Source organism: Aneurinibacillus tyrosinisolvens (assembly GCF_001015055.1).
Classification (GTDB): Bacteria; Bacillota; Bacilli; order Aneurinibacillales; family Aneurinibacillaceae; genus Aneurinibacillus_A; species Aneurinibacillus_A tyrosinisolvens.
Window position 1 is genome coordinate 1 of record NZ_BBWZ01000002.1, and the last position, 57,671, is coordinate 57,671.

At 46.1% G+C, this 57,671-nt stretch carries 49 protein-coding genes, 3 pseudogenes and 1 CRISPR repeat array (1 of these 53 running past the window's edge); of the genes and pseudogenes, 28 read left to right on the plus strand and 24 right to left on the minus strand.

All coding sequences use genetic code 11. From position 1 onward, the window contains the following. Positions 1–326: 326 nt before the first annotated feature. Positions 327–776: a FixG Ig-like domain-containing protein gene (locus tag MBEAL2_RS02025; protein WP_161798149.1), complete on the minus strand. Its 450-nt coding sequence runs from the start codon at positions 774–776 to the stop codon at positions 327–329. A 37-nt stretch (positions 777–813) separates the two neighbouring features. Beyond that, the gene (locus MBEAL2_RS02030; protein WP_047150685.1) at positions 814–1,305 is read right to left on the minus strand and encodes a 4Fe-4S binding protein; all 492 of its coding nucleotides are present in this window, start codon (positions 1,303–1,305) and stop codon (positions 814–816) included. Between the two features lie 219 nt (positions 1,306–1,524). Here MBEAL2_RS02030 and MBEAL2_RS02035 point away from each other — a divergent pair, with 219 nt between their 5' ends. Then, complete coding sequence (locus MBEAL2_RS02035; protein WP_173427689.1) at positions 1,525–3,180, plus strand: glutamine--tRNA ligase/YqeY domain fusion protein; 1,656 nt, start codon at positions 1,525–1,527, stop codon at positions 3,178–3,180. Between the two features lie 63 nt (positions 3,181–3,243). On the opposite strand, the gene MBEAL2_RS02040 is transcribed toward MBEAL2_RS02035, so the two are convergent. Next, a complete protein-coding gene (locus tag MBEAL2_RS02040) occupies positions 3,244–4,530 on the minus strand; it encodes a Glu/Leu/Phe/Val family dehydrogenase (protein ID WP_047150687.1) in 1,287 nt (428 codons plus the stop codon). A gap of 51 nt (positions 4,531–4,581) precedes the next feature. Further along, on the minus strand, positions 4,582–5,493 hold the full coding sequence (gene rocF, locus MBEAL2_RS02045; protein ID WP_047150688.1) for an arginase: 912 nt from the start codon (positions 5,491–5,493) through the stop codon (positions 4,582–4,584). A gap of 350 nt (positions 5,494–5,843) precedes the next feature. On the opposite strand from rocF, the pseudogene MBEAL2_RS02050 reads away from it, so the two are divergent. Together MBEAL2_RS02050 and MBEAL2_RS02055 are read left to right on the plus strand one after the other, a co-directional pair. After that, positions 5,844–7,258: pseudogene (locus tag MBEAL2_RS02050) on the plus strand (amino acid permease). Positions 7,259–7,677: 419 nt separating this feature from the next. Next, positions 7,678–8,673 carry a DUF3231 family protein gene (locus MBEAL2_RS02055; RefSeq protein WP_047150689.1) on the plus strand — a complete coding sequence of 332 codons (996 nt, stop codon included), beginning with the start codon at positions 7,678–7,680 and terminating at the stop codon, positions 8,671–8,673. Positions 8,674–8,965: 292 nt separating this feature from the next. Here the strand turns inward: MBEAL2_RS02055 and MBEAL2_RS02060 are convergent, their stop codons facing one another. Then, positions 8,966–10,240 carry an erythromycin esterase family protein gene (locus MBEAL2_RS02060; RefSeq protein WP_439644812.1) on the minus strand — a complete coding sequence of 425 codons (1,275 nt, stop codon included), beginning with the start codon at positions 10,238–10,240 and terminating at the stop codon, positions 8,966–8,968. Positions 10,241–10,409: 169 nt separating this feature from the next. On the opposite strand from MBEAL2_RS02060, the gene MBEAL2_RS02065 reads away from it, so the two are divergent. Beyond that, positions 10,410–11,744 (plus strand): cytochrome P450, encoded by a 1,335-nt coding sequence (locus MBEAL2_RS02065; RefSeq protein WP_047150691.1) that lies wholly within the window; start codon positions 10,410–10,412, stop codon positions 11,742–11,744. Between the two features lie 53 nt (positions 11,745–11,797). Here the strand turns inward: MBEAL2_RS02065 and MBEAL2_RS02070 are convergent, their stop codons facing one another. Both MBEAL2_RS02070 and MBEAL2_RS02075 read right to left on the minus strand, forming a co-directional pair. Further along, positions 11,798–13,066: a cytosine deaminase gene (locus MBEAL2_RS02070; RefSeq protein ID WP_047150692.1), complete on the minus strand. Its 1,269-nt coding sequence runs from the start codon at positions 13,064–13,066 to the stop codon at positions 11,798–11,800. A gap of 12 nt (positions 13,067–13,078) precedes the next feature. Continuing rightward, the gene (locus tag MBEAL2_RS02075; protein ID WP_082129705.1) at positions 13,079–14,485 is read right to left on the minus strand and encodes a cytosine permease; all 1,407 of its coding nucleotides are present in this window, start codon (positions 14,483–14,485) and stop codon (positions 13,079–13,081) included. A 544-nt stretch (positions 14,486–15,029) separates the two neighbouring features. On the opposite strand from MBEAL2_RS02075, the pseudogene MBEAL2_RS32375 reads away from it, so the two are divergent. Further along, positions 15,030–15,874, plus strand: a pseudogene (locus MBEAL2_RS32375) (enoyl-CoA hydratase). On the opposite strand, the gene MBEAL2_RS02085 reads toward MBEAL2_RS32375, so the two are convergent. Both MBEAL2_RS02085 and MBEAL2_RS02090 read right to left on the minus strand, forming a co-directional pair. Next, positions 15,777–16,592: a phosphotransferase family protein gene (locus tag MBEAL2_RS02085; protein WP_047150693.1), complete on the minus strand. Its 816-nt coding sequence runs from the start codon at positions 16,590–16,592 to the stop codon at positions 15,777–15,779. The pseudogene MBEAL2_RS32375 and the gene MBEAL2_RS02085 sit on opposite strands and share 98 nt — an antisense overlap. A gap of 13 nt (positions 16,593–16,605) precedes the next feature. Beyond that, positions 16,606–17,154 (minus strand): helix-turn-helix domain-containing protein, encoded by a 549-nt coding sequence (locus MBEAL2_RS02090; RefSeq protein ID WP_236692663.1) that lies wholly within the window; start codon positions 17,152–17,154, stop codon positions 16,606–16,608. A gap of 259 nt (positions 17,155–17,413) precedes the next feature. Here MBEAL2_RS02090 and MBEAL2_RS02095 point away from each other — a divergent pair, with 259 nt between their 5' ends. Together MBEAL2_RS02095 and MBEAL2_RS02100 are read left to right on the plus strand one after the other, a co-directional pair. Further along, entirely contained in the window at positions 17,414–19,282 is a 1,869-nt protein-coding gene (locus tag MBEAL2_RS02095; RefSeq protein ID WP_052947376.1) for a DEAD/DEAH box helicase, read from the plus strand. 2 nt (positions 19,283–19,284) lie between these two features. Further along, entirely contained in the window at positions 19,285–19,599 is a 315-nt protein-coding gene (locus tag MBEAL2_RS02100) for a hypothetical protein (RefSeq protein WP_047150694.1), read from the plus strand. 114 nt (positions 19,600–19,713) lie between these two features. Here the strand turns inward: MBEAL2_RS02100 and MBEAL2_RS02105 are convergent, their stop codons facing one another. Then, positions 19,714–20,205, minus strand: coding sequence for a TetR/AcrR family transcriptional regulator (locus MBEAL2_RS02105; RefSeq protein WP_047150931.1), 492 nt, complete (start codon positions 20,203–20,205; stop codon positions 19,714–19,716). A gap of 162 nt (positions 20,206–20,367) precedes the next feature. Between MBEAL2_RS02105 and MBEAL2_RS02110 the strand changes: the two genes are divergently transcribed. Then, complete coding sequence (locus MBEAL2_RS02110; RefSeq protein WP_047150695.1) at positions 20,368–22,062, plus strand: M3 family oligoendopeptidase; 1,695 nt, start codon at positions 20,368–20,370, stop codon at positions 22,060–22,062. A gap of 37 nt (positions 22,063–22,099) precedes the next feature. Here MBEAL2_RS02110 and MBEAL2_RS02115 read toward each other — a convergent pair whose 3' ends face one another. Both MBEAL2_RS02115 and MBEAL2_RS02120 read right to left on the minus strand, forming a co-directional pair. Then, positions 22,100–23,062 (minus strand): alpha/beta hydrolase family protein, encoded by a 963-nt coding sequence (locus MBEAL2_RS02115; protein ID WP_047150696.1) that lies wholly within the window; start codon positions 23,060–23,062, stop codon positions 22,100–22,102. A gap of 209 nt (positions 23,063–23,271) precedes the next feature. Then, positions 23,272–24,903 carry a bifunctional metallophosphatase/5'-nucleotidase gene (locus tag MBEAL2_RS02120; RefSeq protein ID WP_500778837.1) on the minus strand — a complete coding sequence of 544 codons (1,632 nt, stop codon included), beginning with the start codon at positions 24,901–24,903 and terminating at the stop codon, positions 23,272–23,274. 256 nt (positions 24,904–25,159) lie between these two features. Here MBEAL2_RS02120 and MBEAL2_RS02125 point away from each other — a divergent pair, with 256 nt between their 5' ends. Then, positions 25,160–26,071, plus strand: coding sequence for a ribonuclease Z (locus MBEAL2_RS02125; protein WP_047150697.1), 912 nt, complete (start codon positions 25,160–25,162; stop codon positions 26,069–26,071). A 45-nt stretch (positions 26,072–26,116) separates the two neighbouring features. On the opposite strand, the gene MBEAL2_RS02130 is transcribed toward MBEAL2_RS02125, so the two are convergent. The 3 genes from MBEAL2_RS02130 to MBEAL2_RS02140 all read right to left on the minus strand — a co-directional run bounded on the left by MBEAL2_RS02130 (position 26,117) and on the right by MBEAL2_RS02140 (position 30,827). Further along, the gene (locus MBEAL2_RS02130; RefSeq protein ID WP_152667669.1) at positions 26,117–28,645 is read right to left on the minus strand and encodes a winged helix-turn-helix domain-containing protein; all 2,529 of its coding nucleotides are present in this window, start codon (positions 28,643–28,645) and stop codon (positions 26,117–26,119) included. A 164-nt stretch (positions 28,646–28,809) separates the two neighbouring features. Then, complete coding sequence (gene hcp / locus MBEAL2_RS02135; RefSeq protein ID WP_047150699.1) at positions 28,810–30,108, minus strand: hydroxylamine reductase; 1,299 nt, start codon at positions 30,106–30,108, stop codon at positions 28,810–28,812. 143 nt (positions 30,109–30,251) lie between these two features. Next, positions 30,252–30,827 carry a lysophospholipid acyltransferase family protein gene (locus MBEAL2_RS02140; protein WP_047150700.1) on the minus strand — a complete coding sequence of 192 codons (576 nt, stop codon included), beginning with the start codon at positions 30,825–30,827 and terminating at the stop codon, positions 30,252–30,254. A gap of 472 nt (positions 30,828–31,299) precedes the next feature. Here MBEAL2_RS02140 and MBEAL2_RS02150 point away from each other — a divergent pair, with 472 nt between their 5' ends. Together MBEAL2_RS02150 and MBEAL2_RS30925 are read left to right on the plus strand one after the other, a co-directional pair. Beyond that, positions 31,300–31,974 carry an HAD family hydrolase gene (locus MBEAL2_RS02150; RefSeq protein WP_047150702.1) on the plus strand — a complete coding sequence of 225 codons (675 nt, stop codon included), beginning with the start codon at positions 31,300–31,302 and terminating at the stop codon, positions 31,972–31,974. After that, positions 31,961–32,380 (plus strand): thioredoxin-like domain-containing protein, encoded by a 420-nt coding sequence (locus MBEAL2_RS30925; RefSeq protein WP_047150703.1) that lies wholly within the window; start codon positions 31,961–31,963, stop codon positions 32,378–32,380. Before MBEAL2_RS02150 ends, MBEAL2_RS30925 begins: the two co-directional genes overlap by 14 nt. Before the next feature lie 74 nt (positions 32,381–32,454). On the opposite strand, the gene ybaK is transcribed toward MBEAL2_RS30925, so the two are convergent. Next, the gene (gene ybaK / locus MBEAL2_RS02160) at positions 32,455–32,946 is read right to left on the minus strand and encodes a Cys-tRNA(Pro) deacylase (RefSeq protein ID WP_047150704.1); all 492 of its coding nucleotides are present in this window, start codon (positions 32,944–32,946) and stop codon (positions 32,455–32,457) included. Between the two features lie 281 nt (positions 32,947–33,227). Here ybaK and MBEAL2_RS02165 point away from each other — a divergent pair, with 281 nt between their 5' ends. Beyond that, positions 33,228–34,640: a DUF8451 domain-containing protein gene (locus tag MBEAL2_RS02165; RefSeq protein WP_236692665.1), complete on the plus strand. Its 1,413-nt coding sequence runs from the start codon at positions 33,228–33,230 to the stop codon at positions 34,638–34,640. Between the two features lie 56 nt (positions 34,641–34,696). Here MBEAL2_RS02165 and MBEAL2_RS02170 read toward each other — a convergent pair whose 3' ends face one another. Next, positions 34,697–35,230, minus strand: a complete 534-nt coding sequence (locus tag MBEAL2_RS02170) for a DsbA family oxidoreductase (protein ID WP_047150705.1) — start codon at positions 35,228–35,230, stop codon at positions 34,697–34,699. A gap of 674 nt (positions 35,231–35,904) precedes the next feature. Between MBEAL2_RS02170 and rluF the strand changes: the two genes are divergently transcribed. Beyond that, positions 35,905–36,615: a 23S rRNA pseudouridine(2604) synthase RluF gene (gene rluF / locus MBEAL2_RS02175; protein ID WP_047150706.1), complete on the plus strand. Its 711-nt coding sequence runs from the start codon at positions 35,905–35,907 to the stop codon at positions 36,613–36,615. A 138-nt stretch (positions 36,616–36,753) separates the two neighbouring features. Here the strand turns inward: rluF and MBEAL2_RS02180 are convergent, their stop codons facing one another. Both MBEAL2_RS02180 and MBEAL2_RS02185 read right to left on the minus strand, forming a co-directional pair. Next, a complete protein-coding gene (locus MBEAL2_RS02180) occupies positions 36,754–37,359 on the minus strand; it encodes a CYTH domain-containing protein (protein WP_047150707.1) in 606 nt (201 codons plus the stop codon). A gap of 21 nt (positions 37,360–37,380) precedes the next feature. Further along, positions 37,381–37,668, minus strand: coding sequence for a HesB/YadR/YfhF family protein (locus tag MBEAL2_RS02185; protein WP_047150708.1), 288 nt, complete (start codon positions 37,666–37,668; stop codon positions 37,381–37,383). Between the two features lie 114 nt (positions 37,669–37,782). Here MBEAL2_RS02185 and MBEAL2_RS02190 point away from each other — a divergent pair, with 114 nt between their 5' ends. From MBEAL2_RS02190 to MBEAL2_RS31530, 3 genes are all read left to right on the plus strand, one after another. Then, positions 37,783–38,106, plus strand: coding sequence for a stalk domain-containing protein (locus MBEAL2_RS02190; protein ID WP_439644813.1), 324 nt, complete (start codon positions 37,783–37,785; stop codon positions 38,104–38,106). A gap of 109 nt (positions 38,107–38,215) precedes the next feature. Then, positions 38,216–38,395, plus strand: a complete 180-nt coding sequence (locus MBEAL2_RS02195; RefSeq protein ID WP_047150710.1) for a hypothetical protein — start codon at positions 38,216–38,218, stop codon at positions 38,393–38,395. Between the two features lie 166 nt (positions 38,396–38,561). Continuing rightward, entirely contained in the window at positions 38,562–38,711 is a 150-nt protein-coding gene (locus MBEAL2_RS31530) for a hypothetical protein (protein WP_161798150.1), read from the plus strand. Here MBEAL2_RS31530 and MBEAL2_RS02200 read toward each other — a convergent pair. Then, positions 38,705–39,643: a polysaccharide deacetylase family protein gene (locus MBEAL2_RS02200; RefSeq protein ID WP_052947377.1), complete on the minus strand. Its 939-nt coding sequence runs from the start codon at positions 39,641–39,643 to the stop codon at positions 38,705–38,707. The two genes, MBEAL2_RS31530 and MBEAL2_RS02200, sit on opposite strands and share 7 nt — an antisense overlap. Positions 39,644–39,814: 171 nt before the next feature. Here MBEAL2_RS02200 and MBEAL2_RS02205 point away from each other — a divergent pair, with 171 nt between their 5' ends. From MBEAL2_RS02205 to MBEAL2_RS02245, 9 genes and pseudogenes are all read left to right on the plus strand, one after another. Next, positions 39,815–40,612, plus strand: coding sequence for an IclR family transcriptional regulator (locus tag MBEAL2_RS02205; RefSeq protein WP_047150711.1), 798 nt, complete (start codon positions 39,815–39,817; stop codon positions 40,610–40,612). Next, positions 40,590–41,285, plus strand: a complete 696-nt coding sequence (gene pxpB, locus MBEAL2_RS02210) for a 5-oxoprolinase subunit PxpB (protein WP_047150712.1) — start codon at positions 40,590–40,592, stop codon at positions 41,283–41,285. Before MBEAL2_RS02205 ends, pxpB begins: the two co-directional genes overlap by 23 nt. Further along, entirely contained in the window at positions 41,276–42,274 is a 999-nt protein-coding gene (locus MBEAL2_RS02215; RefSeq protein WP_047150713.1) for a 5-oxoprolinase subunit C family protein, read from the plus strand. Before pxpB ends, MBEAL2_RS02215 begins: the two co-directional genes overlap by 10 nt. Positions 42,275–42,285: 11 nt before the next feature. Then, positions 42,286–43,052: pseudogene (pxpA, locus tag MBEAL2_RS02220) on the plus strand (5-oxoprolinase subunit PxpA). Between the two features lie 45 nt (positions 43,053–43,097). Then, positions 43,098–43,820, plus strand: coding sequence for a DUF969 domain-containing protein (locus tag MBEAL2_RS02225; RefSeq protein ID WP_047150714.1), 723 nt, complete (start codon positions 43,098–43,100; stop codon positions 43,818–43,820). Next, positions 43,820–44,788 carry a DUF979 domain-containing protein gene (locus MBEAL2_RS02230; RefSeq protein WP_047150715.1) on the plus strand — a complete coding sequence of 323 codons (969 nt, stop codon included), beginning with the start codon at positions 43,820–43,822 and terminating at the stop codon, positions 44,786–44,788. Before MBEAL2_RS02225 ends, MBEAL2_RS02230 begins: the two co-directional genes overlap by 1 nt. A 37-nt stretch (positions 44,789–44,825) precedes the next feature. Beyond that, complete coding sequence (pcp, locus tag MBEAL2_RS02235; protein ID WP_047150716.1) at positions 44,826–45,473, plus strand: pyroglutamyl-peptidase I; 648 nt, start codon at positions 44,826–44,828, stop codon at positions 45,471–45,473. Between the two features lie 157 nt (positions 45,474–45,630). Next, positions 45,631–46,860 (plus strand): MFS transporter, encoded by a 1,230-nt coding sequence (locus MBEAL2_RS02240; protein WP_047150717.1) that lies wholly within the window; start codon positions 45,631–45,633, stop codon positions 46,858–46,860. Positions 46,861–46,911: 51 nt separating this feature from the next. Then, positions 46,912–47,283, plus strand: a complete 372-nt coding sequence (locus MBEAL2_RS02245) for a DUF423 domain-containing protein (RefSeq protein WP_047150718.1) — start codon at positions 46,912–46,914, stop codon at positions 47,281–47,283. 123 nt (positions 47,284–47,406) lie between these two features. Here MBEAL2_RS02245 and MBEAL2_RS30930 read toward each other — a convergent pair whose 3' ends face one another. Then, positions 47,407–47,640 (minus strand): hypothetical protein, encoded by a 234-nt coding sequence (locus MBEAL2_RS30930; RefSeq protein ID WP_152667671.1) that lies wholly within the window; start codon positions 47,638–47,640, stop codon positions 47,407–47,409. After that, positions 47,609–48,445 (minus strand): YihY/virulence factor BrkB family protein, encoded by an 837-nt coding sequence (locus MBEAL2_RS02255; RefSeq protein ID WP_047150720.1) that lies wholly within the window; start codon positions 48,443–48,445, stop codon positions 47,609–47,611. The genes MBEAL2_RS30930 and MBEAL2_RS02255 overlap by 32 nt, the downstream gene beginning before the upstream one ends. Before the next feature lie 120 nt (positions 48,446–48,565). Between MBEAL2_RS02255 and MBEAL2_RS02260 the strand changes: the two genes are divergently transcribed. The 3 genes from MBEAL2_RS02260 (at position 48,566) to MBEAL2_RS02270 (ending at position 52,857) form a co-directional block, all read left to right on the plus strand. Beyond that, a complete protein-coding gene (locus MBEAL2_RS02260; RefSeq protein ID WP_047150721.1) occupies positions 48,566–49,861 on the plus strand; it encodes a class I SAM-dependent rRNA methyltransferase in 1,296 nt (431 codons plus the stop codon). A gap of 88 nt (positions 49,862–49,949) precedes the next feature. Continuing rightward, a complete protein-coding gene (locus MBEAL2_RS02265; RefSeq protein WP_047150722.1) occupies positions 49,950–51,029 on the plus strand; it encodes an NAD(P)H-dependent flavin oxidoreductase in 1,080 nt (359 codons plus the stop codon). Positions 51,030–51,240: 211 nt separating this feature from the next. Further along, positions 51,241–51,606: a CRISPR direct-repeat array (repeat unit 30 nt; unit sequence GTTTTTAGACTACCTATGAGGAATTGAAAC). 168 nt (positions 51,607–51,774) lie between these two features. Beyond that, positions 51,775–52,857 carry a Fic family protein gene (locus MBEAL2_RS02270; protein WP_047150723.1) on the plus strand — a complete coding sequence of 361 codons (1,083 nt, stop codon included), beginning with the start codon at positions 51,775–51,777 and terminating at the stop codon, positions 52,855–52,857. A gap of 919 nt (positions 52,858–53,776) precedes the next feature. On the opposite strand, the gene odhB is transcribed toward MBEAL2_RS02270, so the two are convergent. Then, on the minus strand, positions 53,777–55,087 hold the full coding sequence (gene odhB / locus MBEAL2_RS02275) for a 2-oxoglutarate dehydrogenase complex dihydrolipoyllysine-residue succinyltransferase (RefSeq protein ID WP_047150724.1): 1,311 nt from the start codon (positions 55,085–55,087) through the stop codon (positions 53,777–53,779). After that, positions 55,080–57,671, minus strand: the 3' portion of a protein-coding gene (locus tag MBEAL2_RS02280) for a 2-oxoglutarate dehydrogenase E1 component (protein ID WP_047150725.1). Its footprint extends 270 nt past the window's final position; the window shows 2,592 of its 2,862 coding nt (coding positions 271–2,862); its start codon lies off the right edge, out of view; its stop codon occupies positions 55,080–55,082. Before MBEAL2_RS02280 ends, odhB begins: the two co-directional genes overlap by 8 nt.

The window sequence follows — 57,671 nt, forward strand, 5'->3', positions numbered from 1 at the left end:
CTTCGGGTCTCATTGGCATGGAGTTACAAGGAGCCATGGCCATTTTCACCCTGGGTTAACATGAAGGAAACCCAGGGTGAAAATGAGCAAAAAAGCCGGCTTTTTCTTCCAGAAATCTGGAACATGGGCCGGCTTTTCCTATAGAGTCTACTCCAAAAACTTAAAATAGGCACTTTTTCAGTGGCCTCCGTGGACTGCCCTTCCTTTTTTCTAACCTTTTTGACCTTGCGGTCTTTTTCTCTACTACTTTAAAACAATATATACTTCCTTATCCGAATAAAAAATCAGGAGGCCATATATTTGCGGCCTCCTGGTTTTAGGTTGTGTCACTTTCTTACAGGGAAAATACTGAACTGCCTTTCCATCGTTTTCCCGCTGTCATTCTTGATAAGCACCGTAATGGTTGTGTTCGTGTTCAGGCTTTTTTCATCCGTACGGAACAACAGGGGAACGTTTTCCATAGCATGCGGTTTGACTTCCACCTGTTTTGGCAGTTTTGTTTCCCAGGCATCCGGGACGCCATTGTAGGAAACCGAATAGCTGGCCGCCTTTCCGGTAAGGTTTTCGATTTTAAGATCGTACGTATAAACAATTCGGTTTTGTACCGGGATGTTCTGCAGATTTTTACCGAGACTAATGGCAAAGCCCGTGTTAGCTGAGAGAGCAAACGTAAACATGGATACAAGAAGAACCATGATAACGGTTAAAACGAGCCCGCTGCCCCGCACCATATTTTTAAAGCCCCCATTCGTCGAACGCTTGCCGGACAGCGCCATCTGAAACATGCCATACGGGCAGGATGTCCGGCAAAACTTATAGCGGAGCCGCCAGTTTAACAGAACAAAAAAAGAAAAAAGAGACCGTCAAAAATGCGCGGAACGTCCATACTGACATATCGAAATGAATAATAGACGAGAACAGAAGCATTGGATTATAAAAGTAACTTATAAGGCCATACGTAATGATGGGTGCGCATAGAAGCAGAATAAGTGTGTCCACGCTGTTTTTGAGAAGCGGGTTTCTTTCGAAAACAGGCAGACTGCGCAGGCGGTTCATATAGATAAGAAATTTATTGTGCGGGCATGCCCAGCCGCAGAACTGACGGCCAAACCATACGGCAATTGCAACAAAGGCAAAAACCATAAGTAGCACCGCATAAAGGAGAATACGCCCTTCGCTGAACGCGAATTCACTGCCAAACAAAAAGAAGTGGTTGGCTGATAAATCGATGCGGAAAATATCGAGAAAGGGGACAAGAAAAAAGAGAATGAGGAAAAAAGCGCGAAATAGGGAACGTTTGCTCATACAAAAACACTCCTTGCTGTCCTGTTCGTTTAAACGGTCATACCGTGCAAAGCCATTTTCGCACATTGGAAAAAATAAGGACAGTGAAGAGTTTGTGACAGCAAAGGAGAAAGTTAAGTCTAGTAAGTTGATATCTTATGCAGTAGTCGGTATTATTTATTAGAAAGAATGAATTTGTTCAAGCATATAACAACTTTCTTATGTGAAGGGTTGATAAAAGTGGAGAATAAACCTGTTTCATCTAACTTTATAAAAAATATTGTGGTTGAGGATATAAACGCAGGAAGGGTGGATCAGATTGTCACTCGTTTCCCTCCGGAACCAAACGGGTACCTGCATATCGGACATGCGAAATCCATTTGCCTTAATTTTGAACTGGCGGATGAATTTAAGGGAAAAACAAACCTGCGTTTTGATGACACGAATCCGCTAAGAGAAGATGTAGAATATGTGGAATCTATCAAAGAGGATGTCAAGTGGTTAGGGTTTGAATGGGACGGCCTGTTTTTTGCCTCCGATTATTTTGAAGAGATGTACAATCGCGCCGTCGTGCTTATTAAAAAAGGGAAGGCTTACGTATGCGATTTGTCTCCGGAAGAAATGCGGGAAATGCGGGGAACACTGACGGAGCCGGGAAAAGAAAGCCCGTACCGCAACCGTACTGTGGAAGAAAATCTGGATTTGTTTGAGCGCATGCGTAAAGGTGAATTCAAAGACGGGGAAAGAGTACTGCGAGCTAAAATTGACATGACGTCTCCGAATATCACCATGAGGGATCCGGTGCTTTACCGTATTTTCCATGCTACGCACCATAACACGGGAGATAAGTGGTGCATTTACCCGATGTACGATTTTGCTCACCCGTTAGAAGACGCAATCGAAGGGGTCACACATTCCCTCTGTACGCTGGAATTCGAAGATCACCGCCCGCTGTATGACTGGGTCATTGAGGAGTGTGAGATGGAGAACCAGCCGAAACAGTATGAGTTTGGCCGGCTCAATCTGACGAATACGGTAATGAGTAAGCGTAAACTCAAGCAGCTTGTCGATGAGAAGTATGTAGACGGCTGGGATGATCCGCGGATGCCTACGATTTCCGGGCTGCGCAGAAGAGGGTATACGCCGGAATCGATCCGCAATTTTGCGAGGGAAATCGGCGTTTCCCGCAGCAGCGGTGTGGTGGACGCGAAAATGCTGGAGCACTTCATCCGCGAAGACTTGAAATTAAAAGTGCCAAGAACGATGGGAGTTCTCCGTCCGTTAAAAGTAGTCATCACCAATTACCCTGAGGGCGAGGTTGAAATGCTGGAAGCTGAAATCAACTCGGAAAATCCGGAAATGGGCAGCAGGCAGATTCCTTTCTCCAGGGAAATCTATATTGAGCAGGACGATTTTATGGAGAATCCGCCGAAAAAATACTTCAGGCTGTTCCCGGGCAACGAAGTAAGGCTTAAGAATGCCTACTTCATCAAATGCAATGACGTCATTAAAGACGAAAACGGCAATGTAATTGAACTGCACTGCACCTATGATCCGGAAACAAAGAGCGGAACAGGCTTTACAGGAAGAAAAGTAAAAGGCACGATCCACTGGGTAGATGCCAGGAGTGCCGTGCCTGCGGAGTTCAGATTGTACAACCCTCTAATCCTCGACGATGAAGAAGAAGGGAAGTCCTTCCTGGAAAATGTGAATCCTGATTCCTTAGAAATCATCCACGGATTTGTTGAACCGAACATGAAGGATGCTCGCCCGCAGGACAAGTTCCAGTTCTTCCGGCACGGATACTTCAATGTAGATCCGAAGCATACAACGGAAGATAAGCTTGTGTTCAATCTGATTGTATCGTTAAAAAGCTCTTTTGAGATTCCAAAATAGATTCCTTACTTTTACAAAAAAGGCTGTTGCAGCGAAAATCCGCTCAACAGCTTTTTTCTCAACTTATACCCAGCCTCTCCACTTCACTGCTTCCGCCATTCTGCGAATACCAACGATGTAGGCAGAGAGGCGCATATCCACTTTCTTCTCAACAGAGGTGCAGTGTACGTTATGGAAGGAAGCCTTTAGGAGCTTCTCCAGCTTTGCCTGTACTTCTTCTTCTGTCCAGTAGTAGCCCTGGTTGTTCTGTACCCATTCAAAGTACGAAACAATAACGCCGCCCGAGCTGGCAAGTACATCAGGAACAAGCAGAACGCCTCTATCAGTCAGGATTTCGGTCGCGTTTAATGTTGTCGGTCCATTCGCCGCCTCGACAACGATTTTAGCTTTAATGTCTGCTGCGTTCTCTTCGGTAATCTGGTTCTCAATGGCCGCCGGTACAAGAATATCGCATTCCTGAACAAGCAGCTCTTTATTCGAAATCGTAGTAGAGAACAAGGTTGTAACTGTACCGAAAGAGTCGCGGTTATCCAGTAAATAATCGATATCAAGTCCTTCTGCATCATACAACGCACCGTATGCATCTGAAATTCCAACAATCTTTGCACCGGAATCGTGCATGAATTTCGCGAGGAAGCTGCCCGCATTTCCGAACCCTTGAATGATGACCTTCGCGCCCTCCAGATTGATTCCCGCTACTTTTGCCGCTTCGCGAATGCAAATCGTAACGCCTTGTGCAGTGGATGATTCTCTTCCTGCAGATCCTCCGAGCACAAGCGGTTTGCCGGTAATGAAGCCGGGTGAATCAAATTCGCGTATATGGCTGTACTCGTCCATCATCCAGGCCATAATTTGCGAGTTTGTAAATACGTCCGGTGCCGGGATGTCCTTAGTGGGCCCAACAATCTGACTGATAGCACGTACATAGCCGCGGCTCAAGCGTTCTAGTTCACCGAATGACATAGAGCGGGGATCGCACTGGATGCCGCCTTTACCGCCACCGTAAGGAAGATCGCTAATCCCGCACTTGATGCTCATCCACATGGACAGCGCTTTTACCTCTTCTTCTGTTACATCCGGATGAAAACGAATGCCGCCTTTTGTCGGTCCGACTGCATCATTGTGCTGCGCACGATATCCTGTGAAAATTTTTGTGCTGCCATCATCCATTTTTACAGGAATACGAACAGTTAGTAAACGAACAGGCTCTTTTAATAACTCGTATACGTCTTCTCCATAACCCAGCTTCTGCAGTGCTGTAAGAAAGATTTGCTGCGTTCTTTCAAAGACATTAAAGTTTTCCTGCGACGCTTTTTTTGTCTCCTGTTTTTCTTCCACTTGCTGGCTCATTTTACATAACCCTTCTCTCATTAGGATTTTATTATGAATGAATGATTGATGTTATAATAGCTTTTCGCCGAACAGAGAACCCATTAAGGCCACAGCAACATTCGCTGTTTGGTTTACGTTATCAAGGATTGGATTCACTTCTACAAATTCAGCGCTTGTGAGCACGTTCGCTTCGGCGAGAATTTCCATAGCAAGGTGGCTTTCACGATAGCTGATCCCGCCAAGAACTGGCGTTCCCACTCCCGGTGCATCCTGAGGATCAAGGCCGTCTAAATCGAGGCTGAGGTGGACGCCGTCCGTTCCGCCGGTTACGATTTGGAGTGTTTCTTCCATAACCCGCGTCATTCCCATGCGGTCGATTTCATGCATAGTGAACACTTTGATTCCCATTTCTTTAATAAAGTCGCGTTCGCCCGGATCGAGAGAGCGTGCCCCGATAATGACGACATTCTCAGGGTTTACTTTTGCCTCTATACCTCCAATGGAAGTAAGCAGTTCATGTCCGTACCCGAGACTCACCGCGAGCGACATTCCGTGAATGTTGCCGGACGGAGATGTTAGGGCTGTGTTTAAATCCCCGTGTGCATCATACCAGATCACCCCGGTTTTTTTCCGGTGCTGAAGTACGCCTGCAATCGTACCAATGGCAATGCTGTGGTCGCCGCCGATAACAAGCGGGAAGTGCCCCTTTTTCATCTCTTCTACAACAACCGCCGCAAGCTCGCTGTTTACGCGTGCGATTTCTTCAAGATATTTAAGGTTTGTACCAACGGTGTTGTATTGCCCTGAACGGTGGACAACTAAATCACCCTTGTCGTGTACCGCATAGCCAAGCGCTTCAAGCCTCTCTATAACCCCGGCATAGCGGATGGCGCTTGGGCCCATGTCCACGCCCCGGCGATCCGCACCTAAATCCATAGGTACGCCAACGATAGAAATATTTGAATTGATAGTTGAGTTCATAAATGGTACCCCTTCCTCTTCGGAACAACGATGTAAAAATCAAACACAGGAAATTCGTTGCAAGTTTGATGCCAACATCTGTTTTTCTTGTAAATAAACCTTATAAAAATAGAGGGGCGTTTATAGAAAGGGATGAAATGTAAGAGGTGAGAGCGCTTACCTGCAAAGCTAGAATGCGATTTTTCATAAATTTTGCACCCCTGAAAATTTTTTTTGCATCTATTTTTGGGGCTATTTGTGGCAAATTTATAAAGAATAGGGGAAAGTTCTATTCAATTTTCACAATCTTAAAAACTGGTATGGTTTTTGCAAGAATAGTTTTACAGTAAAAGAAGAAAGTGAGGTAGCGTATGATACATCTTGAAAGTAAAGATAACCAGTTGCAAAGAACGATGAAAAGCAGGCATTTATTCATGATTTCATTAGGGGGAATTATCGGGACCGGGCTTTTCCTTGGTTCTGGATATACAATTGGACAAGCTGGGCCGTTAGGTGCGGTTCTGGCCTACCTGGCAGGCGGGTTTATTATGTATCTGACAATGCTTTGCCTTGGCGAATTATCGGTTGCGATGCCGGTGGCGGGTTCCTTCCAGACGTATACAACGAAATTTATCGGACCTGCAGCAGGGTTTACCGTCGGGTGGATTTACTGGCTTGGCTGGGCGGTCACTGTGGCGCTTGAATTGCTTTCCGCTGGAACGCTTATGCAGAGATGGTTCCCGGGTTCTCCAATCTGGGTATGGTGTGCCGTTTTCGGCCTTGTGCTTTTCCTGCTCAATGCATTATCTGCACGCACATTCGGGGAGACAGAGTTTTGGTTTTCCAGCATTAAAGTAAGCGCTATTATTTTGTTTATTATTCTTGGTGGGGCTGCGTTGTTTGGGGTTATTCATATGAAAGGGGGGCAGAGTGCTCCGATGTTCTCGCACTTTACAGAGGCAGGGCTGTTCCCTAACGGGTTAAAAGGGCTTCTCCTGACAATGATTACCGTTAACTTCGCTTTCCAGGGCACGGAGCTGATTGGGATTGCGGCCGGTGAAAGTGAGAATCCGGAGAAGACAATTCCAAAGTCGATCCGGGCTACCGTATGGCGTACCCTTTTCTTCTTTGTCCTTGCTATTTTTGTACTGTCAGGCCTTATCCCGTGGAAAGAGGCAGGGCTAATCGAGAGTCCATTCGTTATGGTTTTGATAAAATCGGGATTCCTTATGCGGCCGATGTTATGAACTTCGTTATTTTGACAGCGCTTTTATCTGTAGCCAACTCGGGTCTATATGCGGCAACGCGTATGCTTTGGTCTCTTTCGCAGAGCGATATGGCACTGCCCGCGCTTGGTAGATTAAATAAAAATGGCATCCCAATGAATGCGCTTCTTTTAACGCTCGGTATTGCTTGTCTGTCCTTGCTTTCCAGTATGGTGGCAGAGGATACCGTTTACTTGTGGCTGATTTCCATCGCTGGATTAGGAGCGCAGATGGGCTGGATTTCTATCACTGCTTCCCAGCTTGCTTTCCGCCGGCAATACGTAAAAGATGGCGGCAAGGTGGAAGATCTTAAGTTTAAAACACCGCTTTACCCGATTGTGCCTCTTGTTGGACTTATTCTAAACATTACCGTGCTTGTCAGCCTTGCATTTGATAAGGATCAAAGAATGGCGCTGTACTGCGGAATTCCGTTCATGGTAGCATGTTATCTGTATTACAACCTGAGAATGAAGAAAAAGGCACCGCTTCCTGCTACAATGGTGGCAACTGAAGAAGCATAGAAGAGTAAAACCGCTTTCTTGACGAAATGTCATGGAAAGCGGTTTTTTCTTTTCCATTCTCCGTAACTCCAGCCGGACATTCCGATAATATATTGTTTGTCCATTTATTTCCCCTCCCCGGTAAAATGAACAGAACGTGGCGAGTTAAATAAACACGGGTTCAACAACAAGCGGTTCGAGCGCTTTCGTCTCGTCCACATAAACAAAAGCATCATAGCGTTAGCCCATAACAGGAGGGACATAGTTCCCTAGTTTTTCATATTCAGGATGGTAGACGACCCTAATGGCCCGATACTGTTCCATTGATTTTATAATTTAGACTACTTTATAGACTTTTATTTACCCCTATTAATATATGTATAAATTCACCTTGTTTGGTTTAATTTAAATACAAATTGAATTAGATGGGGTGAAATATAGTGGGATTTAGGATTACAGCCAGTGAAGCAGCAAACCTGTGGCAGTTTATTATAAGTAATCAAGCATACCTTTGTTTTATTGAACATGATCTTGTAAAGACAAAAGATGAAGACATAAAAACGATGATTCGTTCTGCTATTCAGGATACGATAAAAATAATCAAGGAAGCGACTTCTTTATATGTAAAGGCAAATTTCCCAAAACCAATTGGTTTTAGTGTGGAAAAGGACATTATTTCAGAAGAACCAAGAGTATTTTCTGATCAACAACATTTATTTTTCCTTCAGATGATGGCTGAATATGGAACAGGTGCCTACGGTATTGCACTTGGAAAGACAACAACACCTCAAGTCATTTCATTTTTGTTTGATTCCATCAACATATCGGGCAGGCTTTATCAAACGACAACGGAACTAATTGAAAAGAAAGGCTTTGCTCAACAACCTATCTATATTCCACCCCCTCAACATGCGGAAATGATTAAGAAACAATCATTTTTAGGGAAGTTTTGGGGTGAGGAACGTCCTGTAAATGTCATGGAGATTGATAATTTGGTGTACAGCTTACGAGGAGCAATCCTTGCAAAAAACCATTTCATGGCTTTCAGTCAATTAGCACAAGATCCAGATGTGCGAGACTTTTTTGTAAGAGGAAAAGACATATGCAAAAGGCGCGTCAAGTTACTTCAGTCGGTTTTGACACATGAAGATTTGCCTTTCCAGTCGACTTATGAAATGGAAGTAACAGATACTACCGATTCTCCTTATTCCGATCGTCTAATGATGTTCCAGGCGCTCGCTCTTGCCCAAATGGCTGTCGTGAGATACGGATTAGCCTTTAGTGCAAACATGAGACGTGATTTAGCCATTATGTATAGTCGGTTGGTTTCTGAAACTGCGATATTTAACGAGGATGGGATAAATTTAATGATTAATCGGGAGTGGTTTGAACAACCCCCTCTTGCTCCAGACAGAGAGAAATTAGCAAATAAATAACACTTTTAGAGAATGAATATCACCTTTGTTTCTTTATTATAGGATTCATTAAGGTAAACAGATTAGCGAACGGATTCCATTGGTTTAGGCTGGTGGATTGTTATTTGCCAATGTTCTCACCTCCTCCCCGCTATCCACTACTCCTTGTTAGGAGATTTCGATCAAGGTAAGGAGGTTCTTACTAAAAAGCAGGACCTCCATAGCTCAACAAAAAACGAGCCGACTGCACATGGCAATCAGCTCGTTGATAATGGTTTTTATAAAATGATTCTATCCACTTAGTAAGTTGTTTTCAGACAAGAATTTCTCTAAGTACCAATGGATGCAAAGCTTCACTTTTATCCACATAAATAAACGCATCATAACGTTGGGACATTTTTGAAGGTACATAATTACCAAAACGTTCGTATTCGGGATTGTAAACAACACCGATAGCACGATGGCCGATTTCTTGCCCGAAAAGTGTATTAATCTGTTCATTATTAAATAACAAGATTTTATCATGGTTGCCCGCTTGATGTAGGAGGTTCTCCCAGCTATTTGGTATTGCTGCAGGAACAACCATTTCTTCTATTGATTCTCCCCATCCTCTTGCTGCAATCACCGTACCAGAGTAAGTCCCGAAACCAACTGCATACGTTTGTTCATGTCCATGCTGTTCTCTAACAAGTTGGCCGACATTAACCATACCATCCTCAGCCATATCTGTAGCACGTGCATCACCAATATGTGTATTATGTTCCCATACAATGACTTTGGCATCAGAACCATGGAACTTCATTAATTGATTGAGAACTTCGACCATATGGCGATCACGAATATTCCAAGAATCATTTCCTCCTCGAACCATAGAACGATAGTATCTTTCTGCATTTACAGTAACCAATGCATTTAACTCAGTGCTAAGGGCAGCTTCGTGGTCTTCTTTAAATTGCATCCGATTTGCTTGAAGAGCCTGAAGTAGCTGTACTACTTCATCTTGACAGCCTTCCCCAAGGAAAGCGGCAGAAACACCATAATTCTGAGCATCACGACCAAACGGTTCGAAACAGGAAAAGGCCTTCTTTGCTTTTTCCAAATCAGGAGAATTTATTTTCTCTAAATAACGAATAACTTCTTCCATGGACTCCCACAAACTGTAAACGTCTAGACCATAGAAACCTATTTTTCTCTCTTTAGGTAGCTGGGAGTTGTGTTCCTTTAGCCATCCTGCCAGTTCAATGATTTCCTGATTAGCCCACATCCAGGTAGGCCAACGTTTAAATTCCTGCTCCATTACATGATGGATATCCTGCCCGGCATCTAAATAATTTTTTACATACCGGTTAATGCCATAACAAGAGGGCCAGTCCCCTTCCACGGCGATAAAAGAGAAGCCCTTTTTTTCAATGAGCTTTTTGGATAATTCAGCCCGCAGTGTGTAGAATTCGGATGTTCCGTGGGAAGCTTCCCCAAGAAGCACATAGTTTGCATCGCCGACAGCTTCGATTAGCACATCTAAATCATCGTTATTGTCCAGACGTATCGCATTCTTTTGGATTTGTTCTACGATAAGGTCGTTGTTCACATGTATCACCGCCTAAATAGTTAGGTTATTTACCTCATACACAGCTAAAGTATTTCCGAAACCGTGGGAAGTATTCTTATTAAAGCAGGCATAAGCGGGGAAATGTGGTTTAATGAAAGTAAGAGCAGGCATGCCAAATAGAGCAGTCAAACGGGGGGGGAAGTGAGCAATGGGCAGAGTGGTTGAAATCGGTGGTTCACGGATGGGGAATTTCCTCTGGTTTCAAAGAAATCCGCTTGATTTTCTGGACAAGGTGAGAGAACTTGGAGAGGTGGTGTCTCTGCGCTCCAGCCGCAGCCGTCCTTCTTATGTGGTGAATTCACCGGACTTCATCCGGGATATTCTTGCCACGAAGGAACGAAGCTTTCGCAAGGGAAGGTCATCGAAGATTCTCGGCATTACTCTCGGGGAAGGCGTGCTAACGGCGGAAGGGAGCAACCATGATCGCCAGCGCCGCACGATGATGCCTGCCTTCCACACACAAAAAATTGCGGGCTACGCCGATACGATTGCCCGGTATACGGAAGGTGCCGTTCATCTCTGGGAGAACGGGACAGAACGGCTCATTTCAGAAGATATGATGGATCTAACACTAAAGATGATAATGAAAACGATGTTCGGTACAGAGATCGGCAGGGAGGCGGACGTCCTTGGTGACTCGGTGGATATTTGCATCGACTATAGTGCGCGGAAACTTATGTCGCCGATTTTTATCCCTCCTTCTTTGCCAACGCCGGGCAATATAAAGCATAGAAGAGCGCTCCATCTGTTGAATGATACGGTATATGCTCTTATCGCGAAGGCGAAAGAAGATGATGAACGAGAGGATATGCTGGCTCTGCTGCTTTCTATAAGGGATGAGGAGACCGGGAACCGGCTGGCGGACAAGGAAATCCGTGATCAAATCCTGACCATTCTCATTGCGGGCCATGAAACGACCGCCAACGCCCTGTCGTGGACCTGGTATTTGCTGTCCCAGCACCCGGAAGCGGAGGCCAAATTCCACACGGAGCTGGATGCGGTTCTTGGAGACGGGCTTCCAACCTTTGAGGACGTAGGCAGGCTAACATATACCCACCAGATTATTCAGGAATCTCTCCGGCTGTATCCGCCCGCCTGGACCATCCTGCGTGAGGCAAACGAAGCGGTAGAAATGGGAGGAGAGATGTTCGCTGCTCATTCAACGATGATTATTAGCCCGTATGCTGCCCATCGAAACCCTGCGTTCTTTGAAAAGCCGGCTGAATTTATTCCTGAGCGTTTTGCGGGAGACTCCTTAAAGACGCTTCCTCGTTTTGCCTATTTTCCATTTGGGGGCGGATCGCGCTCCTGTATTGGGAGCAGCTTTGCTATGATGGAGGCAGCGATTGTTCTGGCTGTTGTCGGCAGGCGGTACCGGCTTGTACTGGCTGACAACCACCATCCGATTGAACCGGAGCCGCTCATATCGCTCCGGATTAAGAACGGCCTGCGTATGAGCATTAGAAAGAGGGGCAGATCATAACAAAAAACCGGGGGTTCTCACTTCCCGGTTTTTTAGCGATGCTGCTTTATATGCTATTTTTGAAAATTAACGTGCTCCCAGTCACCATTTATATTTACTGTTGTTTGAGATGGCTTTGTTTCTGCAATCACCTGGCCGTCTCGAATCGAGTAACGGACAGGAACCTGGCGCCGAATCGCGTCGTACGAATCCGTTGCCGGCAGGATAATGAGATTAGCAGGCTTGCCTTCCTCAATCCCGTATTGATCTGTAATATAGAGTGTTTTGGCACTGTTTTCGGTAATCAAGTCGATGGATTCCATAATCTGTTCATACCCCATCAGCTGGCACACATGAAGTCCCATGTGGAGGACCTGCAGCGTGTTGCCTGTGCCAAGCGGATACCAGGGGTCAAAAATATCGTCATGGCCAAAGCATACATTCATCCCTGCCTCAAGCAGCTCTTTCACCCGGGTTACCCCTCTGCGCTTTGGATAGGTGTCAAAGCGTCCCTGTAGATGGATGTTAACGAGCGGGTTGGCGACAAAGTTAATTTCAGACAGCTTAAGGATGCGGAACAGCTTAGACGTATAGGCGTTATTGTAAGAGTGCATCGCCGTCGTATGGCTTGCTGTGACACGTTTTCCCATGCCGCGCATATAGGCTTCGGTCGCAACAACCTCCACAAAGCGAGACTGCTCATCATCGATTTCATCGCAGTGAACGTCGATCAGGCGATCGTATTTTTCAGCAAGGTCAAACGTTTTTTTTAGCGATTCCACACCGAATTCACGGGTGAATTCATAGTGGGGAATGGCACCCACAACGTCAGCACCCAATCGAAGCGATTCTTCGAGAAGCTCTAAGCCGTTTGGATAGGATTGAATCCCTTCCTGTGGAAAAGCTACAATTTGCAAATCGACCCATGGCTTTATTTCTTCCTTTACTTCCAGCATCGCCTTCAGGGCGGTAAGCTCTGGGTCTGTTACATCCACATGGGTCCGGACATGCTGAATGCCCTGGGCAATTTGCCACTTTAACGCCCGCGTAGCGCGATTCTTCACATCTTCCCTTGAGAGGGTCTGCTTTCTTTGCGCCCAGCGTTCGATGCCTTCAAATAAGGTTCCGCTGCGGTTCCATTCCGGTTCTCCCGCTGTTAACGTTGTGTCGAGGTGGATATGCGGCTCGATAAAGGGGGGAAGAGCCAGGCCTCCCTCTGCATCCAATCCAGAATCGAATGATTCATTTTCTTCCATCTTAGCTATCCGTGTAATGCTTTTGTTCTCCATTTCAATTTTCCATAATCCATCTTGACCTTTTAAGCGTGCATTATAAATGAACAAGTTAAGCCCACCTTAGCGTTTTAATTTAGTTAAAACATAATACAAGATGCCACTGAAAACAATGGTTGGATAGGTTGCGCCGATATAATTAGTAAACAAAGGAAGTTTATGGACGGAGAAGAAGAGGGCGACTCCTACAACCCAAACCGTAACGGCAGTCCAATTGAATCCATTTTTATACCAGTACTTACCTCCTACTGTTTCCATCGCTTCTACATCATAGGAACGTTTGCGAAGGAAGAAGAAGTCCACAATCATGACGCCGAGTATCGGACCGAATACCATCCCGATATAATCAAGAAAAGCGATAAAGGAATGGAGAAAGCTTCCGAGAAAGAGCGGAACAAAGGTTAACAGCGCTGCAACAATCGTTACAAGCCACAAGGAGGCCATCGGAGAAATCTTTTTCGTTACATTCGTTAATGAGATGCCGGCTGCCATCAAATTGACGGCATTCGCTGTTGTACTCGTCAACACGATGACAAGCATCGCCAGCCATCCGAGCCCAAGCTTGCTGGCAATCGTACTCGGATCCGAGTTGTTCGGGTCGTACGTTCCAGTTGTAATGGCGGTCCCGATAGTAGCAATAATCCCGATAAAGGCAAACCAGAACAAGCCCACATTGGCTCCGATCATCGGAGCAACGGTTGCGGTCGATTTTTTCTTTCCATACCGGGTAAACTCAGCAATCGCGGTAACCCATGCCAAACTGAAAGCGGCCATCACATCCATGGCGGATCCGAGCGGCATTCTCATATTTGCAGGAGGCTGCCAGTGGATAATTTTGTCCAGGGAAACGCTTTGCAAGACGACAACCGTTTCCCAAATCCCAAAAATAATAACGAGAACAACGCCGACACGTTCGATGATTTTTACCGAACGGTGGCCTAAGGCAATCGAAAGCAGATGGAGCACGCTCATGATTACAATCCCAACGACCATTCCCTTGTAACCGCCCGGTTGTCCAAAGGCGGGCCAGCCAAAGAGGTCTTTGCACAGAAAGCTGACAGAGATGGCAGCGATGAACGTATTTACAGCCGTCCACCCGATAAATTGAGTTGTATTTAACAAAGAAGGCAAGTAACTGCCCCGTAATCCAAAAGAAGGCCTCGTCAGTGCCATGGTTGAAGTTCCTACTTTATATCCGATATATCCAATGAGCGCCATAATAAAATAAGCGATTGGATTGGCAACCAGCGTAACAACGATGGACCCGGCAAAGGCTGTTCCGGCAACGACGCCACCCACAAACCAGGTACCGTTGTTTGCATTGGCTCCTACCCAGGTAGCCACCATATCCCAGAAAGATAAAGAGCGGGAGCTCATAGGAACGGCTTCTGTTGCTCCATATTCTTTTGCCTGATCAAATCCTTCACTTCGTAGAAGCACATCATGGCTTTCTAAATCCACTTGTTTCATATACAACTCCTCCTTTTTCAAATTCATTTTTTAGCGAATCTACACCGAACTGCCGCGTAACTTCAGGATGACGGATACCACAAACCATACCAGTACCTATACCCGATAATTATTCTGACAATTCAATTTTATTCTGGCTGTTCTGCTTGTTTATTACGCTGGTACCCAATGAAAAAAGGCCTCCTATCAGAATGAACTGACAGGAAGCCTCTTATTTTATAGTTTGCTCAAACAAAGGGCAGACATCTCCCTTGTATAAAAGCAATAAGCCGCTTTACCTTGCCAGCCTCACGGGACTGAATTTAAAGGTACCAGTATGCAATTGAAAATATTATTGCATGAAGTATATTGGAATGTCAAACTAATTTTGGAACAAAAGGGAGACGACGAAGGAAAAGCTTGATATCATATAATTATACAAATAATTCAGTCATATATAAGGTTTTCTACATTTACTGCATGGGAGGAAAAACTAATGGAAATAGAAACATTGCCTTACCAGTACATCCTTGTAGAAACAGACAGTTCAATTGCTTATGTGACAATGAATCGGCCGGACAAACGAAATGCTCTTTCTCTTGAGCACATGCAGGAGCTTATCCGCTGTTTTGAATCCATTGCGAAAAATCGGAGCATCGCTGTTGTTATCCTTCGCGGAAACGGCCCGGCTTTCTGCGCGGGCCATGATTTGAGCGAATGGTGAATCAATCATCCGCTTTTTACCGTCAGTTGTTCGAGGTATGTACGAAATTGATGGAAACGATCCAGTCCATCCCGCAGCCCGTCATTGCGCAGGTGCATGGCATTGCAACGGCGGCAGGCTGCCAGCTGGTGGCAACGTGTGATTTAGCTATTGCTGCAGAAGACGCACGGTTCGCTACACCCGGTGTAAAAATCGGATTGTTCTGCTCTACGCCGATGGTGGCGCTCAGCCGGGCAGTAGGGCGTAAGAAAGCGATGGAGATGCTATTGACCGGAGATGCGCTTTCTGCAGAGGAGGCGGTCCAGGCAGGCCTTATCAATAAGGCCGTACCCGCAAAGAGCCTTGAAGAGGAAACAAAGGCCATGGCGCTAAAAATTGCGTCCGCCAGTGCGTTTACCGTGGGCATCGGCAAGCAGGCTTTCTACCAGCAGATCGAGATGCCGCAGCATTTGGCTTACTCTTACACTAAGGAGGTTATGAGTCTTAACGCAACCGCAGCGGATGCAGAGGAAGGAATTTGCGCCTTCCTTGAAAACGTGAGCCTCATTGGAAAGGCTGTTAGCAACACTGGAAAGGCTGTTAGCAACACTAGGAGTGGGAGGCGGCCAGCATTAGCTCATCGATGTGCCCTAGCAGGCGTGTTTTTTCCACTGGTGGAATCCATTCTATTAGGCGGGCGGCTGTGAGTGGAAGTTCCCACTCTTGTAGCTGTCCGGTAGAAATGCCGGAGAGTTTGCAATAGTGTGTTATGTAGGTGTTACAGAGGCGGGAACGGGAAAAGTTAATAAGCCGCCTTATAATAGCCGGTGTGCCGGGCGGTACCGAAGCGTGGCTAAGAAGCAGCACGGTTCTGGCAGCATCGGCAGCCGGATTTCCTTTTGTTCCGGTACACCAGTCAATGAGGACGGGACCCTTTGGGGACAGCAGGATGTTTCCCGGATGGAAATCACCGTGGCACAGCTTACTGTCGTCAGGAAGCCGGGAAAGAATGCCAAGTATAAACGCCTTCTTGTCGTCCATTAACCCTTCCGCTAGCCGGATATTTCTTTCTAGCATTTCACGCTGCGAAGGAAGAACATCTACTTCCTTTGTATGAATAGAAGCATGCAGCTCCGCGAGTTTTCTCGCTTCCCTGGAAACCCTCCAGGGCTTAGAAGAGATGGTTTGCAGCATGGAAGGGCCTGTAATTCGCTCATAAACAATCGCCTGTCTGCCTTCTGCTTCTACTCTTTCCAATACTTTCGGTACAGGTAACTGTGTTTCTTCGACCGCTTTGCTTACGCTGAATTCGAAGTCGACAATGAAGTCCGGGATGTGCTGGTGAAACAGTTTAACAATTTCTTTTTCGCTTCGGGCGTACACTTCAGCCGTATACCCCTGGCCGATTTTTGTTCCTTTTTCCATGATTAGCCACCCGCTATTGTTCGTATTTATGATCAGGTTCCGGAATAATAATCGTCGTAATCGTTCTTCGCCGGCGTCCAGGGGCCGGTTTGTTTTCCGCGTACTTGAGGAAAGACGTACGTACCGTCTGGATAAAATCATGGAATTCTTCATCGCTCATATACAGGGGTACGTGCCGGTAGCCTACGCCGTCCGCCAGCAGGTCATAATTTTCCTGCTGGAGATACCGGCTGAAGTCGCCCTGCAGAGTGGATAAGAAGGTCGTGAAATAGCGCATGTGGTCTTCGCGGGTAGCATTTACTAAATCTTCCCGTGAGAGATTCCCGTTCTGTTCGGGCAGAGTGTATACTTTTTCAATCGTGCCCCGCACCTGGCGCTGTTCTGCTACCGAAATAACGTCAGCTTTTAATAGCTTATTAATATGGCGATACAGGGTTGCCTGTGGAATGTCGGGGAGGAGTTCAATCAATTGCTGGGTAGTCAGCTGGCATCCTCCCGCAAGCGCCTGGATGACACGCATCCGGACAGGGTGGAGAATTAAATCCGCTTTTGACTCTTTCAATGTTTTACACCTCATTTCTTGCTTATTATTATCAATATCGATAATGATATTATTAGATGCTGAATGAGTCAAGTTATATAATTTGTATGTATATTTTTCAACAAAAGAGTCAAAAAAACTGAAAAAAATTCCACTTGAGGAATTAGTTATATCACCATTACTATATATCCATTATATTTAGGATATATAGTAATAAAGAGAAATTATGTGCAAAAATGTAATGGGATTTAGAAACAGCATAGAAAGGGAGGATATAGTAATGGAATCATACTTTAAAGAAACGGATGCGTTTATTAAAGGAAATGCTGCGCTTCGTGGTCCACAGCGTGTTGCACACGCAAAGTTAAAACATTCATTAGCCAGGGAACCAAACATCCACAAAATTATCGTATTACCAACCGGTGCTGGGAAAACTGGGTTGATAGCTATTGCTCCATACCAAATTAGTGATGGCAGGGTTTTAGTCATCACCCCAAGTCTAGTGATTCGCGAAGGAATCTCAGATGCTTTTGATACCCGCACTCCTTTTAATTTTTGGACAGAACGAAATGTAATTATAGATGATAATAAGTTGCCTAACGTTTACCGGTACGCAGGTTATAAGACTTCAGCTGATAAAACTCGGGTAATGCGTTATCTTAATGAAGCCAATATTGTAATCGCAAACATCCATAAAACCTTCAGTAGTCGTTCTGATAAATCCTTATGTGGAATTTTACCCTCAGATTTCTTTGACATGATTATTATCGATGAAGCTCACCACTCCGCTGCCGATTCCTGGATTCAAGCGTTAGAGCACTTTAGTGCAAAAAAAATTGTCAAATTGACGGCTACTCCGTTCCGGGCAGATGCCAAAGAACTGGATGGGGATTTGATTTTTAGTGATTACCAGTTAGCTGATGCTATAAAAGACAAGCTGGTAAAAAACATCTTAGCTGAGGACTATACAACTGAGAAACTTGAATTCCTTGTTGATGGAAAACTGGTTGATAAGGAAACAGCTTTAGATGCCATGGATAAAAAATGGGTAACCCGTTCTGTTGCCTATTCTCCGAAATGCAATCAAACAATTGTAGAAATGAGTATAAAGAGACTGCTTGAGAAGCGAAGACTCGGGAGTGCTCATCACCAAATTATTGCTGTAGCCTGTGATATTAATCATGCAAAAGATATTAAAGCGCTATATGAGGCGCAAGGATTAACAGCAGCAGTGGTTACTAGTGATGAACCGGATAAAGCAGAAGATACTATCATTGACTATAAAAAGGGGCAAATCGATGTTGTCGTGAATGTTAATATGCTAGGCGAAGGCTTTGACCACCCCAATATAAGTATTGCCGCCATTTTCCGCCCATTCCGCACCTTATCCCCCTATGCTCAGTTTATTGGACGTGCCCTAAGAAAAATAAAAGATGGAGACGATAACATTGATAATCTTGCCCACGTCGTTTATCATACGGAACTAGATTTAGATGAATTATGGGCGTACTATCCAGGACAAAAGATAAAAGGCGAAAGAAAGAAAATTATTGAGTTGGAATATTACCGAGAACAAGCAAGTGAGCGCAATACTGACATCGGTGAGGTTAATGCTGAAGGAAAAGTGATTGGAAATATAAAAGAATTTTTATCTGACGGAATTGCAGCTCGACATAGTGAGGAAATACAAAAGAGAATCGATGAACGTGAAGAAAAGATAAACAAGGTCGCCGACATGATGAGAACGGAAGGATTTTCTGAATTGGATGTAGAGGATTACATTAAATCGCAAAAACAACAGCTAGATAAGGAAATCACGGATAAACGGAACAAACTGAGGGAAGAACTCATTAGAGAGGAATTGCATAAAGTCCACACAGAGGATATCGTTAATCGCGTGGATATTCTTTTTGAAGAGACAGGAATCGATCCTAAAGGTATCGAACTTCCTAGTAATACAACAAGTTCGTTTTTAAAGTCAGCTGAAACAAATGATGCCTATATTATGAAGTACATTAACAACTCTCTCAAACAAAAGTTAAAACGCAGCATTAATGAATGGGAAACCTATGACTTCGAACAAGCAAAAAAACTTCTTCCAGAACTCATTGAAAGGTTAAAACAAAAAATCCAATCGTTAGGAGCGTAAAAATGAACCAAAAAATTGATAAGGTCGCAACATTGCTTATGTATACCGGCCCCTCTGCTTCGGAAATTATCTCTGCTGCCATAAATAACGGGCATGAGTACCAAGTAAAACTAACTAATAAACTGAAAATCGTTACTGTGCATTCAACTATTGCCTACAATCTGGCTGTCTCAGATGTTTATACTTATGACACGGATAGCAAATTAACTAAACAGACCTTAATAATCAATGGAAAAGAAAAGATTGTGTTTGATAAGTATGATGAAGCAACAGAAATGTTGTTATCTTTAGAAAAGAAACAGCAACTCATTTCTTAAATCAAAAGCCTAACGACCATCCTTCTCTATAGGATACTATGTCAGGCTTTTATTTTTCATAATACAGTTATATAGAGTGAAAAAGGAAAAGGCACTTATTATATATCTTCCCTCTCATTTAAACATCGATTCAACCGGCATGCGGGGCTGAAGCTCGCCCCGCTCTACTGCTGCTTCCAGGAACGGTGCCCACTGCCGAATCGCCCTCTTGTAGCGTTCAACCATATAGGCATCTCGGTTTTTCTCCCGCCATCCTGTGAAAAAATATTCGAAAACGGCAGGTGTCAGTCCTTCAGCAACCCGTTCAATTTGGTGCTCCTGCTCTTCCAGCAGTTTATCAACGACTCCCCACATATTCAGACCCTGCTCAAACAACCGGGCCAGCTGCTGCTCTTCCGATGCTTCCATTTCGTCCAGAATCGCCCGGAAGATTTCTTCTGTGCTGGAGAAATACATATACACCCCGCCCCGGCTCATCCCGGATTCTTCGACGATATCTTTCATCGTAACAGGCTCAAAGCCTTTTCGTTTAAATACTTCAACAGCGGCGTGCATAATTTCCTTACGGCGCTGTTCTTTGTGATTCGCTGTAACTTTTGGTGACATGTACAATCCCTTGTTCTGCTCGATTTTTTGTAATGTCTTTTTAAAAATGTTTCGTTGTACAGCCTGCGTCCTACTGTGGCAAAATGAATAGGCAAGGTTTGTTCATGAATAACATCGGGAATTAATAGATTGGATACATAAGAGGAAGGGAGCGAAAAAATTATGAAATTTGCCGAATATGCATACGAAAGGCCGGACATAAAGCAGGTAGAATCCCGTTTTACCGCTCTACTGGAGAAGTTTAAGGGTGCGCAGAGTTACGAGGAGCAGGATGCGGTGATGAAGGAAATTAACCGGCTGCGCAGCGAATTTGAGTCGATGGGAGAAATCGCGCAAATTCGCCATACGATCGATACGACCGATGAGAAATACAAAGAGGAACAGGACTATTTTGACGAGGTCCGCCCCATTTACCAGGGAATCATTTCTACATACTATCAGGCGCTGGTGGACTCAAAGTTTAGAGGCCGGCTGGAAGAGAAATGGGGAAAGCAGCTGTTCACGGTTGCAGAGCTTACATTAAAAACGTTCTCTCCCGAAATTATTGAGGATTTGCAGGTTGAAAATCGGCTCTCCAGCGAGTATACAAAGCTCATTGCCTCCGCTAAAATTCCGTTTGAAGGGGAGGAGAGAAACCTGTCACAGCTTGTTCCGTTTCAGCTTTCCACTGACAGAGAAATGAGGAAGAAAGCGAACGAGGCTAAGTATTCTTTTTACAAAGAACATGAGGGTAAACTGGACGAGATTTATGATGGGCTTGTGAAAATCAGAACGAAAATCGCAAAGAAGCTTGGCTATGATAATTTCATCGAACTTGGCTATGCGCGGATGATCCGATCGGACTATGATGCAGAAATGGTGGCCGGATTCAGAAAGCAGGTAGAAGAATACATCGTTCCAGTCGCAACGAAGCTAAAGGAGCGGCAACGGGAGCGAATCGGTGTAGACACCCTGCGTTATTATGACGATAAGTTCAGCTTTAAAACAGGGAACGCGAAGCCGAAGGGTGACCCGGAGTGGATTGTAAACAATGGAAAGCGCATGTACGCAGATCTGTCTCCGGAGACGGACACTTTCTTTACCTTCATGATGGAAAACGACCTAATGGATCTTGTCAGCAAAAAAGGAAAAGCAGGCGGAGGCTACTGCACGTACATCAGCAAGTATGAATCGCCCTTTATTTTCTCTAATTTCAACGGAACTTCCGGAGACATTGACGTACTGACGCACGAAGCGGGCCATGCGTTCCAGGTGTTCTCAAGCAGGCAGTATAAAGTTCCTGAGTACTTCTTCCCGACGTCTGAGGCGGCTGAAATTCACTCGATGAGCATGGAGTTCTTTACATGGCCGTGGATGAATTTGTTTTTTGAAGAAGAGACGGAGAAATATAAGTTTAATCATTTAAGTGAAGCGCTGCTGTTCATTCCATACGGTGTTTCTGTGGATGAGTACCAGCATTATGTTTATGCGAATCCAGATGCGACGCCCGAGGAAAGAAAGCAGGCATGGAGAGAAATCGAGAAAAAGTATTTGCCGCATCGAAATTACGAAGGGAATGACTATTTGGAGAGGGGAGGCTTCTGGCATCAGCAGCTTCATATCTTCACCTCTCCGTTCTATTACATTGATTACACGCTGGCCCAGATTTGCGCCTTCCAGTTCTGGAAGAAGTCGAATGAAGACAGGGAAGCGGCATGGGCAGACTATGTTACGCTCTGTAAAGCTGGCGGAAGCCGGTCGTTCATCGAATTAGTTCAAATCGCCAATCTGATTTCCCCCTTCAAAGAGGGGTGTGTTCAATCGGTTATCGGAGAGATTGAGACCTGGTTAAATAAAATAGATGACAAGGCTCTATAGAGATGGGAAGGAAGGCATAAAATACGCCTTCCTTTTTTTAGTGAGTAGCGGTTTTGAATTTTTGCAGCCACTGAGCAATCGGTTCAAGAAATGCATCATCGATCGGTTCTTGTACCTGCTTTTTATACGTTTTTATTAAGGTGAGTATGGACGGGATTCCACTTTGCTTTCGCAAAATATGATTCACTTCAGGGATGATATGATATTCTGATTCTCCTTGTACCGTTTCCGCTATCACTCTGGCCTGCTCCGGTACGACCTGTATGTCCTTCGCTCCGGTAATGGCAAGGGTAGGGCACGTAACTTTTTCCAATTCCTCCAGTACATTGTATGCATATTGTTCGCGATACCATTTCGCATTTAATTTTTTCCCCCTGACTCTAACGGTAGGGGAAGAGGATTCCAGAATTTGTTTGATGATTTTCTCGTTTGTTTTTCTTGATTTCTCAGTCAGTTTTAGTGTGCGAATGAGAAAGCCTTTGAATCCGGTAAGCGATTCGAGTTCCTGCATGGCCATTTCTGATTGTCTTTGCAAAAAGGCCTTAGAAGGTTCGCCGGCGCCAGATACAAGAACGAGGCCGTTGGTGTTTTCCCGGGAATTGACGGCAGGGGCAATTAAGGACCCTTCACTATGCCCGAATAGAACAACTCGCTCAGGATTAACGTTAGGATGGGACCGTAAATAACGCATACATGCCTGCGCATCCTCCACAAAATCCCAAAAGCCGGTTTCCTCGTAAACGCCGCCGCTTTCCCCGGCGCCCCTCTTGTCGTAGCGGAGCGTTACAAAACCAAGATTTGCAACGAACTCCGCAAGGTCTTTGTAAAGATTCATACGAAGCAGTGAACTGTTTCCGTCACGGTCATTTTTCCCTGTACCAGGAATGATCAGTACAGCAGGGTAGCGTTGTTCTGCATTCACCGGTATCGTTATTGTCCCTTTCAGGGGAAATTCCCCCGAAACCGTTACGTTCTCTTCCTGAAAAGTTTTTTGTGCCATCAGCTTATCCTCCGTTTAATTCTTATCATTATTAATAATGATAATATTATTGAAGAGAAAAATTGTCAATAAAAAAATGACAATTCAGCAAGAAAAACCTGAACAAAGGATGTCCAGGCTATTTCTCAAGAGATTTGTAAAAGAGGTAAATACCCCTGCCCAGTTTTTCTTTTCTCCGAATAAGCTTTTTGGTAGATATTCGATTGCCCTTACTTTATTTTCTGGATTCTTCCTTCAACGGAAGCGGAGAAAGGCTGGGGTTGTTTTTTTACGTAGTCTACAAGCGCGTCAATATCCACAGGGCCGATGACCTGGTTTTTCCCCTGTAGAAGTACGCTTAAATCATCTCCGCCGCCAGCCATGAAGTTGTTCACGGTAACGGTGTATACTTTAACCGGATCCACAGGTGTTCCGTTCGTGGATAAAATATCGACTACTCTGTCTCCAACCGGACGGGTGCTATCGTACGTATACTTCAGTCCGGAAATTTGCAGCATGCGGGTTTGTTTGCCCCACTGTTGGTTTAAGAGGTCGCGGATTTGTTTGCCGGTAAGATCCATCTTTACAAGGTCATTGTTGAAGGGCTGGATATTAAACAATTCGCCCCATGTAACTTCTCCCTGGTCAAGGTTGGCCCGGATACCGCCTGGATTCATAAAAGCAAAGTCTGTTTTCGTAGCGTCGCGCATCGAGTCCGCGATCAGATTGCCAAGGTCAGATTCCCCGCTCGCATTCTGAACGGCTGTCAGCGGCTTAGCAGCCGTACCGATTTTTTGATTGACAATAGGCGCCACTTTTGCCTCGTATTTATCTATCATTTTTTTGATTTCCGGGTCCGGCTGGACGCCATCGTGGAAGGTTGTCACAATTTCTGCCTTCTTCGTTACAATATCCTTTGTACGCGGATCGATTTCCAAATCAACATCGGAGAAAGCTGTACCATAGGAGTAGGATTGAACAAGCAGCTTGCCGTTCACCGTGGCGTTCATATAGGCATGGTTGTGGCCGCCAAAAATAACATCCACTTCTTTATCCACTTTATTGGCGATGTCAACAAGTTCTCCATTTGCGTTCTTCCCGTCCGTTGCCGAGCTGCCAGGATTGTGGGCGAGAACGATGATAGATTTCACGCCTTTTTTCTTTAATTCCGCTGTCGCTTTATTAATCGCTTCCGCTTCATCTGTAAATTTAACGCCGGCTACTCCGCTTGCAGTTACGATACTGGGTGTATCGGAGAGAGCAACACCAATAATGCCAATAGGCACTCCGTTTACTTTTTTTACAACGTAAGGCGGCAGGATTGTTTTGCCTGTTTTCTCATCTACTACATTCGCGGCGACATAAGGAAAATTCGCTCCTTCAAACATCCCGGTTTTCGGGTGGCTTCCGCCATGAATGAGGCGAAGCATTTCCGGAACCCCTTCATCAAATTCATGGTTCCCTACTGTACCCGCGTCAAAGCCCAAACGGTTTAAAATCTCAATCGTAGGCTCATCCTGTAAGAGGGCGGAAACAGGTGCGCTCGCTCCTACGGCATCGCCTGCATGTAAAAGCAGGGTGTTTTTGTTTTGTGCTTCATGCTGTTTTAAATACGCGGCCAGGTAATCGGCTCTCCCGACATCTTTGCCCGCAACTTTTCTTGTAACGTCGAGCTGTCCGTGCAAATCGTTGATTCCCAGGAGTTGAACTTGTATGTAGCGGTTTTTGTACTGCTCATTATGCTCAGGGATACCCGGTGTCTTGGATTGTGCTGCAAATGATGTGCCGGTTGAGAATGCGAGTGTCAGTGCAAGAGCCGGGACGGTCTTCTTCACCGTGTTCCACATAGTGTTTCTTCCTATCATTTTCGTCCTCCTAGTATTCTAGTAATTTGTACAGTGCTAGTACAGTATAAGTCATAAATATGAATAATTTGCTAAAGACAGTTTAAGATTATGTTAACATAACTAGTTAACATAATTTACCACCAATTCCGTACATTACATACATTCGTGGAGAGGGAATGATTTATGGGGGATAGTTACTAAAAAAATACAAAAATATAGGGTAATCTATAGTAAAGAATGAATTCTAATCGGAAAGAAAGGAGGTAGGTGTATGCTTGATATTTGCTTGCTTGGAACGGGAGGAACGATGCCATTACCGGGCAGATGGCTTACGTCCATGATTGCATCCTATAAGGGAAGGATGACACTCATGGACTGTGGTGAAGGAACCCAGATTACATTAAAAATGCTCGGCTGGGGATTTAAAGCAATTGAGACGATTTGTTTTACGCATTACCACGCCGACCATGTGGCAGGGCTGCCGGGAATGCTCCTGGCTATCGGAAATGCCGGGAGAACGGAACCGCTTACGATTATGGGGCCACCCGGTGTCTTTGAGGTGGTGAGAGGCCTTACTGTTATTGCACCCTACCTCCCGTATGACATCAAAATGACTGAAGTCTCTATTCAACGGCAAACAACCAGGGTGAATGAAGGCTTTCATCTGCACACCCTGCCCGTTCAGCATACCGTTCCCTGCCTTGCTTACTGCATTGAAATTGAACGGGGCCGTAAATTTAACCCACAGCAGGCACAGGCGCTTGCTGTCCCGGTTCCTTTGTGGAAGACACTCCAAAAAGGGGAAGAGGTCGTTCATGAGGGGGAAACCGTTACACCGGATATGGTGCTTGGCCCCCCGCGCAGGGGAATCAAGGTGTGCTATTGTACCGATACGAGGCCGGTAGAGCCGCTTGTTTCGTTCATTGAAGGTGCGGATTTATTTATTTGTGAAGGCATGTATGGGGAAGATGGGTTTCTTGAAAAAGCGGAGGAGCATGGCCATATGCTTTTTTCGGAGGCGGCTTCACTCGCACAAAGGGGAGGAGTAAAGGAGTTGTGGCTCACCCATTATAGCCCTTCCCTCACAGAACCGGAGCAATATATCGGAAACGCCCGGGTTGTTTTTCCGAATTCGTTTCTCGGGGAAGAGAGAATGACGAAGCATCTCGCGTTTCAAAATTAAATAAAAAAATTCCCCGAATGGGGAAGGGTGATATCCGATCTTCCTCTACAGCAAATTCAGCTCTTTTCCGCGCTGCAACGCCTGCAATCTGCTGTTTACTTCAAGCTTCCTGTATATATTTTTCAAGTGCGTCTTGACAGTTCCGACGGTCACATAGATATTCTCGGCAATTTGCTGATTCTTGAACCCTTGCTCAACCATTCGCAAAATCTTCATTTCCTGCTCCGTTAATAGAGAGGGGAGAGCCAAAGCTCCTTCCGCCTGGGCATTCATCAGCTGCAGCAGTTTCTTGACGTAAAGCAACGGTACCGGTAAAGACTTTCGGATAAAGTTGTGCAGCCTATGGTGCAAATATTGGGCAAGCAGATTCGCCAGTTCCGCGCCTTCATCAACGAAGCTGCGGATGTATCCCTGTGGCTGCGCGAGGTGCAGAGCGGATTCCAGCTTCATAAGAGCATTCATTGTATCTCCCTTTCGATGAAGAGCAATGCTTTGTAAAATGGACACTTTTATCTTATCTCTGGGTCGGTCTTCATTATCGGCGAGTTGATTCAAATGTTCCAGCAGTTGTAAAGCTTCGTTAATCGACCCACATTCCGTAAGCGCCCTGGCCAACTGAAGATATTCTCTCACAAGATACAGTGGGACCGTATCGGTATGCTTGAGTCCACAAGTTTGCAGCCAAGCGGTCACATCGTCGAAAGAACCGCTTGCAAGTAACAAACGCGCCTTCTCCGCATCCAATTTTTTCAGAGCAATATTTTTATCCGGTGAATTGATTTTAGGCTTAACCTGCTCAAGCAGTCCAAACGCTTTTGCCGAATTTCCCCTGGCCAGAGAAACCCGTGCAGCGTTGATGGCAGCACTCACCAAAATAAGGGCATAGGGCTGCATGCACTTTTGCCGCAGTACCCTTTCTAAATAGGCTTCAGCCTCTTCCAGGCGATTCCATTCATATAAAATCTCACTATATGCGATATAACAGAAACCAACGAAGGGGTAATTCTTCTTATTCTCCCAGACCTTAATCCATTTATAAAAGAATTTCTCTGCTTCATGCAGATCATCGAAAAAAACCAATAGCGAATCGTAATTTACAGTATAGGTGTTCGCTTCGATCATCTGTATATAACTGCCTTCCGGCATTAGCTGCTCAAATAGTTCCAAATATTCCGTCGTTCGCTGAAAATCTTTCCGGTAAAAAGAAACGGCCGCAGATAAATAAAAAAACGTACCGATAAACGGCTTCCACTCAGGATCGGACAGCTTGTCTTCCATCATGTGAAGTCTTGAACCTGCCAGTTCCACTTCTTCCGATTCCGCCAACATTTTCACATAAAGAAATTGAACTTCTGGTCTTCCCACAAGGCAAGACTCTGGCAGCGCGCTAAACCATCGATACAGCACTCCTCTCCTCAATTGCAGGTCATGCAGATGCTTTCCAATCAAGGAAACAACTTCGGGGTAATGCCCTCCCATAAGGAAATGCTCCACCGCCTCTTCAAAAAAACCATGCTCTTCCAACCAATTAGCCGCACGAGCATACAATTGTTTGGCTTTTTCCGGATCCTTTTGCCGGCATTGCCTCTGCAAAAACTCAGAAAACAAATGATGATAGCGATACCATTGCCGCTCATCGTCCAGGGGAATGATAAACAAATTCTGTTGTTCCAGCAACTCCAATCGTTCCTGACAATGGGTTTGTCCGGTAACAGCCGCACAAAGAGCGTCGTTCATTCTGTTTAATATCGAGGTCTCCAGCAGAAAAGATTGAACCTCATCGGACTGGTGGCTGAGCACTTCCTGAAAAAGATAATCTGCTACACTGCGATGTACACCGCTAAAAGCACCGATAAAATCGGAAGAATGATCGCTTTTTTTCAGCGAAATCGCCGCAAGGTGCAGTCCGCTAATCCATCCCTCCGTACGGCGGACAAGTATAGATACATCCTCTTCGGACAGCGAAAACCCCATGCAATCACGGAAGTAACGAATTCCTTCATCGAGTTGAAATCGCAAATCCTGAATTGTAATCTGAACCACCTGGCCGATCGTCAGCAATCTAGCCGTTGGAAAGGGCAATTCAAAACGACTTGCTATATATAAATGAACATGAGCGGGCAAATGTTCAAGTAAAAACACCACCGATGCGTGAATGGAAGATAGACCAATTGTGTGATAATCGTCAAAAATAAGTACCAATTCATCGGAATGGCTGCTAAACTCATGTATCATTGCTGTGATAAAAGTCTCAAATGCCCCAGATTTAAGCGTTGATAGACGTGGATTCATCGCCTCAGCAAAATACGAGTTCTTGCTGTCGACAGCAGCAATCACATAACTCCAAAACTGGATCAAATCATTATCCTGCGGGTCAAAGGAAACCCATACGGAAGGTATCCCGCTCTGCTTCACCCAATGACTCAACGCTGTTGTCTTGCCGTAACCCCCTGGAGCCGTCACGGAGGTTAGTTTTGTTTTTAGCCCTTCATTCAACATCTCGGTTATGGTTGGACGATCCACAAGTATATCGCCTCGCAAATGCGGGATATGTAGTTTTGTACTTATAATCACGGTTTAACACCTCTAATTTTGCTGTTAGTATCCCTTCTTAAAATTATATTTCATTTTTCTGAATTAAGGTAGAATTCATGTAAATAAAAAGGTTTAAAGTTATGAAATTGATTCAATAGAAAAAGCGGCCCGCCAGATAGCGGGTCGCTTGCTATTTTTATTGCTTAGTTGGCAGACAGGGCAAGCATATCAGCCATATCGTCCTGTGCATTCGTAATTAATTGAAGGTTGAACGCTTCCTGCAGTACGTTTAATACGCCAGGTGTAATGAATTCAGGCGGCTTTGGCCCGATGCGGATATCCTTGATGCCGAGGCTGAACAACCCGAGAAGGATGGCAACCGCTTTTTGTTCGAACCAGGAAAGCACGATGCTCACAGGCAGGTCGTTTACTTCACAGCCAAATGCATCCGCTAAAGCGAGAGCGATTTTTACAGTTGAACCGGAATTGTTGCACTGGCCAAGGTCAATGTAGCGTGGAATGCCAGTATCGGCTACTGTTCCATAGTCTACATCGTTAAAGCGGAACTTACCGCAAGAAGTAGTCAGGATGACCGTGTCATTTGGTAAAGAGGTAGCCAGTTCACGGTAGTACTCGCCGCCTTTACCAGGAGCATCACAGCCAGCGATAACGAAGAAACGCTTAATTTTTCCTGCTTTTACCGCATCGATAATTTCAGGTGCCAGGCCAAGAACGGTCTGGTGGTGGAAGCCAGTTGTTAATGTTTGCTCGGATTCAATGTTTGCTTCTGGAAGCTCAAGTGCTCTTTCGATAAGCGGGTTGAAATCCTCGCCCGCGATTTTTGTTACGCCTTCAAGCCCGGCTACTTCATAAGAGAAGAAGCGGTCTGCATAGGTGCCTTTAATCGGCATGACGCAGTTCGTTGTGGCAAGAATCGCGCCAGGGAATTCTTCGAACAGGCGGCGCTGGTCAAACCAGGCTTTCCCGATGTTTCCTTTCAGGTGCGCGTATTTCTTCAATTGCGGATACCCGTGTGCAGGCAGCATCTCGGAGTGTGTATAAATGTTGATGCCTTTTCCTTCGGTTTGCTTGAGGAGTTCTTCCAAAGCAAACAGGTTATGGCCGGTTACAACGATACATTTGCCTTCGATTTTATTTTGCGAAACAGTAATCGGCTGTGGAATGCCGAGACGTTCTGTGTGGGCGCGGTCAAGTAAATCCATGACCCGAACGGCGGCGTTTCCGACTTTCATCGCCATATCGATATGTTCCTGCACGTTAAAGTTGGAGTTTGTCAGTGTGAGATAGAGTGCTTCCTGTGTAACCTTATCCACTTCTGGATCGGTGTAGCCAAGCTGTTTAGCATGCGTAGCATAGGCTGCGATTCCTTTCAGCGCGAAAATAATGGTATCCTGTAAGCTTGCAATATCTTCGTTTTTCCCGCATACCCCGATAACTTTACATCCACCGCTTGGTGTTTGTTCACATTGATAACAAAACATGATTTTGCCTCCCCAAATGATATTTATCATTTTCTGTTCAATCACTATGTCCTTATAGTAAGGGAGGCGGAATGAAAAATATGTGATATACATCACACGGGACAGGTTTATCAATGTATAACGAAAGACGGTTCACAAAGTTGCTACATTTTCGCCTGTGCCTGTCCTTTGAGCTGTTCGATGGATTGTTTGATCGCCACGGCGATTTCTTCGTAGTTCAAGCCTTCAGCGAGTTGAACGGGCGGACCAAAAATGACGCCGGCCCGGCCAAACCACTTCTGCCTTGCTCCATATACATAAGTAGGAATGACAGGGGCCTTGCTTTTGCCGACAATAAAGCCGATGCCTTTCTTCGCTTCCTGCATCTCGCCTGTTTTTGAGCGGGTTCCTTCGATGAAAATCGAGAAAATGCTGCCTTCCTGTATGAGTTTCAGCGTGTATTTGAGCGATTTTAAATCGGCCTGCCCGCGCTTAATCGGGAAGGCTCCCATCTCAGTGATGAGCCAGGCAAAGAAGCGTTTTTTAAACAATTCTTCCTTTGCCATAATGTACATTTTACGTGGAGTATGCGTGCCTACCAGGAGGGAATCATAATTGCTCGTATGATTCATCGCCAGAATGCAGCCGCCTTCCGGAATGTTTTCTATACCGGTTATTTTTACACGGTACCGGATGTGAAGCCACAGCCGTACACAGTTTCTTACAATTGAATAAACCATCCTAATTACCCCGCTTTTTCTCTATTCTGCAGCCTTTTACACATCATAACAGGTTTTATGCTGATAAAGTTCACAATTGGCAACTTTTCAGCAGCACAATATTTCCACCGCTTCGAAAATATTTCCTCGGCAATATTTTTTTGTGGTAACGAGGGAACTTTCATTTCTGTTTCCTGTCCGCTGATCGCAAGCTTGAAAACACGAATAGCCCGCACCACCTCTCGTTTTTTAACGGTGAGAAGTGAATGGGGGCACCTAAAGACTGAATGAATGTATTCTATTGCAAGGCTTATTATTTGTTTATATATAAACATTTATTTAAAGCGATGGAGAAAGATAACAACGGAAAGGCAGAGCTGCTCTGCCCCTTTATTACAAAGGAGAAATCGAATTATACTGTTTACATACCCATTGCTCATCTTTTTATATCAATATGCTGAACTTTTCGGAAAGAAACGGGGGATAAAGGATAATGTTGAACCAGGAAGTAAAGGGAATTATTTTTGATATGGATAATACCCTCTTGCAATCTAAAATTAATTTTCCGGCGATGAAAGAGGCCGTTTTTCAGTTTTTACTGGGGCATGGTTTTTTCGAGCCAGGATATGATTGGAAAAGGTACACAGCCTCCCAGTTGATTGAGAAGGCACGTATGTCTACCCGAATGGAGAACACGATAGAAGAGGAAATCTGGAGAACGGTTGCTCGCTTTGAGGAAGAAGGAATGCACGGAGCATCCCTCGAGCCGGGCATGGCAGACCTGCTTGCCGTACTGCATGAACGCTGCTGCCTCGTGGTCCTGACCAATAACGCCCACCCGGCCGCAGAAACCGCTCTTCGGGAAACGGGGATTGCCAAATACTTCGATTATATTGCCGGGCGGGAACAGGTACAGGCACTAAAGCCTTCCTCATTAGGGGTTCAGCACATATTGGGCCGGTACCCCCACATCCGGGTCACTGAATGGCTGTTTGTCGGCGACTCCTGGATCGACGGGAAAGCGGCGCAGGATGGAAATGTGCGGTTTGCAGCGTACGGAGGAAATCGCGAAGAAATGGAAGGGCACGGAGTTTTGCCTGCCGTTTACCTTGCGGAAGCGCGGGAGCTTCTCCGGTACGTTGAGGGGGGATATCGTGAGGGCGCCTGAGTTTCCTTCCCATTTGCAATGGCTCAATACCGAATACCCTCTTTCCTTAAAGGAGCTGCGGGGGCATGTCGTATTACTGGACTTCTGGACATACTGCTGTATTAACTGTATCCATGTCCTCCCTGATTTAGCCTGGCTTGAGGAGAAATATAAAGAAGAACCGTTCGTTGTTATCGGAGTCCATTCCGCGAAGTTTGAGAATGAGAAGGACATGGAGAACATCCGGAATGCGGTTGAACGCTATGAGGCGGATGGGAAAACATCTGGAATGGAGAAGCCAAGGAAGCGCACCTGGCCCAGCCGAGCGGGATTACATCCGACGGGAAAACGCTCTATTTTGCCGACAGTGAAGTGTCGGCACTGCGCAGCTGCCGTATCGCAGACGGGCGTGTTTCTACGCTCATAGGAAGCGGGCTGTTTCGCTTTGGCTTCGAGGATGGGCCTTTCCCGGCTGCGCAGCTCCAGCACCCGCTGCATTGTTTATAAAGCAGCGGGTGCTTTTTTGGAAATCATCCGGCATGTAGCGTTTGTCGCTTTAAGCAAATCGGAGGGCGATAAAATCATCTGGCAGCCGCGTATGCCGGCGCTGAGTGAAATTTTATCTTTTTCCTGCACTTCGGCTTCAATAAAAACAGGGTATTTCTTCTTTGTGCCAAGGGGGGAGACGCCGCCCCGGATGTACCCGGTTAAAGGCTGCACTTCTTTTAGCGGTACGACTTCTACCTTCTTATTTCCGCTCGCGGAAGCCAATGCTTTAAGGTCAAGCTCGTAGTTTCCGGGAATACAGGCCAGCATGACGCCCGTTTTGTCTCCGCGCGCGACGAGCGTTTTGTACACCTGCTCAATAGGAAAACCGATTTTATGCGCAACAGACCCGGCCGATAAGTCCGTTTCATCTACATTGTATGTTAATAGTTCGTAAGGAATTTTCATTTGATCGAGCAGGCGAGCCGCATTTGTCTTTTGTGCCATGGTTTCCACCCTATCTGTTATCATTGTTTCTTATATTATAGTGTAACACCCCGGGAAAAGAAAAAAGAAAATGGCGATTTATTAGTTTACATAATAAAAAAGAGAATGCAGTAGGAAAGCAAACGTTTTGTCAAAGGAAGTCACAACTGTTAGCCGAATAGATGGTAAAATAGAAGGTAAATGTGCTGTGAAAGTGTTGGGAAATAATCATTATTCACCTTACATGAAATGGGATTTTATGCACGGTAAATGCATATGACATACAAAGAGGGAGATCGCGCGTGTTTAAAACAGGAGACACAAATTACCCGGGTGATCAGCCATATGCTTTGCAGGATGGATGGATTCTGGAGCATTATGGAGTAAATGAGCTTCATTTTGATTCGATTAAAGGCTATCGAAATCGCTTTATGGCCGCAAAACCGAATCACCCGTGGAATGGGCTGGAAACAAAAGAGTTTTTATATAAAATTGGCGCCTGGGGGAAGCTGCGGGATACAGGCAAAGAAGGGTTAACGCTTGCCGGGCTGCTCATGTTCAGTGAGGAAAGGGTCATTACAGAAGTACTGCCCCATTATTTCCTTGAATACAGGGGAGATTTAGCAGGGTTTGCGGAAGAACGGTGGACCGATCGCCTGACGTCGCAGGACGGCACCTGGTCGGGAAACCTCTATGACTTTTATTTTAAAAGCATAAACAAGCTTACGGCAGACCTTGCCATTCCTTTTCAAATCAACGGTTTTAGCCGCCAGGATGAAACGGTTATCCATACGGCTTTACGTGAGGCGCTCGTAAATACGCTTGTTCACACGGATTATTTCGGTGAGCGAGGAATTGTAATCGAACGGGAAAAGGATACGTTCCGGTTTTCAAATCCGGGTATGATGAGGGTTCCTATACGCCAGGCTCTCGAGGGAGGCGTCAGCGATTTGCGCAATCCTAACCTATTTAAGATGTTTGTCTTAATCGGGATGGGAGAGCGAGCGGGCTCCGGCCTGCACAATATCAGTCATACATGGGATGAACGGGAATGGGAAAATCCCGAATTCATTCAGCAAACAGAACCAGCCCGCACTGTTTTTATTTTACGAATGGTGTATGCTGACAGGCAGGAAACGCAGGAGAAAAATGTCGAAATGGGTAGCTCCGTAAATAACGATTGGAAGTCCATGAATAACGAAGATAACTCCATAAATAACGAATGGGAGTCCGTGAATAACGATTTTAAGTCCTATAATAGCGGCGAAAACTCCGTGAATAACGAAGATAACTCCTATAGTAACGAGTCGAACTCCTATAATAATGACGCTAACTCCTACAATAAGCAGGATGGCTCCGTAAATAAGCAGGATGTTTCCTTCAAAACAGAAGACGTGTCGATTTCTGATGAAGAAGAGGAAGCGGAACAAGATGACGCTTCTTTTAGCAGCGGAGATGTGTGGGATGAACTATGGCAGGAAGCGGAACTTGCCAGAAAGAGAAAAAGGCTCAGCCCGGCTGTAATGGAGAATATTATTGTTGTGCTTTGTGAGAAGAAACCGTTAATGCTCAAAGAATTGGCCCAGCTGCTGGAACGTACCCCGGATGGGCTGCGCAATAATTACCTGGCGAAATTGCTGAAGGAAGGGAAATTGAGGCTGCGTTATCCGGCTCAGGTCAACCATCCGAAACAGGCATATATTACAGTAAAATGAATAGATATGCAAAAAGGCGTAAAAACAGGAAACGCTGTTTTTACGCCTTTTCTTATTTATTCATTTGATCCTTCAAGCAGCCGGAGCAGCGATTCATAGCTCTGTGCCCCGAGTACGCCGCGGTTTCCCGCGATAAAACACGGAACAGCTGTAACGCCGATTTGTTGGGCTTCTTCTAGATCCCTTTCCACAGCATCACGATAGCGTCCGGCTTTAAGCGCTTCAAGAAACGCGTCTGAGTTTAACCCGATAGAAGCGGCAATGCTTGTGAGTGTAGAAACATCATTGATGTCTTTTTCCTGCTGGAACTGCGCAGCGAACACAGCATCATGATACGCGTTTGCCTGTCCGTGCTCTTCCGCGAATTTGGCCCCTTCGTGAGCCAGTCTTGAATGCTTGCTTTTATCATTCCATTTCATCACGATATTATGCTGTCTGGATAAAGCTTCTACACCCGCTTTTGCCCGTTCCATGTATTCGGGCGATTTTGGCGGTATTTCGACGCCTTCCGGGCGCAGCTCAAAGGCTTTCCATTCAACTTCGATGTTTTTTTCCTTGACCAACTGGTCAAGCGGGGCTTTCCCGATCATGCAGAAAGGTCAGAGGAAGTCCGAAAACACTGTAATTTTATTATTCATCGTATGTCTCTCCTTATTCGTTTGATTCAAAGGCTCCTTTTTATTTTCCCATGAATGGGCGCCTGTAATCAAATAAAAACAGCGCAAGAGGATTGGCTCCTCTGCGCTGTTTTTTGCCTTACTATATTTATAAAAGAAATGTTCTTTTGAATTCAAACCTGTTTTTATCTACTGCTTCCGGTTTTTGCAACCTAAGACGATGAAAGCCCTGCCTCTCTTCCATTCTTACGGCTCCGATGACCGTTCCAGTTGAATTAGAATACAACAAAAACTGGAAACGAGTGCTAAAATTAGCATCCTTATTGTTCTGTGTGCATGCGTAGGTGTCACACAGGTCTTATGAGCGTATAAGACATAAAAGGGAATGATGTGAAAATGAATCATGAGATGGGCAATGTTTAACGTGAGAAAAAACACTGCGGAATACCATACCTGGACGGCATGATACGATTCATCTTGAAGAAAAAGAGGTTTGTATTCAGTTAGTAAGGAATAATATGTGGAGATATTTAACGGCAAGAATGTATTATACCATGTATTTGATGTAATTGCAAACAAATTTGTGATTGTACCTTTCCTATGCTATATTTCTGTCAGCGAACATTGCAGGGGACGGAGGAGTATGAATGAGAATTAACAAGTTTATAAGTGAAACCGGATTTTGTTCCAGGCGTGAAGTGGACAAGTTAATCGAAGCGAACAGAGTAACGATTAACGGCCTGCCGGCGGAGTTGGGAAGCCAGGTACAGGTGGGGGATGATGTTAGAGTCGACGGAAAGGCGATTGGCGCAAAAAAGGAGCCTGTCTATATCGCACTCAACAAGCCGGTCGGCATTACAAGCACAACAGAACGGCATGTAAAAGGCAATATTGTTGACTTTGTAGGGCATGCGGAGCGTATTTTTCCGATTGGCCGGCTTGATAAAGATTCGGATGGGCTTATTCTTCTTACGAATGACGGGGACATTGTAAACCGCATCCTGCGCGCGGAGCATAACCATGAAAAAGAATACATCGTCACAGTAGACAAGCCGGTGACAGATGAGTTTATAAAAGGGATGGCAAACGGAGTGCGAATACTGGGGAGCATGACAAAAAAATGCAAGGTAACCCGGGTAGCGGACTGTGTTTTCCGCATTATTCTTACGGAAGGGCGCAACCGACAGATTCGCCGGATGTGCATGGCATTTGGGTACCAGGTGCGCCGCCTGCAGCGGATTCGCATTATGAATATCGAACTGGGCGGGCTCAAGCAGGGAGCGTGGCGGGACTTAACGGCACGTGAAAAAAAGGAACTTTTCACGATATTATCCTATCGGCCGAACGGGAAACAGTAAAAAAGGGCGGAAGAGGAATGCAAACGGCATTCCCACCCGCTCTTTTTCTGTGCTGCCTAACATTTGTCTAACGTTTCGAAAGAGATGTACACCAGCCTTCGACACGAAAATTCCACGGTTCTGCCGTTTATCGACAAATTATACTCTCTCTAATGCCTCTTTGAAGCGGGCATATTTTCCTTTTTTGTTTATGGTGTACGTATAGCCAAGTTGCGTAAGCGTCCGCAGTATTGTTTCGACTTCGTCTTCATTTTTTATTCCCTCTATTTCAAGCTCGTACTGTTCATTGCCGTCAGGAAACAGGGTGTGATCCAATTCAAAAACATAATCGTCTATAAGCTTTATAGGATAGCGTTTATTGGAGAGGGAACCTCGGAAGCCAAGCTCCGAGGGGGAGATAAGATTTGTAACCGCCTGCTGCCCCTTCTCCGGAAGAAGCGGAATCATTTCGCCCGCCTGCTGCTTGCACGCCTCAAAAATTTCCTCCGTGACCGGTTGTTCCATCTCGATCGAGGATAAGAAAGTGGAAGTAACATTTTCTTTTATCTTCTGGCATAAAATCCAGTCTGCGTTTTCTTTGCGAATCCGAAGCATAATTCCGCTCTTACCGAGACGAAAGTCTGGCGTATCAAAATAGTAATTCGTTTGTTCAAGGGGAGCCAGAACTTCCGCTGCATTACGCAGCATGCCTTCATAGGTTTCTTGCTCCAGCAAAAGTTTAAGCTCTCGTTCCTTATAATCCATTTTTTCACATCCATTTTTGTCTCATTCGTGTGCGAAGTCAATTTCATCTTTCGATTTGTTATATGTCACGACAAGATTAGATTCACCCAAATACCACAGGTCCTCTTTTTCGATATAAAAAGTAATCCCATCTTCCACAATGGAGAGTCCGGCATCAATCGGCGGCTCTTTCGTAATTCCAAGTGAAAAGCCGCTCTGTACAGTACTGCAGCCTCCCATTCGGACAAAAAAACGGATGGCGTCTCCTTCTCGGGCACCCATTTCTTCACGGAACCATTGAACGGCTTCTTTTTCTACGGTAAGTTTCACTTTCAGCTGCCTCCTCCGGGTGATGTTAAATGCTGTTCTTCTCTTCAGTTTATCATAACCCGAAACATCCCAGCATATGGAGCGTCTATTCCATAGGTTGCAAAAAGCGGACGGGTGATGGTTCCTTTTAAGATGGTAGCAGATAATTTGAATGTGCAGGTTACATGGGATGGAGGATTACGGCAGGTGCGGATTTACACGGCTCCCACCACGATGGATGTTACCGGATTTTATGGGCTCGGGGATCCTAAAAAAGGCACAAGCAGCTGGACTGATTTATTTCAGCAGGACTATCCGAATCCCGCCACAGGAAATACGGACATGGTAAGTAAACTTGCCTTCTGCTGGTATTCCATGGATCGAAGCGGAAATTTCACGGCCAGTAATAAATATGGATGGCAAAAGCCTGATGGAAAGGATACGATTACGCAGCTTTAGGAAAGCTTGTAGATCAGGTTGTTATTATGGCTTATGACTACAACCCGCAAAGCACATCCCCTGAGCAGGATGATAAAGTAATCCAGGCGGTCAGCTGGCGAAGGAAGCAGTGCCGAAGGAAAAGCTGCTTCTCGGAATTAACTTCGCGCATGAAAACCCGAAAACAATCATAAATAAAGTTGGCATTGCCAAGCAAAATGGAATAAGAGGAATTGCACTATGGCGTCTCGGCCTTCTGTCGGATGAGATGTGGACAGCACTCCGAAGCACTTTGAAAGCGGAAAAATAATATAAATCCCCCGCATTTTCTTATAAAAAAAGTCAGCTTAATTTTTCAGTTGGCTTTTTTTGTTTGTACCGTTTCACCTAAAAGGCAATGTGGTAAACAAAAAATAAATATAGAGGAAACACAACGGAAAACACCATGAATTTCGAAAAGGGGTAGAGAATTAAAAATGAAAAACATGCGAGATCAGCAGCGTGATGTTTTGGCCGATAAAGAAGCAACAGAGAAGTTCGTAAACGAAGTTTTACCGAAGATTATCCTTCGCCTACGTAAAGAAGGAAAACTTCCGGTTTCTTATACAGACGAGTCGGCTCAGTGAGCTGGCTTTTGCTTGATAAATTGATTGGTGAACGAATCTTTCGTTAAGGAATCAAAGGAAAACCCCTGTTTTTTTAACCCGGCAATAATCCTTGGAAGAGCCTGCACGGTGGTCGTTTTTACCTGGCTGTCGTGCATAAGAATAATCGCCTTTTTTTTATTCCTGCTGCCGTTCAGTACGGACTGAACAATCGTATCCGTATTCTGCACAATCTTTGAGGCATCTCTGGAGTCAACGTTCCAGTCGAAAAACTGGTAGCCTTCTTTTGTTTTTAAATCCGCCAGCCTGTTCATGAGCTGCCTTCCCCCGTATTTTCGGCTAACATGGTTGTTTGAGCCTCCGGGAAACCGGAGAATCGAAGGCCTTTGTCCAATGGTTTCGTACAGCAGGTTTTCCAGTTGCATAAAATCCTCCTGAAAAGCCTCAACAGAACCGTACAAGGTTCGGTAGTTATGCGAATATGTATGATTTCCGATCGCATGTCCGCCGGCTATAATTTGCCTGTATGCTTCTTTGCCGAAGTCGGTATTATTTCCTACAACAAAAAAGGTTGCTTTGACATGCTCGTTATTTAAAATTTGCAGGATTTTACCCGTGTTTGTTGAAGGGCCATCATCAAATGTAAGATAGGCGACCTTCTTATTAACATCCTTCGTCTTCTCCATTTCTTGCTTCAGGTTTTCCAACCCTTTCTGTGCCCTGTCCAGCTCGTTTTTAAGGCTGGTATTTTCTTTGTTCAGCTCATTATTTCCTTCTTTCATTTTTTCCAGTTGTTGAAGGGTGTCGATGTAGGCGGCAGCCTGTAAAATATAATGAGGAATAAAAAGAAGTAAAAAAACGATGAGTATGATAGCGGCCGGTTTGATGGCAGGGTCCCTCCGTTTCTTCTTTGAGTCCCTAATATATATGTATGGGCTTTTTTTATCATGCATCGGAGAGAAGAATTATTCATATATGGGCAGGAATGGGAGCTAATAACAGAAAACAATGTGGAAATATTTCCCCACCTCTTGTGTTTTTATTCAGACAATTTTATTATGATATAATCATTATAAAAAACGGAATAGTTGTTCCGGAATTTGGAACGGAGGGTATAGCATAGTATGGGAGAGAAAAATAAAACAGTTGTAAAATCAATGGAAGTACTTAAACTATTCCATAGTCATGAGCAGCTAAGCCTCCAGGAAATCGTAGACATATCCGGCATGCCGAAGACTTCGATTCACCGCCTTATCGGTTCACTGGAGGAAATGGGTTTTTTGACGAAGAACGAGAGCGGTAAATATTCGCTTGGCCTGTTGTTTCTGCAATTCGGGCAGCTTGTAGCTGACCGGCTCGATGTTCGGCAGGTCTCTCTTCCAATTATGCGGCGTCTGCGGGATGAGCTCGGGGAAGCGGTAAATCTCATCGTTCGTGAGCAAAACGAAGGGATTTATATTGAAAAAGTAGACACCCGGCAGCCTGTACGTGTGTATACCCAAATCGGGCGGAGGGCCCCACTGTATGCGGGTGCCTGTCCGCGGGTCATTCTTTCATTTCTGCCGGAAGAGGAGCGCCTGGAGTACCTGGATCAAGTCGAATTGAAAACGATTGCATCCGGGACTATTATTGACCAGGAAATATTACACGATGAAATCGATCAATGCAGAAAACGGCACTATACGATAAGCCATTCCGAATTGGAAGATTACACATCAGCTGTTGCAGCTCCGATTTTTAACCATAAAGGTGAAATTACCGCGGGGCTGAGTGTTGCTGGCCCTGAAACCAGATTTCAGGAAGAACAGCTTCCGCGCCTCATCGAAAAAGTAACGGAAGCCGCGCAGGAAATTTCACAGAAGCTCGGCTGGATGAGAGAGACCGGAAAGGAGGAGCAGAATGAATCTTTACCCGCTCGGTGATTCTGCCGTTGTTATTGAACTGGGGAAGGAAATTAATGAACAGATCCATCATAAGGTTCGCGTGCTGTCCGCGTACCTCGACGAGCACCCATTTCCCGGCATGGTAGAATATGTACCTGCTTTTACAACGGTCACGGTTTTTTACGACCCGGTACAATTCGGTTCTTCTCCGTACCGGCATGTGTGCACCGTAATCAAGAACTTCGCCGCCGGTTTGAGCCGGATACCGGAGGAAGAGCCCCGGATCGTTGAAATTCCTGTTTGCTACGGCGGGGAATTCGGACCGGACCTTGAATTTGTAGCCGACCACAATGGGCTTACTCCCGAGGAGGTTATTTCCATCCATTCAAGCGGTGACTACCTTGTGTATATGGTTGGATTTGCCCCGGGTTTTCCGTATCTCGGGGGGATGCCGGGGAAAATTGCGACGCCAAGGCGCTCTTCTCCACGCCTGTCCATCCCGGCGGGCACAGTAGGAATCGGCGGGACGCAGACGGGTGTATACCCGATTGAAACCCCGGGAGGCTGGCAGCTCATCGGACGCACGCCCCTTCCGCTTTTCCGGTCTAACGAGAACCCACCTGCATTGCTGCAAGCGGGTGACAGAATTCGTTTCCGCCCGATTTCCCGGCAAGAATACGCGGAGCAGAAGGAGACGCCTATATGTCTATAAAGATATTGAAACCCGGCTTGCTTACAACGGTTCAGGATAAGGGAAGATTCGGTTTTCAGAAGTACGGAGTCATTGTGAACGGCGCAATGGACTTGTTTGCGCTCCGGGTGGCTAATTTGATCGTTGGGAACGAGGAAGGGGCGGCTGCACTGGAGGTCACACTCATGGGTCCGGAATTGCAATTCCAGGAGAACCAGCTGATTTCCATTTGCGGGGCATGCCTTTCTCCGATGATAGACGGACAGCCGGTTCCTGAATGGAGACCTATATACGTAAGAAAAGGAAGTGTTTTACGGTTTAAAGGCTGCCTGTCCGGCTGCCGGGCCTACGTATCCGTTGCCGGTGGATTCGATGTTCCTGAAGTGATGGGAAGCCGGAGCACGTATGTGCGGGCAGGTTTCGGAGGCTTTGCAGGGCGTGCGCTGCGGGGAGGGGACGAGCTTTCCGCGGGTGCCCCGTCAGAGTGGGCGATTTCCTGCCTGGAACAGCTGGCGGAAGAGGAACAGCCGTGGAAAGCGGCAGGTTGGGGAGTAAGCCTCGATTTTCTTCCCGCCTACCAGTCAGACCCGGTCGTCCGCGTCGTTCGCGGCGCACAGTTCGAAGCTTTCACTGAGGAAAGTAAGGCCTGCTTTTTGGCGGACTCTTTCTTTATTACGCCGCAGTCCGATCGAATGGGATATCGGCTCAGCGGACCGAAGCTGGAGCTGAAAGAGCCACTGGAAGTCATTTCAGAGGCGGTTTCGACGGGAACGATCCAGGTGCCGCCGGAAGGAAATCCGATTATCCTGCTTGCCGACCGGCAGACGACCGGGGGGTACCCGAAAATCGCTCACATTATTTCCGTCGATCTTCCGGTTATCGCCCAGGCAAAGCCGGGAGAGCGGATTACCTTCAGCGAAGTTTCCCTTGATGAAGCACAGGAGCTGTATATTGAGAGGGAAAGAGAACTGAACCAGTTAAGACAGGGTTTGTACCTTCAACAGAGATAGGGGGAAAAGTGATGTACAAAGTCGACTTGAACTGTGACATGGGGGAAAGCTTTGGCGCTTACCGAATCGGAACAGACGAAAGCATTCTTCCTTATATAACTTCCGCGAACATTGCCTGCGGTTTTCATGCGGGTGATCCGGCCGTCATGCGGCAAACGGTCAGGATGGCGATGGAAAAGGGGGTCGGAATCGGTGCCCATCCGGGATTGCCCGACCTGCAGGGATTCGGGCGAAGAAATATGGACATCTCCCCGCAGGAGGCATATGACCTTGTCGTCTACCAAATCGGAGCGCTGTGCGGATTCGTTCAGGCGGAGGGTGGAACGATACAGCACGTAAAGCCGCACGGCGCGCTTTATAATATGGCGGCGCAAAGCGTGAACTATCGGAAGCGATTGCCCGTGCTGTTTACAACGTAAATCCCGAACTCATTTTATTCGGCCTTTCGGGAAGTGAATTGGTGAAAGCGGGTAACGGTATCGGTTTGCGCACCGCCAGCGAGGTGTTCGCTGACAGAACGTATCAGCAGGACGGTTCATTGACGTCCCGCCGCCTGCCAAATGCATTAATTACGGATACGGAACAGGCAGTGGGCCAGGTCGTCCGGATGATAAAGGAAAGCAAAGTAACGACGGTACAAGGAATGGAGATTCCACTTCGGGCAGACACGGTTTGCCTTCATGGGGACGGCGCCCATGCCCTGTCGTTTGCGCAGCGTATTCGCGAGCGCCTTACTGAAGAAGGGATTTTGATTCAGGCAGCAGGAAGCAAAGAATAAGGAAACGATGCACAAAATGTATAATTGTAGAGAGGAGAATACAGCATGATAAAGCTTATCGGAATTCTTGTTGTTGCGCTTGGCTTCGCTTTTCGCTTCAACACGCTGCTCGTTGTCATGGTGTCGGGCATTGTAACCGGCATGGTGGCCGGCATGTCATTTAATCAAGTGATTACGCTTTTCGGCAACTTTTTCATTGAAAACCGTTATATGTCGCTGCCCATTATTCTGACGCTCCCCGTTATTGGAATACTGGAGCGTTACGGGTTGAAGGAACGGGCAGAAATGCTCATCATGAAAGCGAAAAACGCGACGACCGGCAGAGTGCTTCTTACGTACCTGTTCATCCGGGAGGTGTCGGCGGCGATCGGCCTTAATATCGGGGGACATGCCCAGACTGTGCGCCCGCTCGTCGTGCCGATGGCGGAAGGAGCGGCGGTAGCCCGGTATGGAGAGATATCGGAGAAGACAAAAGAGGACATTAAATCGTATTCTGCCGCGGCAGAAAACACGGGCTGGTTTTTCGGTGAGGACATCTTCATTGCTACCGGTGCGATTCTCCTTATGAGCGGATTCTTTAAGTCGATTGGTATGAATGTAGGCATTTGGGATATGGCACTGTGGGGAATTCCAACCGCTCTTACCGCTTTACTCGTAAGCTGGATACGTTTCAACCGTCTCGATAAACGTATTGCGAGGGAAGCGATGGGCAAAGGAAATTTAGTCGAGGAAGAAAAAGCGGAGACGAAAACAAAGGAGGCTAAATAATGCAGCTCATTACGCTGGACATGGTTTATTATTTGCTCGGTATTATTGTTGCCTTCGTTGCGATACGGGTTGCACTTGATAAAAACCATCCCAATCGGCTGGGGTCCTCCGTATTCTGGGGAATTTTTGCCGTCACCTTTTTATTTGGGAAGCAAATTCCACCGCTGTACGTAGGCTATCTTCTACTCATCATGGTCGTACTCGCTTCCATTGGAAAAGTAACAAAATCGAAGGAAGAGGAAACAGATACGGAAGAAAAAGAACAGCATGCGGTCCGTCTGAAAAATAAAATTTTCATTCCTGCACTTTTCATTCCTGTTTTTACTATTATCGGTACCCTTTTGCTGGATAAGATTCATTTTGGTTCCGTCCTTCTTGTTGAGCCTGATCCGAAGAAGGTGGCGTTAATTGCGCTTGGTATAGCTACGATTATCGCCTTTATCTCAGCGATGCGGACTACAGGTGCGAAAATGGCGGTACCGGTAAACGAAGGAAGCCGTTTGCTCCAGGCGGTAGGCTGGGCGGTCATCCTGCCGCAAATGCTGGCGGCGCTGGGCGGGATTTTTGCCAAAGCCGGTGTAGGGAGTGTCGTATCGGGCATTGTCAAGGATATCTTGCCTGCACAATATCCTTTTGTTGCCGTTGCCGCTTACTGTGTCGGCATGATGCTGTTTACGATGGTCATGGGCAATGCATTTGCCGCATTTGCCGTCATTACCGGGGGCATCGGAGTTCCGCTTATTGTCCAGATGCACGGCGGAAATCCGGCGATCATGGCGGCACTCGGGATGTTTGCCGGGTACTGCGGTACTTTGATGACTCCGATGGCGGCGAACTACAACATTGTTCCTGCCATGCTGCTTGATTTGAAGGATAAAAACGCGGTCATTAAAGCGCAAATACCAACGGCGCTGCCCGTGTTCATCATAAACATGCTGCTCATGTATTATCTCGTTTATCACTTCTAAGTCAATAGCTGCATTCCAGTAGAGGAGGACAAGCAGAATGAAGAAAGTGTTGCTCACAGGATTTGAACCGTTTGGCGGGGAGACAACGAATCCTGCACTCGAAGCGGTCAAGCGTTTGGATGGAAGCAGAATAGAAGAATATACCGTAATTGCCCGCGAATTGCCTACTGTGTTTGGCGAATCGATTGAAGTATTAAAGGCGAACATCGAAGAGGTTCAGCCGGACATTATTATTTGTGTCGGGCAGGCAGGCGGACGCCCGGATATCACGATAGAACGCGTCGCAATTAACGTCAATGACGCCCGGATTGCGGACAATAAGGGGCAGCAGCCGGTTGATACACCCGTCATTGAAGGGGGCCCAGCCGCTTACTGGTCAACGCTTCCGATTAAAGCGATGGTAAAAAGGATGAGAGACAGCGGCATCCCCGCTTCCGTTTCTCAAACAGCTGGCACATTTGTGTGCAACCACATTTTTTACGCCCTGATGCATCAGCTCGCATCCTCTTTCGAGAAAAGAAGAGGGGGATTTATTCATATTCCATTCCTGCCGGAGCAGGCGGCACATCATCCGGGAAATCCAAGCATGTCGCTTGAGCAAATCACAAAGGCAATTGAAATTGGAATCGAAACGGCCATTTCCTATGAAACTGATATCGTAGAAATCGGCGGCCAGACACACTAAAGGAGAGAAGGTGCAGAGTGATGCACCTTCTTTTTTATTTACAATTGTTACAAATATCCTTGATTTTTCCACCTTGATAATTTAAAATGATTACAAATAGTAAAACAAGAACGGGAAGTAAAATTGTAATCGAAGGAAAAAGAAAGGGGTGGGAAAGATGACAGGTGTATTAAAGGACAAAAGGCTGCACAAGCTGCTCACGGCTAACGTTCTTTCTTCCATTGGATCCGGTGTAACGATGATTGGGGTTCCCTGGCTGCTTGTAAATAGAGCAGGTGGAGACGAACTGTATGGGTATGCGGCTTTATGCATGACGCTTCTTCTCTTCTTCGTGTCTCCGTATGTCGGTGTTTTCGTTGATATGTTTTCCCGGAAAAAGATTCTGCTTTTCAGCGAACTGTTCGGATTTGCAGTGGCAGCACTGTTTGCGGTATGGGGAGCTCTGGAAGGCGCATATCATACGTGGCAGCTCATTGCCGTATACTTCGGCGGCTCGCTGTATTACACGCTGCATTACACGGCGCAATTTGCTTTTAATCAGGAAATATTTGATAAGGAACAGTACAAATCGTTAAACAGCGTCATGGAAATACAAAATCAGGCCGCTTCCATGGTCGCGGGCGGACTCACGAGCGTGCTCCTTGGCAAGGTAGAGCTGTATACGATTCTTTTTGTCGACGCCGCTACCTATATCGTCGGATTCCTGCTTATTTCCCTCATCCCGTATACGGCTGTCAAAGCTGAAAAAGCGGTGCAGCGTATAACCGTCTGGTCGAACATGAAGGAAGGGTTCACATACCTAAAAGAGAAACCGATGTTTATCGTCTTCTATATGAGCTCGCTTATGCCGTATATCGGGGTTATGGTCGGAAACTACCTGTTTCCGATCTATATCGCCCATACTTTACATGCGAATGGAACGGTAATGGGCCTAACCGACACAATGTATGCGATCGGAGCGATTCTCGGCGGCTATACGATCCCGTTTCTCATGACAAAGCTCGGCGCTTTCCGCACCGTGCTGCTTACCGTAAGCTTTTATACGATAGGCACGCTTATCATTGCGGCAATCCCTGCAGTCGGTCTTTTTCTCGCTTTGAAAATTATGCTTGGCTGGGGAAATTCGGGCTCCAGAGTTGCGCGCAATACAATTATGATGAACGAAGTTCCGAATGAGTTTATAGGCAGGGCCAACAGCTTCTTTAACGCGGCCGGGATGCTGCTAAGGGTAGGGCTGATCGGAATTTTTGCAAAAGTGACTCCGCATACGGGCGTCCCTTTTTCCCTGTTTATCGTAGGTTTTCTGCTTATTGCAGCCTGTATCGGCGTTATAATAAGCCGTTCGCTATTTCACAAAAGCGTTACACCTGCCGTTAAAACTTTGTAAAAACGTTTGGTATAATGATAAAGATAGTTAATAACGGAAAAGGGGAGAACGATGGGACGACTGTTTATTTTTCTCGGCAGCATTAACCTATTTTTATCCGTAGCGCTCGGGGCATTCGGCGCCCACGGCCTGCGCGGAAGAATTACGGAAGGTATGCTTGCTGTATATCAGACAGGTGTGTATTACCATATGGTTCATGGACTCGGCCTTTTGATTATCGGCCTGCTGGCGGAACGGGTGGAGAAGCAGAAGCTCATTTCGTGGGCAGGCTGGCTGCTCCAAATCGGGATTATCCTATTCTCGTTCAGCCTGTATGCGCTCGCTGTCACGGGGATTTCAAAGCTGGGGATTATTACGCCGTTCGGTGGCGTGGCTTTCCTGAGCGGATGGATTTTAGTAGCGATTGCTGCGTTGAAAAGATAGCTTATAAACTAAGAAATGCCGGCCTTCTGTTGTATTCAGAAGGCCGGCATTTTTTTCTTAATGAGGTAAGATTTTTTAAACTGCTTTTAAATAGTTTAAGAAAAGACCGCAAGGTCAAAAACGTTAGAAAAAAGGAAGGGCAATCCACGCAGACCGGCCTTCCTGACCCAGCGGAATCTCCCGGAGAGCAGAAGAAGCCCGCAATTGTCTCCCGCCCCGAGCTACCCAGATGTTTTGCGGGCTCTGCTCGCAGGGAGGTGGAGCGGACAGTCCCCCTCCTTGCGGAAGGGAAAGGCGCGTGGAGTGAACTTTCTTTTTTCTTTTCTTAATCATTTTCATGCAGCTGAATAATGGCATTCAACTGGCCGCCCAGAATTATAATCATGGCGGAAAGGTAGAACCAGATCATAAGAATAATAACGCCCCCAAGGCTCCCGTACGCAAGGGTAAAGCTTGCGAAATGATTAACATAATAAGCAAAACCATACGAAACGACGAGCCAGCCGACGGCAGCGAAAACGGCCCCGATTAAAATTTTCTTCCATTCCAGCGGACGATTTGGCGCAAAATAATACAGCAGGGCAAAAATAATGATTAGAAAGGCAAAGGTCACTACCCAGCGCAGAAATCTCCAGCCAACCAGGACTGTATAAGGAATATTGAAATAGGATGAGGCAAACACCTCAATCGTTTTACCGAAAACAGGCAATAATAAGGTAAGTAAGAAGGCCAGTACCATAGCGAATGTAAATAAAATGGCCATCAATCTTGCCGAAATATAAGAACGCTCCTGCGGCACGTTGTAGGCCTTGTTTAAAGCAGAGATAATCGCATGAATCCCACTGGAAGCAGACCACAGCGTACCCAGCAGGCTGATAAACAAGAGCCAGCCCCTGCGCACGTTTAAATAGCCGTGCACATTCGCCCGCAGTAAATCCATCACTTTATGCGGGGCGATTTTTTCAATAAAAGAGAGCGCATTTTCCGTTGAAATCGGCAGGTATCCGATTAAGGTAAAGGCAAAAATGAAAAAAGGGAAAATCGCAAGCAAAAAGTAATAGGCAAGCTGGGCCGACAACCCGGATACGTCGTCCCGGATGAAACGCATGACGAGTTCCTTCGTACATATATACACTTTTTTTCTTTTTCTGCACTGTTCCATAGGCAGTCCCCATTGCTTCTTGGATTTGTTATTGATATGGTACGTACTATATGTTCCTTATACCGTATTATCATATACAATTAAATTTGGAAATAGTATTTCGATATTGGAGGAATCATCGTGGCAAAAGTTTTTCTCGTGAGAAACCGGAGAAAGCGCATCGAGCAGGGGCATCCCTGGGTGTACCAGAGCGAAGTGGACAAGGTCGAGGGGGAGTATACCCCGGGTGACATGGTTGAGGTTGTAAACCACCAGGGCCACTTTCTCGCCAAAGGATACATCAACCCGGAATCGCAGATGATGGTGCGCATTATGACATTTAAATCGGATGAAGAGGTAGACCAGGCCATGTATACCCGGCGCATTCGCGAAGCCTGGACGTTCCGCCGCCGCTTCCTGCCGGACATTCGCTCCTGCCGGGTCGTGTACGGGGAAGCCGACTTCCTTCCCGGTCTTGTCGTAGAGAAATTCGAAGATGTACTTGTCGTCCAGATTCTTTCGCTCGGTATGGAAGTGAGGAAGGACTGGGTTTTCAACGCGCTGCTGGAAGTGTTCGCGCCCAAAGCGATTTACCTGCGCAACGACGTATATGTAAGGGAACTGGAAGGGCTGGAACAGGAAAAAGGGTTCTGGTACGGCGAATCGGAGACGGAAATCGAAATTGAGGAGAATGGCCTGAAGCTTATCGTTGATATTGAAAACGGCCAGAAGACGGGCTATTTCTTTGATCAGCGGGAAAACCGTTCGGCCATTGCCCCGCTCATGAAAGGATGGGGAGAAAGCCACGGCATCCGCATGCTTCCTGTGGAAGAGAACGGCCAAACTGAAACCAAGCCGGTGGATAAACGAGGAAAAGTCGTAAAAAATCCGTTCTGGGACGGGGCGGAAGTATTGGACTGCTTCACACATACCGGTTCTTTTACACTAAACGCCTGCAAGCACGGGGCGAAAAAAGTAACCACCCTGGACATTTCGGAACACGCGATTGAAACGGCGAGAAGAAGCGTACAGCTAAACGGATTCCTGCACCGCGTTGACTTCGTTGTGGCGAATGCGTTCGATTACTTGCGGGAAGCAGCGAAGGAAGAAAAGCTGTGGGATGTCGTCATCCTCGATCCGCCCGCTTTTGCCAAGTCTCGCGGGGCGGTAAAAGGCGCGCAGCGCGGCTATAAAGATATCAACCTGAACGGCCTGAAGCTAGTGCGTGACGGCGGCTACCTCGTAACGGCAAGCTGCTCGTACCATATGAGCCCTGAGTTGTTTAAGGAAACGATCCAGGAAGCGGCCATTGACGCGAAGAAAATTCTCCGTCTCATTCATTGGAGCGGTGCCGGCGTTGACCATCCGAAAATTGCGACCGTGGACGAAGGCGATTATTTGAAATTCGCCATTTACGAGGTGCGCTCCCGCGTATAAAAAGCAGCGGGAAAAGAAGGATTTGTATCCTCCTGTGTGGAAATTTTTCGGAAAGAAACAAATAAGTGACTTTCTGGGAGGATGGAAGATGAAAATCCAGTTTGAAACAGAACTTTGCAATATATTAAATATCCGATATCCATTGATTCAGGCGGGCATGGCTGGAGGACCGACTACACCGGAGCTTGTAGCCGGGGTTTCCCGGGCTGGCGGACTCGGTTCACTGGGCGCCGCTTATATGCAGCCGGAAGCCATTCGGGAGGCAATCCGGAGCATTCGCCGGGTCACGGACCGGCCGTTTGCGGTGAACCTTTTTGTGGTGGACATGAAAGACGACTTTTCCCGGCTTGCGGAAGTACAGCGCGTTCTTGCACCGATGGGCGAGCGTCTCGGTATTGTACCTGGCGGCAAGGAATTGCATTCGCCGGATCTGTTCGTTGAACAGTTTCAGGTGCTTCTGGAAGAAAAAGTTCCGGTCGTGAGCACCGCATTTGGTACTTTACCGGAGGATGCAGCGAAGGAAGCGCGGTCGGCAGGCATGAAGGTGACGACGATGGTGACGACTGTGGAGGAGGCGCTGCTGGCGGAGGAAAAAGGAGCGGATGTTGTCATTGCCCAGGGAAGCGATGCGGGCGGTCACCGGGGAACGTTTGATGTTGCCGCCCACCCTTCTGGAGCGAATATCGGTACGTTTTCTCTCGTTCCGCAGGTGGCTGACCGGGTAAAGGTTCCGGTTGTTGCTGCGGGCGGTATCATGGACGGGCGCGGACTGATTGCAGCCCTTGTGCTTGGAGCGCAGGGTGTGCAGCTGGGAACGCGCTTTTTGACGGCGGCGGAATCGGGGGCGAACCCTGTTTACCAGCGGGCACTGCTGGGGAGCACGGAAGAGGATACGGTGGTTACAAAAGTTTTCTCGGGCCGTCCGGCGCGGGGGATTCGCAACCGGTTTATTGAGGAGTTTGACGCATCGGGAATTGAACCGCTTCCTTTTCCGAGCCAGAATACGGCGACAGGTGAGGTTCGCCGGGCAGCTGCCGCACACAATGATGCGGAGTATTTGTCGCTGTGGGCAGGGCAGGCGACCCGTTTGCTGACGGAAGGGGAACGGGCGGAGGAGATTGTGGAAGGGGTTATGGAAGAGGCGCGAAAGTTGATTGGAGTGGAGTAAGCGAGATGATTTCTCCTGTTGATGGGGAAGGGTAGCGGTTTTATATAGTTATATGGTTTGAATTTTTGTCGTCGATCGGCGGTGCTGTAAAAATACCGGGGGATCGACGACAGAAGGAAGTGAGGAGGGACGGGGGTTTCGTCCCTTTTGATGTTTTCCGGTATAATGGATGTTGAGTTGTGAAAGTGCTTATTTTGTGGGCGAAAAATGGGTTTTTAGACTACCTATGAGGAATTGAAACACATATGATACAATACGTCTGCCATTTTTGGTAGGCGTTTTTAGACTACCTATGAGGAATTGAAACCCTCTTGAGTGGATGGGAACGATGCGGTTGGTGGTTCAGTTTTTAGACTACCTATGAGGAATTGAAACGAAAATCCTGCACCGTTTTCTCCTGCACTTTCACTTCGTTTGTAGCATACCTATGAGGAATTGAAACTACCTTATCCTACAGGTGCAGTCAAAATAAGGTATACGTTTGTAGCATACCTATGAGGAATTGAAACTCTTTTAAACCTGTGTATTGCATAATCTGGTCTAGCGCGTTTGTAGCATACCTATGAGGAATCGGAACAGTAGCACATCAACTGCAATAAAAAATGACTTATAAGGATGCATTGGAATAAGAACCCAACTTTTTTAACCCTGCAAATTACTTATAAGTTTACCAATTGAATAATCTTATATTTTATGGTATAAAATATAAGATTATAACATTAATATAACTTTATTGGAGGTTATTATGTCCAGTTTTCTAAATGATTATATGAATAAAAACACAGGTCATATTATCAATTCTACCGTATTGAAATTAATTGCTAGTATATCTGAATATAAAGGGAAACAAGGTCTCTACGAACAGCAATCTCCCGAGATACTAAAAAAATTACAAGATATAGCTACAATTCAAAGTACAGAGTCATCTAACCGAATTGAGGGTATTTTCATAAAAAACCAACGCCTTCAAGAGTTAATGAAAGAAACAACCACCCCGGAGAATCGACCGGAAAACGAGGTAGCTGCTTACCGTTCCGTGTTATCTCAAATCCATAGTGCTGCTACGGACATTCCCATCAGACCTAATATTATAAAACAGCTTCATCAAATGCTACATTCCTTCTCACCAGGTGAAGGTGGAGCATGGAAATTTACTGATAATGAGATTACTGAAAAATACCCGGACGGAACAGTAAGAACTCGTTTTAAAACGACTCCGGCCATTTTAACCGAAGATTCAATGAAAGATTTATGCAAGTATTTTTCGTTGGCTATGGAAGAAAAGGACCCTCATGAATTGATTCTTATTGCCGCTTTTGTTCTTGATTTCCTTTGTATACACCCTTTTCGGGATGGAAATGGAAGAATGGCGCGTTTATTAACCCTCCTCTGTTTATATCATGCTGGTTATAATGTCGGTCGCTTCATATCCTTAGAAAAAATAATTGAGGAAACAAAGGAAACGTATTACTCTACTCTTTATCAATCTTCTCAGGGTTGGCACGAAGGAAATCATGATTTATTACCATGGCTCGAATACTTTTTAGGGATTATTTTAAAGGCTTATCGGGAGCTTGAGAGTCGCGTAGGTATTGTTAGCGAATCAAGAGGACAGAAAACGGAAAGAGTAAGAGAAATTGTTTTGGGGTTCCTAACTCCTTTTAGTGTTCGTGAAATAGAAAATCGTTGTCCTGATATAAAAAGGCCGACCATAAATGCGACATTGAAAGCAATGCGTGAGGAGGGCTTAATTGAATTACAGGGATTCGGACGGAGTGCCAAATGGAAGATTATATATAAGGACGAGATTGAAACGAAAGATTTTTAAATGAGCTATTGCATAAAGGTTTTTCTGTCGTCGATCGCCAGTACTGTAAAAATCCTAGGAGATCGACGACAGAAGGAAATGAAGAAGGACGTGTGTTTAATCTTTTTTGTGCTTTTTGGTATAATAGGGGTTGAGTAGTGAAAGTGCTTATTTTATCGGTGGAAAATGGGTTTGTAGACTACCTATGAGGAATTGAAACATGATGATAATTCTTGGTTGCGTGGGCGCTGTGCCACGTTTGTAGACTACCTATGAGGAATTGAAATTAATTGACCTTGTTCACTTCCAGCGTTCCTGTCGGGGTTTGTAGAGTACCTATGAGGAATTGAAATTTGACAATAACCGGGATAAAAACCGAAAATGTTATTCCGTTTGTAGACTACCTATGAGGAATTAAAACCTGAAAATTGAGTATCCCCCAGTAACGCAGTTCTAGTATAGTTACCTCTACATAGTATATTCCTGCCGAAATGCGAGTGGGGATGTTCTGAAAAGAAGGAAATGATAAGGAAACAAAATGGATTCCTGAAAAGTGACCTCGGGCTTTTGCTGCAGCTCGACCAGCTATACAGCGATATAAAAAGGATAGCTCAGGTACTTTGCATGCCTGAATCTATCCTTTTTTATCGTTAAAGAAAGTATATGTTGCTTTAAAGTGTTAAAGGGAATTGCTATCATGGGACCGTGCGGTCCCAAAGTCAAAGAAAAACATCGCGGGCGATGACGGCTCTTTTCTTTCCCCCTGTGGAGCGCGCCTGCCATAGGGCGAAACAGACCGGCAATTGTCTCCAACACCTAAGCTACCCAGATGTTTTGCCGGTCCGCCCGGCGTGAGACTAAGCGGCCGTCCAGCTTCCAGAAGGGGAAAGGACGAGCGGCATGCCCGCGATGTTTTTCTTACCGTTTCCGTCCTAAAAAATTAGCCTTCCAGCAGCAATGTTTCTGGATCCTCCAATAATTCTTTTACTCTGGCTAAAAAGCTAACCGCTTCTTTGCCATCAACAATCCGGTGGTCATACGATAGAGCAATGTACATCATCATTCGGTTCTCCATGCGTTCCTTATCAATAGCAACAGGGCGCAGTTGAATCTTGTGCATTCCCAAAATGCCAACCTGGGGAAGATTTAGGATTGGAGTAGATAACAGCGAGCCGAAAATTCCGCCGTTTGTGATCGTAAATGTACCTCCCTGTAATTCGGATAGGCTTAACTTATTGTCTCTGGCCTTCTTCGCCAGGTTGGCTATTTCCTGTTCCAACTCAGCGAAACTGAGTCGATCAGCCTCTCGGACAACAGGTACAACCAATCCTTCATCAGCAGCAACCGCAATGCCGATATCATAAAATTTCTTAACCAAAAACTCTTCTCCTTTAATTTCTGCATTAAGCAGGGGAAAGGCTTTTAGCGCGCCTATAACCGCTTTTGTAAAAAAGGACATAAAGCCAAGCTTCACGCCATGCTGTTCCACGAATTTTTCCTGGCGGCGTTTGCGAACATCAAGAATGGCCGTCATATCCACTTCATTAAACGTCGTTAGCATAGCTGTATTTTGTTGAACCTGGACCAATCGATTCGCAATCGTCTGACGCCGTCTCGACATGGGTATATGCTCTATCGGCCTGTCTGAACTCGTTGGCTTTACCTCAGGCTTAGGATTGGCAGGAGTGGTGGCTTGCTGCTGATTGCTAGCGCCTGCTGGCCGTGCTGGGGCTGCTTTTTGCGATGCCTCGCTGCTTGCCTTGATATCATCTATAGAAATCCTTCCGAGCGGATCATGGCTCTTTACAGAATCTAAACGAATACTGCGTTCCCTGGCCAGTTTTCGCGCAGCAGGACTGGCTGCGCGAAAACTGAAGGCTTCTTCACCCCCTGTTTCACTGCCTGGTGAATGCAGCGTCTCCCCTTTAGGTGAGACAATGTCCTTGTTTTTAGTTGAAGCTGCCTTCTCCTCGGATAAAGGTGCTTTTTCCTCAGGCGAAGCGGCCTTCCCTTCACTGATTTCCTTAAGAACGGCGACAACTTCACCCACTTGCACCGTCTCTCCCGGACCGCGTAGAATCTTCTCCAGCCTTCCATCTTGTTCGGCCATAATTTCCATATTGACCTTGTCCGTCTCAAGTTCCGCCAGTACTTCTCCCTGGGTAACCGCGTCACCTTCTGATTTCATCCATTGCGTAATGGTAGCTTCAGTGATTGACTCTGCTAATTCCGGTACTTTTACTTCACTCATGGATATGCCCTCCTGCCTTAACGGTAGTAGTTTCCGTAAGAAGCAATGCTTCCTTGAGAATTCGCTGCTGCTCCATTTTATGCACATCCGGCGATCCTTCAGCCGGGCTGGAATGGTCGGGACGGCCGATGTAGCGCACAGGCACTTCGGTTAAAGCTTTTAGCTTCGGTTCCATATACGACCAGGCCCCCATATTCTTTGGCTCTTCCTGTACCCAAACAATCTCTTTCAGCTGTTTGCACTGGTTTATTGTTTTTTGCAGTTCTTTTTCCGGAAATGGGAAGAGCTGTTCGACACGGACGAGATAAATTCTTTTGTCGTTGAGCTGTTGTGACTCCCACTCCGCCTCCAAATCAATCGCTACTTTTCCGGAGCAAAGGATCATCCGTCCGGCAGATTCCGCGTTTCCTTCAAGACCGGGCTGCTCTAGCAGCGGTTTGAAGGAGCCTTCACTTAATTCGGTCAGCTTCGAAAAGGCGCGGGGGTTGCGGAGCAGGCTCTTAGGCGTCATAAGAATTAACGGACGGGCGTTTTCTTTGCCCAGTCTCGACGCCTGCCACCTTAACAGATGAAAATATTGGGCGGCACTTGTTAGATTGGCCACCGTCCAGTTCCGTTCAGCTGAAGATTGAAGGAAACGCTCCAGGCGGGCACTTGAATGATCCGGTCCCTGTCCTTCATAACCATGCGGCAAAAGAAGAACAAGATTAGAGGTTTGTTTCCATTTTGCTTTTCCAGAGGCCAGAAAGGTATCGATAATTACCTGCGCCGCATCGGCAAAATCGCCAAACTGGGCTTCCCACAATACGAGCGTATCCTTAGCCAGCACATCATACCCGTATTCGAAACCTAGGACTCCGGCTTCCGATAGTGGACTGTTATAAATCGCAAAAGAAGCTCGCGCTTGTGGAATATGCTGCAGTGGAATGAACTGTTTCCCGGTTTGGTTGTCATGCAGAACGGCATGGCGCTGGGCAAATGTTCCTCGCTCGGTATCCTGGCCGGTGATACGGATGGGTGTACCATCCATTAGAATCGTAGCGAAAGCAAGTGTTTCCGCTAGTGACCAATCAATGCCCTTCTGAAGCGCCTCTTCTCTGCGTTTCAGTATTTTTTCTAATTTAGGATATACAGAAAGTTCCTTCGGCCACTGCAGCAGTTCTTTATTTAATTCAGTAAGGGTATCAGCCGAAACGCGTGTATCCACATCAAGTTCATTGTCTATTTGCTTTATTTCCGGTGTGATTGTCTGCTCCTGTCCATTGCTTTTTGTTTTATCATAGGCCTGCTGTAATCTTTCCCGGGCCGCTTGTTTTATTTCTTCTACCACTTGATCTTCGATAATCCCATTCTTTTTCAGAATATCTGCGTACAGCACAGGGACTCTTGAGTGTTTCATCACTTTGTCATAAAAAAGCGGCTGGGTGGCGGCCGGATCATCCATTTCATTATGTCCGTACCGTCGATACCCGATTAAATCGATTAAAAAGTCTTTTTTAAAATTTTTTCGGTATTCATACGCGAGACGGATGGCCTGAAGACAAGCCATTGGGTCATCGGCATTGACATGCACGATCGGAATTTCAAATCCTTTCGCCAGATCGCTCGCATATCTTGTTGACCTCGAATCCTGGCTTTCCGTTGTAAACCCAATCTGGTTGTTGGCGATAATATGGATGGTGCCGCCGGTCTGGTATCCTCTTAACCGGCTTAAGTTAAGCGTCTCTGCAACAATTCCTTCGCCGGGAAAAGCGGCGTCGCCATGGACGGCAATCATTAAGGCTTTTGTGACATCCTGCTTCGGATACCCGGCCACTTGCCGGTCTTCCTGGGCTGCCCGTGTATAGCCTTGTACGACAGGGTTGACGAATTCCAGGTGGCTTGGATTATTGGCCAAGGTCAAACGTACGCGTGCTGATTGATCCGCTTCCATTTCCCGGTCAGCGCCCAGATGGTATTTCACATCTCCCGTCCAGCCATAGTTCATTCCTATCGAGCCTTCCGATGGGACGAGTTCTTTATTAGGTGAATGGTGAAATTCCGAGAAAATTTTTTCGTATGGCTTGCCTAAAATGTGGGCAAGTACACTTAAACGTCCCCGGTGGGCCATGCCGATGAGCACATGGCGGACGCCCCCAAGGGCACTCTGGCGAACGAGTTCATCAATCATAGGGACAAGCGTTTCGAGACCTTCAATAGAAAACCTTTTTTGTCCCGCAAATCTGTGGTGAAGGAATTGCTCGAATTCTTCAACCTGCGTCAGCGTCCGCAGCAGACGGATTTGTTCTTCATTTCCAAGTGTCCGTTCAATTGTTTCAGACTCTACCATATGGGTTAGCCAGTCCCGCTCCTCAAGATTATTAATATGCATAAATTGATAAGCGACCGAATTTATGTAAATTTTCCGCAGATGATTGATGACATCCAAGGCTGTTCGAAGCTGTACGGGTGCCTTTGGCCAGACCACCTGGGCCGGCATAGCCTGTAAATCCGCTTCACTAAGACCATAATTTGAAGGATTAAGCGGATGTAAATCTCTTTGTTCTTCATTGGTGAATGAATTCGTTTGTGCGTATAAATGTCC

Bases quoted from the DNA above. Each gene is read 5' to 3' on its own strand.
- MBEAL2_RS02025 (WP_161798149.1), bottom strand. From the start codon at position 776: ATGGCGCTGTCCGGCAAGCGTTCGACGAATGGGGGCTTTAAAAATATG.
- MBEAL2_RS02030 (WP_047150685.1), bottom strand. From the start codon at position 1,305: ATGAGCAAACGTTCCCTATTTCGCGCTTTTTTCCTCATTCTCTTTTTT.
- MBEAL2_RS02040 (WP_047150687.1), bottom strand. From the start codon at position 4,530: ATGAGCCAGCAAGTGGAAGAAAAACAGGAGACAAAAAAAGCGTCGCAG.
- rocF (WP_047150688.1), bottom strand. From the start codon at position 5,493: ATGAACTCAACTATCAATTCAAATATTTCTATCGTTGGCGTACCTATG.
- MBEAL2_RS02065 (WP_047150691.1), top strand. From the start codon at position 10,410: ATGGGCAGAGTGGTTGAAATCGGTGGTTCACGGATGGGGAATTTCCTC.
- MBEAL2_RS02075 (WP_082129705.1), bottom strand. From the start codon at position 14,485: ATGAAACAAGTGGATTTAGAAAGCCATGATGTGCTTCTACGAAGTGAA.
- MBEAL2_RS02085 (WP_047150693.1), bottom strand. From the start codon at position 16,592: ATGGAAAAAGGAACAAAAATCGGCCAGGGGTATACGGCTGAAGTGTAC.
- MBEAL2_RS02095 (WP_052947376.1), top strand. From the start codon at position 17,414: ATGGAATCATACTTTAAAGAAACGGATGCGTTTATTAAAGGAAATGCT.
- MBEAL2_RS02100 (WP_047150694.1), top strand. From the start codon at position 19,285: ATGAACCAAAAAATTGATAAGGTCGCAACATTGCTTATGTATACCGGC.
- MBEAL2_RS02105 (WP_047150931.1), bottom strand. From the start codon at position 20,205: ATGTCACCAAAAGTTACAGCGAATCACAAAGAACAGCGCCGTAAGGAA.
- MBEAL2_RS02110 (WP_047150695.1), top strand. From the start codon at position 20,368: ATGAAATTTGCCGAATATGCATACGAAAGGCCGGACATAAAGCAGGTA.
- MBEAL2_RS02115 (WP_047150696.1), bottom strand. From the start codon at position 23,062: ATGGCACAAAAAACTTTTCAGGAAGAGAACGTAACGGTTTCGGGGGAA.
- MBEAL2_RS02125 (WP_047150697.1), top strand. From the start codon at position 25,160: ATGCTTGATATTTGCTTGCTTGGAACGGGAGGAACGATGCCATTACCG.
- hcp (WP_047150699.1), bottom strand. From the start codon at position 30,108: ATGTTTTGTTATCAATGTGAACAAACACCAAGCGGTGGATGTAAAGTT.
- MBEAL2_RS02140 (WP_047150700.1), bottom strand. From the start codon at position 30,827: ATGGTTTATTCAATTGTAAGAAACTGTGTACGGCTGTGGCTTCACATC.
- MBEAL2_RS02150 (WP_047150702.1), top strand. From the start codon at position 31,300: ATGTTGAACCAGGAAGTAAAGGGAATTATTTTTGATATGGATAATACC.
- ybaK (WP_047150704.1), bottom strand. From the start codon at position 32,946: ATGGCACAAAAGACAAATGCGGCTCGCCTGCTCGATCAAATGAAAATT.
- MBEAL2_RS02170 (WP_047150705.1), bottom strand. From the start codon at position 35,230: ATGATCGGGAAAGCCCCGCTTGACCAGTTGGTCAAGGAAAAAAACATC.
- rluF (WP_047150706.1), top strand. From the start codon at position 35,905: ATGAGAATTAACAAGTTTATAAGTGAAACCGGATTTTGTTCCAGGCGT.
- MBEAL2_RS02180 (WP_047150707.1), bottom strand. From the start codon at position 37,359: ATGGATTATAAGGAACGAGAGCTTAAACTTTTGCTGGAGCAAGAAACC.
- MBEAL2_RS31530 (WP_161798150.1), top strand. From the start codon at position 38,562: ATGAAAAACATGCGAGATCAGCAGCGTGATGTTTTGGCCGATAAAGAA.
- MBEAL2_RS02200 (WP_052947377.1), bottom strand. From the start codon at position 39,643: ATGCATGATAAAAAAAGCCCATACATATATATTAGGGACTCAAAGAAG.
- MBEAL2_RS02205 (WP_047150711.1), top strand. From the start codon at position 39,815: ATGGGAGAGAAAAATAAAACAGTTGTAAAATCAATGGAAGTACTTAAA.
- pxpB (WP_047150712.1), top strand. From the start codon at position 40,590: ATGAATCTTTACCCGCTCGGTGATTCTGCCGTTGTTATTGAACTGGGG.
- MBEAL2_RS02215 (WP_047150713.1), top strand. From the start codon at position 41,276: ATGTCTATAAAGATATTGAAACCCGGCTTGCTTACAACGGTTCAGGAT.
- MBEAL2_RS02225 (WP_047150714.1), top strand. From the start codon at position 43,098: ATGATAAAGCTTATCGGAATTCTTGTTGTTGCGCTTGGCTTCGCTTTT.
- MBEAL2_RS02230 (WP_047150715.1), top strand. From the start codon at position 43,820: ATGCAGCTCATTACGCTGGACATGGTTTATTATTTGCTCGGTATTATT.
- pcp (WP_047150716.1), top strand. From the start codon at position 44,826: ATGAAGAAAGTGTTGCTCACAGGATTTGAACCGTTTGGCGGGGAGACA.
- MBEAL2_RS02240 (WP_047150717.1), top strand. From the start codon at position 45,631: ATGACAGGTGTATTAAAGGACAAAAGGCTGCACAAGCTGCTCACGGCT.
- MBEAL2_RS02245 (WP_047150718.1), top strand. From the start codon at position 46,912: ATGGGACGACTGTTTATTTTTCTCGGCAGCATTAACCTATTTTTATCC.
- MBEAL2_RS30930 (WP_152667671.1), bottom strand. From the start codon at position 47,640: ATGCCATTATTCAGCTGCATGAAAATGATTAAGAAAAGAAAAAAGAAA.
- MBEAL2_RS02255 (WP_047150720.1), bottom strand. From the start codon at position 48,445: ATGGAACAGTGCAGAAAAAGAAAAAAAGTGTATATATGTACGAAGGAA.
- MBEAL2_RS02265 (WP_047150722.1), top strand. From the start codon at position 49,950: ATGAAAATCCAGTTTGAAACAGAACTTTGCAATATATTAAATATCCGA.
- MBEAL2_RS02270 (WP_047150723.1), top strand. From the start codon at position 51,775: ATGTCCAGTTTTCTAAATGATTATATGAATAAAAACACAGGTCATATT.
- odhB (WP_047150724.1), bottom strand. From the start codon at position 55,087: ATGAGTGAAGTAAAAGTACCGGAATTAGCAGAGTCAATCACTGAAGCT.